The organism is Caballeronia zhejiangensis, from assembly GCF_000698575.1.
GTDB lineage: Bacteria > Pseudomonadota > Gammaproteobacteria > Burkholderiales > Burkholderiaceae > Caballeronia > Caballeronia zhejiangensis.
Genome location: NZ_JFHD01000005.1, coordinates 225,884 through 279,529, shown reverse-complemented (window position 1 = coordinate 279,529; position 53,646 = coordinate 225,884). Strand labels below are relative to the sequence as shown.

Below are 53,646 nucleotides of genomic sequence, written 5' to 3'. Positions count from 1 at the left end.
TGCGCCGGATTTTCGCCCTGCGTCCACCACTTGTTTCGATAATTGCGGCCGTTGTACGTCACGCGCGTGCCCGCCGTCGCATAAGCCTGCGTCGACGACCACGCGTCATAACACGCGGAGCCCGACGGTGTCGGCGTGGGCGTCGGAGTCGGAGTCGGAGTCGGAGTCGGAGTCGGCGTTGGCGTGGGTGTTGGAGTCGGTGTTGGAGTCGGCGTTGGAGTCGGTGTCGGCGTGGGACTCGGCGTTGGAGTCGGCGTCGGCGTGCCGCCCGTTGCGCCGAGATCCTTCCACAACGTCGGCGTGGTGGAAGGCGTCCATCCCGCGCCGGGGTAGGCGGTATGCGATTGCAGCGCCTGATACGTGTGGCCGTTGTAAGTGACGGTGGCGCCTGCCGAATATGTGGTCCCTTCCTGCCACTCGGCGCCATTGGCGCTGACTGAATAGGCAACCAGCAATGCCAGCGTCAATGCGCTAATTTTGGAATGCTTAACAAGGCGATTCATGAGAATGGCCTCCTTTGTTTCGATTATGGTTGGTTTCGATTCTCTACATTGTCAAGCTGTTTGCCTCAAACGCCGCGCATTTCAAGCGCCTATACGCGGATATATTGATAATCCAAGCTTCTCCACTAAGCAAGTTGGAAATTGATGATTAGTTTTCCTTCTGGTTTTCTTATAGGCGTGCTTTTTACGCGACGCAAAGAATACTGCTTCGAAATATGGCACCGTCGATTTGAATATGCACGTCGTGAGTTCGACATCGGGCCGTTATTTTCAATCGGCATTCCGGCGATATGGATCGTTGATGCATGCAGCGATGCGAATATGAAACGCGCCGCAGGTCCGTATGCGGGATCGCTTTAATCGCCGGCCGGTATATCGGCGTATCGGTGCGTCAGAACTGAACCGTGACGGCAACGATCGGTGGATAGTTTTCGCTGCCGGACACACTGGTCGATGCCGCCGCGCCCTTGACGTGAGATGCGTGCTCGATCGATTGCAACGATAGCGCCTCACCCGAAGCCGATCTCGCTTCGACGCCGACGCGATACGGCGTTTTGGTCCCGCCGCAATTCACCGCGACGCGGCTTGCCTGATCGATTTCGACAGGTGCGCCGGGCGTGACGATCGAGCAGGCATTTTCGATTGTCAGCGCGATGTCCATTTTGGCCGTGCCGCTTTTCGCGAAACCTTCGGGAGACACAGCAAGCGTTTCCGCCGCAATCAAGGCGGCGAATGCGGCATGGTAGAGCGAGTGACTTTTCATGAATGGACCCGAGGGGATATTGATTTTTCGCGCCATGCAACAGTGCATATGCGCGGGTGCTTTCTAAAAAGCCCCGCGCCTTTGAAAAAAGGAAACCGAAATGCTTAGAAAACCAGCGTCGCGGTGATGGTCGACGAATACGTGCCCGCAGCCGGCGTGTCTTGCGACGGCACGCGGCCATAAACCGTGATGCTCTGGCTCGAGCCGTCGCCCGTGCCTGCGACCGTGTCGCTGTCCACCGTATTGCCCCAGACCTGCGTGCGCGCCGTATCCCGATACAGATTGAATTCGACCGATGCATCGCCGGCCGCGTTGCTCATCTTGCGGTCCGCGACAGTCGAGCCGTTCGCGGTGCCCGCGTCGAGCGCGACGCTGTAGGCCGTGCCCTTGGTGCATGTGACCGAGAGCGTCGTCGTCTGATCGAGGTTGTTGCTGATCACGCCGGTGCTGCCGAAATTCAGCGGGTTCGCGGCGATGGAGCAGTCGTCCTGCACGGTCAGCGTGACATCGAAGGTCGCGCTCTTGCTGGCGGCCATTGCATTGGGCGAAGCGACGACGCCGAGCGTGGCGGCGCCGGCAACGATGGCGATGACGGCGGCTTTGCTGAACAGATTGCGCATGAGAATCTCCGGTATCAGATTGACGACGCCGATTGCGTTTGGCGTCGCGAGAACATGAGCAAATGATAGGGAGCGCGCGTCTAAGACTGAATGAGACGACTCTTATTTGAGATGGTGAAACGAGCGGTTTCGCCGGATGGCATTGTGCTGACGCGTTTATCGAGATGCCGACGCTACATGTGAAAACGGCCTCCCGAAGGAGGCCGCCTGGCTACCGGAGACGACGTGGATTCAGATCAGTCCTTCGGCCTTGAGCGCGGCCTGCACGCCCGGGCGCGCGCCGACACGCGCCTGATACGCGACGAGCGCGGGCCACTTGCCGAGGTCGAGATCGATATGCTTCGCCCAGCTCAAAACCGTGAACAGATACGCATCGCCGATGCTGAATTCGTTGCCGAGCAGGAACTGCTTGTCATCGACTTGCTGCGCGACGTAGGCGAGACGGCGTTCGAGATTGGCCATCGCCGCGGCCTTCCAGTCGCTGCTTGCGGCCGGGTTGAAGAACGGCGAGAAGTTCTTGTGCAGTTCCGTGCCGATGAACGTGAGCCAGCTTTGCAGACGGTACCGCGCCATCGCATCGTTGAGCGGCGCGAGATGCTTCGCCGGAACCTGATCGGCGATGTATTGCATGATCGCCGGGCCTTCGGTCAGCAGTTCCCCGTTGTCGAGCAGGAGCGCGGGCACGTAACCCTTCGCGTTGATCTTGGTGAAATCCGCGCCGCTCGCGGTGAGCTTGGTCTTGAGATCGACGGCTTCGGTTTCGTAGGCGAGCCCGGATTCTTCGAGCGCGATGTGCGACGCGAGGGAACAGGCGCCTGCCTTGTAGAACAGTTTCAAAACAATTCCTCCAGGATGAGTCGCACGATTATGAACGATGTCGTGCTTGCGCAGCATCCGCTATCGCGAAACGAATTGTGTCGTTTGATGAAAGATCGAACCGCGATCAATCGAGGATGAAATCGCGCGAGGATGCGACGGTCTTCGGCGGCATCGGGAAGTCGGGGTCGGCGGCCATGTCGTGCAGCGCGGCTTCGATCGCGTCGCAGATGGCGTTCAACGCGAGATCGTTTTCCTCGAGGCCGAACGGATCTTCGATCTGCGCGGCGATCGCCTCCAGCGCCATGAACGCATACGCTACGAGCAACGCGAAAAGCGGCGTGAGCAGGCCGGCGCCATCGACGAGGCCGAACGGCAGCATCACGCAGAAGAGGTAGATCGTGCGGTGAATCATCACCGAGTAGGAGAAGGGCAGCGGCGTGGAGGCGATGCGCTCGCATCCGCCGATCACATCCGAAAGCGCGTTCAGATTGTGCTGAATCGCGAGGACGGCATAGCCGTCGAGCGCGTCTTCCCGCTTGCGTTCGGCGACCCATTCGCCGAGCCAGAGCAGAATCAGCGCGGGCCGGAACTTCGCGGCGGCCACGCGTGCGTGCAGTTCAGGCGAGAGGCGGGGCGCGAGATCGGCGAGCGCGTCGGTGTTGCGCAGTTGATGTCTCAACGCGTGAGGCAGCGCGCCGAGCGCGGACAGAAAACGTCGCTCCTCAGCGCGGTCGCGATTGTCCGGCAGCGACAGCGCCTGCTGCGCCAGCGCGCGCGATGTGTTGAGCAGCGTGCCCCACAGCTTGCGGCCTTCCCACCATCGCTCGTAACTCGCGCTATTGCGGAAACCGAGAAACACCGCGAGCGCGATGCCGACGAGCGCGAACGGCGGCGTGCCGAGCCCGAGCGGATAGTGCCGCATGTGGTCGTGCATGAAGATCGCCGCGAGCGACAGCGCGAAGATCAGCCCGAGGCGCGGCAGCAGTTGCGGCAGCACGGAGCCGCGCCACACGAACAGCAGCCGGAACCAGTTGAGCTTGGGGCGAATGATCATGGACGAGCTTGCCGGTGAAACCGCAATGAATTTCCGATTATCTCGAAAATAAGGTGCATCGCGCGCGAGACATGGCGTCGCGTGCGGAAACGAAAAGGCCGTCCTTGCGAACGGCCTTCGAGATCAGCAACGCGACAATGTGATCAGAGCGCCGCGCGCGCCGCTTTCGCCGCCGCGCGCACCTGATCCGGCGCGGTGCCGCCCGGATGATTGCGGCTCGCGACCGAGCCTTCGAGCGTCAGATAGTCGAACACGTCTTCGCCGATCAGATGCGCGACGTTCGGCAGTTCGATACGCATCGCGTCGAGCGACAGGTCCGCGATATCGCAGCCGCGATCGTCGCAGATACGCACCGCGTGCGCGACGGCTTCGTGCGCGTCGCGAAACGGCAGGCCGCGCTTCACGAGATAGTCGGCGAGATCGGTGGCGGTCGAGAAGCCTTGCAGCGCGGCCGCGCGCATCGCCTGCGGCTTCACCGTGATGCCTGCGGCCATTTCCGCGAAGATGCGCAGCGTATCCGCGACCGTATCGACGGTATCGAACAGCGGCTCCTTGTCTTCCTGATTGTCCTTGTTGTACGCGAGCGGCTGGCCCTTCATCAGCGTGAGCAGCGCCATCAGATGGCCATTCACGCGGCCCGTCTTGCCGCGCGCGAGTTCGGGCACGTCGGGATTCTTCTTCTGCGGCATGATCGACGAACCCGTGCAGAAACGGTCCGCCAGGTCGATGAAGCCGACGCGCGGGCTCATCCACAGCACGAGTTCTTCGGAGAAGCGCGACACGTGCGTCATGACGAGCGCGGCCGCCGCCGTGAATTCGATCGCGAAGTCGCGGTCGGACACGGCGTCGAGCGAATTCGCGCAGATGCCGTCGAAGCCGAGCGCCGCCGCGACCGCGTGACGGTCGATCGGATAGCTCGTGCCCGCGAGCGCCGCCGCGCCCAGCGGCAGACGGTTCACGCGACGGCGCAGATCGCGCATGCGCTCGGCATCGCGCGAGAACATTTCGACATAGGCCAAAAGGTGATGCCCGAACGTGACCGGCTGCGCGACCTGCAGGTGCGTGAAGCCCGGCATGATGGTGTCGGCATGCTTTTCGGCCATGTCGATGAGTGCGACGCGCAACTCCTTCAGCAGCTCGCCGATGCGGTCGATTTCGCCGCGCAGCCACAGGCGGATGTCGGTCGCGACCTGATCGTTGCGCGAGCGGCCGGTGTGCAGGCGCTTGCCCGCATCGCCGATCAGCGCCGTCAGGCGCGCCTCGATGTTCAGATGCACGTCTTCCAGATCCAGCTTCCACTCGAACTCGCCGCGCTCGATTTCGCCCTTGATCTGCGCCATGCCGCGCTCGATGGCGGCGAGGTCGTCGGCGCTGATGATCTTCTGCGCCGCAAGCATGGACGCGTGCGCGAGCGAGCCTTGAATGTCGACGAGCGCGAGCCGGTTGTCGAAGAACACCGACGACGTGTAGCGCTTGACGAGCTCCGACATCGGCTCGGAGAAGCGAGCCGACCAGGCTTCGCCTTTTTTGTGGAGTTGGGACGTCATGGTGATGTTTTCAGCGGTTCGGGCTTCGGGAAGTCGACAATTTTAACATTCGGCACTATTCCGATCCGACCAGAATCACGAGCTTCAAATCCTCGCGATGCGCGGGCTTGAACGTGATCTGATTGAACACGACGCGCCCGCGCGACGGATGATTGAACGCGCGCTCGCCGCCTTCGCGCTCGAACACGTCCTGCGACGCCCAGTAGCGCGCGAAGGCATCGCTCGCGGCGGAGAGATCGTCGATGAGCGCGCGCGTCGGCGCATCGTTCAGATGGCGGATCGAATCGGCGCGGAATTCGGCCGCCAGACGCCGCGCGCGCGTTTCCCAGTCGACGATCAGCGCGCGCGCCGCCGGCGACGTGAACGTGTACGTGAGCAGATTGCGGTCGTGCTCGCCGTCGAGCCAGCCGACGAACAGCGCCGACGCATGCTCGTTCCAGCGCAGCGCGTTCCACTGACGATCGAGCACGTAGGCGGGCGCGCCGATCAGCCCGACGGTCTGGAGCAGCGCGGCGGGCGCGTCCTGCGAAGCCGGATCGGGCTCGGCGGGATCGCGCTGGGCGGCGAGCTCGAAAAGATACGCACGTTCGGCGCGCGACAGTTGCAGCGCGACGGCGATGCGCGCGAGGGCATCGGCGGAAGCGGACACGGGCCGGCCTTGCTCGATCCAGGTGTACCAGGTCGGGCTCACGCCGCACAGTTGCGCGACTTCTTCGCGGCGCAAGCCGGGCGTGCGGCGGCGCGGGCCGGGCGCGAGTCCGACCGCTTGCGGCGACAGCCTTTCGCGATGCGCGCGGATGAACTCGCCAAGCGCGTGCGCGGACGTTTCGGCGAGGGTTTCGTTCTTGTCGATGTGATTCATGCGTGGCAGGTGGTGTACATACCAGAATAACTGCACAACTTGTACTGGTACAAAGCGGGTTCTATTGTAGCGACACAAGACCACGACGAAACCGGAGCCCACGATGAAACACCACGATCAGGTCGCAGACGCATTCGGCAGCACCGCTGCCGCGTATCTCACGAGCGCCGTCCATGCGAGCGGCGCGGATCTGCAGAATCTCTCCGCGACGTTCGCGGCCACTTGCGGCAACGCGCGCGTGTTGGACATGGGATGCGGCGCGGGACACGCGAGCTTTGCGATCGCGCCGCACGTGCGCGAAGTGGTGGCGTACGACATCGCCCCGCAGATGCTCGCGACCGTGGAAGCCGCCGCGAAGGAACGCGGCCTGACGACGATTCGCACGCAGCAGGGCGCGGCCGAAACGCTGCCGTTCGCGGATGCGTCGTTCGACTGGGCCGTGAGCCGGATGAGCGCGCATCATTGGCGCGACGTTTCGTCAGCGCTTGCCGAAGTGCATCGCGTGTTGAAGCCTGGCGGGCGGCTGAAGTTCATCGATATCGCGGGCATCGACGATCCGCTCTACGACACGCACATTCAGGCGATCGAAATCCTGCGCGATGCGTCGCATATCCGTGACTATCGCGCCGACGAATGGATCGCGATGCTCGATGCCGCCGGTTTCGATGCGCAAATCGCCGAGCGCTGGCGCATCCCGCTGGAATTCGAGTCGTGGGTGACGCGGATGCGTACGCCGGCCGAGCGCGTGACGGCCATCAGATCGATGTGGGCGAGCGCGCCGGATGAGGTGCGGCAGTATTTCAACGTGAAGGATGATTGCTCGTTCGAGCTCGATGCGGTGATGGTGGAGGGGAAGCGGCGTGGTTGAAGATTGTTGGATGTCGGTGGATCCTCGGGTTCGTGTCGGTAACGGTTGTTGATTTCGCCGGATCCCTTATTCGCGTCGGTCTATTAGCGTTGCCCCTGTGCGGGGCGGCAGTCACTTTCTTTGCTGCTGCAAAGAAAGTGACCAAAGAAAGCAGCTTTTCAGGCCCGCGGTCACACGCAATTTGGGTAGTTCTCTCGTCCCAGGTGGCACTCGCCTAAGGAGTGCCCTCATCACAATCACCCGGCTTGGCTCGCGCACGGTCTGCCACATCGCACCACACAACGAACTGGTTCAGCACCAAACAGCTCCAGCCCGCTTCGCGGCCGACCGGTTAAGCGGGACTGCCAGTGCTTCGCTATTAACATCGCTATCGCACTGCGCACGCAAACCGATGGTTTCCCTTGCATGCCCTACGGCAGCGCGAAGCGCTGTGCCGAAGCTATTTCGTGCTGAACCAATGTTCTGAACACCTTCGGGCGGCAGACCGTGCGCGAGCCAAGCCCGATTGGTCCTTTGAGGGCACTCTTTAGGCGAGTGCCGCCCGGGACGAGAGAACTACCCAACGTGCGTGTGACCGTGGGCCTGAAAAGCTGCTTTCTTTGCCTACTTTCTTTGCAGCAGCAAAGAAAGTAGGTGCCGCCCCGCACAGGGGCAACGCCAATAGACCGACACGAAATCGGGATCCGCCGAAACCCACGCATACATCGAGGCAACGTTGCATCCCGAACCAAAACGCCCCGCCAAGGGAAGGCATCAGCCGGTATTACGCAACCCCGCGGCAATCCCGTTGATCGTCAAATGAATCCCGCGCCGCAGCCGCACGTTCTGATCGCCCGCGCGGTGACGCTTCAACAGCTCCACTTGCAAGTGATTGAGCGGATCGAGATAAGGGAAGCGGTTCTTGATCGAACGCGCGAGCAGCGGGTTGTCCGAAAGACGATCGATCTTGCCGGTAATTTCGCCGAGCACGTCGCACGTGCGCTGATGCTCCGCGACGATCTTGTCGAACACGGTCTTGCGCAGCTTCTTGTCGGTGACGAGCTGCGCATAGCGCGACGCGACGGCGAGATCGGTCTTCGCGAGCACCATGTCCATGTTCGACAGCAGGTTCTTGAAGAACGGCCACGTCTTGTGCATCTTGCGCAGCGTCGCGAGACGTTTCGCGCGTTCATCGTCGGAACCGGCGCGCTCGAGATACGCCGTCACCGCGCTGCCGAAGCCGTACCAGCCCGTCAGCAAGAGACGGCACTGGCCCCACGAGAAGCCCCACGGAATCGCGCGCAGATCCTCGATCTTGCGCTGCTTCGGATCCTGCAGTTTGCGCGACGCCGGCCGGCTGCCGATGTTCAGCTCCGCGATCTCCGAAATCGGCGTCGACAGGAAGAAGTAGTCGGTGAAGCCCGGCGTCTCGTAGACGAGCGCGCGATACGCGGCCATCGCGGAATCGGAGAGCGTCTGCATCGCCGCTTCGAATTGCGGCAACTGCGCGGGCGCGTTCTCGTGCGGCAACAGCGATGCTTCCAGCGTCGCGGCGACGACCGTCTCCAGATTGCGCCGCCCGATTTCCGCGTTCGCGAACTTGCTCGCAATCACTTCGCCTTGCTCGGTCAGGCGGATTTGCCCGTCGACGGTGCCGGGCGGCTGCGACAGAATCGCCTGATACGTCGGGCCGCCGCCGCGTCCGACCGTGCCGCCGCGTCCGTGGAAGAGGCGCAGCGTCGTGCCACGCTCCTTGAACAGCGTGACGAGGGCCAGTTCCGCGCGATACAGCTCCCAGTTCGACGTGAGGAAACCGCCGTCCTTGTTGCTGTCCGAATAGCCGAGCATCACTTCCTGCTCGTTGCCCTGATTTTCGATGAGCTTGTCGATGCCCGGCAGCGCGAAGAATTCGCCCATGATGACCGGCGCGTTGCGCAAGTCGGCGATGGTCTCGAAGAGCGGAATGACCATCAGGCCGTCGCGCGGGGAATCGTCCTTCGCGCGGAGATAGCCTTGCAGCACGCCCGTTTCCTTCTGCAGCAACATCACTTCCAGCAAGTCGCTGACGGTCTCCGTATGCGAAATGATGTAGTTGCGCACCGCGCGCGCACCGAACTTCGCGCGCGTCTCGCGGGCCGCTTCGAGCACGCCGAGCTCGCTTTTCGCGAGATCGGAATAGTGCGCGTAGGGAAGGCGCAGCGGGCGCGGCTGCGCGAGCTCCTTCAGCAGCACTTCGCGCTTCTGCTCTTCGGTGAGCGACGCGTAATCCTCGACGACGCCCGCACGCGCGAGCAGCTCGCTCACGACGGCCTCGTGAATGTCCGAGCTTTGCCGCAAGTCGATGCTCGCGAGATGGAAGCCGAACACTTCGGCGGCGCGCGCGAGCGGCGACAGACGCAGGCTCGACATCGACGCGCCGTGATGCTCCGCGAGCGAATCGATCAGCACGTGCAGGTCGCGCACGAATTCGGAGGCATCGGCGTAGGGCGTCGCGCGAATCTGCGGTGCGCCTGGACCCGCGCTGCGCACGGTCACGACGCCTTCGCCGAGCCGCACGCGCGCGCTCGCCGCAAGCCGCGTGTAGATGCCGATGAGCGCGCGCCGATACGGCTCGTCCTTGCGATGCGGCGACTGGTCGGGCGAGGCATCGGCGAGTGCTTTCAGGGCATCGCTCGAACCGGCGAGCAGGTCCGACACGGACAATTCCGCGCCGAGCTTGTGCGTCTCTTCCAGATAGTGTTCGAAGATGACGATCGCCTGACGCGTGATCGCGTTTTCGAGCGTTTCGCCGGTGACGAACGGATTGCCGTCGCGGTCGCCGCCGATCCAGCTTCCCATCTGAAAGAACGGCGGCAGGCGCACGGGCAGGCCGTGTTCCGCGAGCGCGGCTTCGATATCGGCGTAGAGCGCGGGAATTTCGGCGAGAAAGGTCGCGCGATAGTAAGACAGCGCGTTGTCGATTTCATCGGCGACGGAAAGGCGCGCGTCGCGCAACATGCGCGTCTGCCACAGCGACGTCACGCGTGCGCGCAGCACCGCTTCGTTCTGTGCGCGTTCGCGCGCGGTCAGTTCCTGATCGCGCTCGGCGAGCAGACGCGCGATATCGTGTTGCGCGTCGAGAATGCTCTTGCGCGAGACTTCGGTCGGATGCGCGGTGAGGACGGGCACGATCAGCGCATCGCCGAAGAATCTCTCGAGCAGCTTGCGCGTCGCGCTGATGTTCTTGTGCTCGCGCATGCGCTCGATCGCATACGCGATGGTGCCCGGCTGCGCACCCGAGCCCGCGAGCGCGTGAATGCGCCGCCGGCGATTGTGATGGCGGTCTTCGGCGATGTTCGCGAGATGCGAGAAGTAGCTGAACGCACGCACGACCGACACCGTCTGTTCCGGCGACAGCGCGCGCAGCTTCTTTTCGAGCGTCTGCGAGGCTTCGACGTCGTCCTCGCGGCGGAACTTCACGGCCGTCTGACGAATGGCCTCGACGACCTCGAACACGGCGTCGCCTTCCTGCTCGCGCAGCACTTCGCCGAGCACACGCCCGAGAAAGCGGATGTCTTCGAAGAGCGGGCGGTCCTTGTCGTCGCGCGTGCGGCTCGCGGGCTTCGTGGGCTTCGCGGCTTTCGCGACGGCCGCGCCGTTGGGGCGCGGCGTTTTGAGCTGCGTCGGCGCGGTCTTGGTCGCGATGGCTTTCTTCGCGAGCTTCGGCGCGATGGCGGCTTTCGAAGCCTTCGCGGCCGTCGCGGCCTTCGTCGTGACGATGGGCGACGACGCCGCGCGCGGCGCGTCGGAGGAGGAAGACTTGGGCAATGCGGCGTTGCGGCGCGCCGGGCGAGCCGATCCGGATGACGTCACGTTGGGTTCCTCTCGAAAGCTGCGAAGCCAGGGTACATCGACATGATCCGGCGACCTCGACGGGCGCCGCATCGGCAGAAAATCGCGGGCCGCGCGAACGGCCGTGCGTCAAACCGGCGACAGCATGCCGCGGCATTCTTCGCGCCCCGAAGCGTTCATCGCGCACGACGCGGCCGGGGCCGTCGTTCACGCCGCTACGAACACACCACGGACGCCCCGAAAGGCGCATCGGACAAGGCTCTCGCGCGCTGCCCGGGTGTCGGTGGACCTTGGCGTGCGTGCTACCATTGTTCGCTAATGTCTATTCATCCATCCCGTCATTCGATCGAGCATCAATGAATTCCGAGACGCATTCAACGACACCGCCCGCGAGCATCATCATCGCTTCGCGGGAAAGCCGGCTTGCGATGTGGCAAGCCGAGCACGTGCGGTGTGCGCTGCACAAATTATATCCATCTTGCGACGTGAAAATCCTCGGAATGACGACGCGCGGCGATCAGATTCTGGATCGCACGTTGTCGAAGGTCGGCGGCAAGGGTTTGTTCGTGAAGGAGCTCGAAGCCGCGCTCGCCGAGGGCCGCGCCGATCTCGCCGTGCATTCGCTCAAGGACGTGCCGATGGAACTGCCCGAAGGCTTCACGCTCGGCGCCATCATGGAGCGCGAAGATCCGCGCGACGCTTTCGTGTCGCCGCATTACGCATCGCTCGATGCGCTGCCTGCGGGGAGCATCGTCGGCACGTCGAGCCTGCGTCGCGAGTCGATGATTCGCGCGCGCTTTCCTCATCTCGAAGTGCGGCCGTTGCGCGGCAATCTCGATACGCGTCTCGCCAAGCTCGACCGCGGCGAGTACGCGGCGATCATCCTCGCGGCGGCGGGTTTGAAGCGTCTCGGTCTGGAAGCGCGCATCCGTGCGCTGCTCGATCCGTCCGAGAGCTTGCCGGCAGCGGGGCAGGGCGCGCTCGGTATCGAGATTCGCGCGGACCGCGCCGATCTCGCCGCGTGGCTCGCACCTTTGCACGATGAAAACACCGCGCTCGCGGTCGAGGCGGAACGCGCGGTGTCGCGCGCGCTCGGCGGCAGTTGCGAAGTGCCGCTCGCCGCGTACGCCGTATGGCGCGACGGCGCGCTGAATCTGCGCGGCGCGGTGTCGATGCCCGACGGCAAGCGCGTGCTGCGCGCGGAGGAAAGCGTGCAGGCGCCCGATCTCGCCGCCGCGCTCGCGCTCGGCCAGCGCGTGTCGTCGGATCTCGAAGCGCAAGGCGCGATGGATATCGTCGCCGCGCTCAGCACCATGTCGCGCGCCGACGGCCCGAACACCGCGCCCTCGGGGCCGAAGTCCTGATGGCGAGCGAGCGCCGCGCCACCGTCGTCGTCACGCGTCCCGCCGGACAGTCGTCCGCGCTGCTCGCGCTCCTTGCGAGCGCCGGCTTCGACGCGCTGGAATTTCCGCTCATCGATATCGCGCCCGTCGCCGACGATGCGCCGCTGCGCGCCGCGCTCGACGAGCTTTTTCTGCCGCCGGAAGCGCCGGGGCGCTATGCGCTCGTCGTGTTCGTGTCGCCGAATGCGATCGATCATGCGTTCTCGCGGCTCGCCGCGCCGTGGCCCGTCGATTTGCCCGTCGCGGTCGTCGGTCCGGGCTCGGTCGCGGCGCTCGCGCGTCAGGGCGTGCACGCGCCGTCGCATCGCGTGATCAGTCCGTCGGCGCAAGCGCTCGATCCGCGCTTCGATTCCGAGGCGCTCTTCACCGCGATCGAAGCGCATTTCGGCACGAACGGTCTCGAAGGCAAGCGCGTGCTGATCGTGCGCGGCGACGGCGGCCGCGAATGGCTCGCCGAGCGGCTCGCGCAAGCAGGCGCGCGGGTCGAAAAGGCCGCCGCCTATCGCCGCGTGTTGCCGGAACCGTCGATGCAAGAGTGGGAGCGCATCCACGAATTGCTGGCCGGAGAACCGCACGCGTGGCTGCTGACAAGCTCGGAAGGCGTGCGCAATCTCGACGAGCTCGCCCACGAACATCTCACCGCCGACGAAATCGTGCTGCTCAAGCGCGCGCCGCTCGTCTGCCCGCACCCGCGCATCGCCGAGGCCGCGCGGGGAGCGGGTTTTGATAGGATTACGGTGTCCGGCGCGGGCGATGAGCGCATCGCGCACGCGCTGGAAGCGCTGTTCCCGCTCCAACGGGATCCGGAGGCTCACGCGCACGCGAGCGCATCGGCTTCGATAAATTCCTCATCCGCGCCGACGGACGCCAATCCGGCCACCGCGCCGGCCCAACAAACGGCTCAATCACGCATGACTGATTCGAACGATTCCAAGAAAGCTTCACCTCAGCCGAACGTGACACCGCCCTTGCCGCCGAACACGCCTTTCACGCCTTATGAGCAGCAGAAGAAGAACGGCGGCGCGGGCATCGTGGTGTTGTGGTTCGTCGTCGTCATTCTGGCGGTGGCGGCGGGCGCGGGCGCCTTCGTCCTGAACCGCAAGTTCGAGCGCACCGACGCGCAACTGTCGCAGCGCCTCGCCCAGTCCGACGAGCAGAACGCCGATCTGCGCGCGAAGGCCGATCAGGCCGCGAGCGCGACCACCGCGTTGAACACGCAGATCATCCAGTTGCAGGGCAAGCTCGCCGATGCCGAAGCGCACAGTCAGGCGCTGCAGCAGCAATATCAGGATCTCGCGAGCAATCGCGACGACTGGACCGTCGCCGAAGTCGAGCAGATTCTGTCGAGCGCGAGCCAGCAGTTGCAACTCACCGGCAACGTTCAACTCGCGCTTTTCGCGCTGCAAAGCGCCGACACGCGTCTTGCCGCGACCACCGGTCCGCAGGTCGTCGCGATCCGCAAGGCGATCGCGCAGGACATCGACAAGCTGAAAGCCACGCCGACGACCGATCTCACCGGTCTCGCGATCAAGCTCGACACGGCCATCGACCAGATCGACCAGTTGCCGCTTTCGGGCGAGGCGCCGATCGCCCGCGCCCGCGCGCAGGCCGCCGAGCCGGCCAACAGCGCGTCGATCGCGGCGGCGACCGGCGAGCCGCGCTGGAAGGTGCTGTGGCATCAGATCACGAACGGCATCGGCCAGCAGTTGTCGAGCCTCGTCTCGGTGCGCCGCATCGATAACGCCGATGCGATGCTCACATCGCCCGATCAAGGTTATTTCGTGCGCGAAAATGTGAAGCTGCGGCTGCTGTCCGCGCGTCTTTCGCTGCTGTCGCGCAGCGAGCCGACGCTCAAGTCGGACCTGCGCGCCGCCGACGCCGCGCTCGGCCGCTACTTCGATGCCTCGTCGAAGAAAGTGCAGGCCGTGCGCGAGCTCGTGAAGCAGGTCGATCAGGCGTCGCTCGCCGTCGCCGTGCCGAACCTGAACGCGAGCCTCGCCGCCGTCCATCAGTTCAAGCGAGGCGGATGATGACGATTCGTGGACTCATCTGGCTCGCGCTGCTGTTCGCCGTCGCGGTGATCGTCGCGACCGTCGGCGGCTTCAACAACGGACAAATCCTGCTCGTGATACCGCCGTATCGCGTGGACATGTCGCTCAATCTGTTCGCGGTCGCGCTCGTCGTGCTGTTCATCGTGCTGTACGCGATCATCCGCGCGGTGCGTGGCGTCTGGAAGATGCCGTCGCGCGTCGCCGCGTATCGCACGCGCAGCAAGATCGCGAAGGCGAATGCGTCGCTGCGCGATGCGGTCGGGCATCTGTACGCCGGACGTTTCTCGAAAGCCGAGAAGGCCGCGCGCGATGCGTTGTCCGTCGAAGACAACAAGGGTGCGGCCGGGCTGATCGGCGCGAACGCGGCGCATCGTCTGCACGAATATGCGCGCCGCGACGAGTGGCTCGCGCAGGTTTCCGGCGCCGACTGGCAGGACGCGCGCCTGATGGCCACCGCCGACATGCGCGCCGATGGCCGCGACGCCGACGGCGCGCTCGTCGCGCTCACCGAAATGCAGGCGCAGGGCGGCCGGCGCATCCACGCGCAGCAAATCGCGCTGCGCGCGCAGCAGCAATTGAAGAACTGGGGCGAAGTGCTGAAGCTCGTGCGGATGCTGGAGAAGCGCGAGGCGCTGCATCCGGCGGTCGCGGTGCGGCTGCGCCAGGTCGCGGCGGAAAATCTGCTGCGCGATCGCCGGCATAACCCGGACGCGCTGCTCGAATTGTGGCAATCGCTGTCGGCGACCGAGCGCCAGTCGCCGCGTCTCGCCGATCTCGCCGCGGAACTGCTGATCGCGCTCGATCGTCGCGCGGAGGCGAAGAAGATCGTCGAAGACGCGCTCGCGCACAACTGGGACGCGCGGCTGTTGCGGCGTTATCCGGACTGCATCGTCGGCGGCGACGCTTTCCCGCTGATCCAGCGCGCCGAAGCGTGGCAGAAGGAACGCACCGAAGACGCCGACCTGCTTTTCACGCTCGGACGTCTCTGCCTGCATCAGCAGTTGTGGGGCAAGGCGCAGGCGTTCCTCGAATCGGCGCTGAAGCTCGCCGACAACGAACCGCTGAAGATTCGCACGCATCGCGCGCTCGCCCGTCTGCACGAACAGCTCGGCGACGCGGACAAGGCCGCGGAACATTACCGCGCAAGCGCGCTGGCGATGAACGTCGTCTGATTGCGCTCGCCTGACGCGTTCAGGAACGGGCTGCACGGGCGCGATGCTCATGCAGCCCATTTTTTTGCACGCGCTTTCCGGACCGGCGTTTTTGCGTTGTCTGTACGCCACCGCACGGCCGATGCGCTTGTAAGATGGTCTAGTTTCCTTCCACCGATACGAGGATCGAAAGAAAAGGAGGCGGCGTGAGACGGGCGCTACACACGTTGATCGGGCTTGCGCTCGTCGTTTTTCTGTCCTGGCCCGATACGTCGCATTACTTCGCACAGGGCGTTATCACGTCCGCGCCGTGGACCGGAACCTGGGCCGCCGCGCCCGATGTCACCGCCGACCGGGGCTTCAACAATCAGACGATTCGCCACGTCGTGCGGACGAGCATCGGCGGGACGGCGGCGCGCCTGACGTTCTCCAATCTGTTCGGCACGCAGCCCGTTACGCTCGGCGACGTGCATGTCGCCCGTCGCGCGAGCGGCGCGCGGACGATCGCCGGCAGCGACAAGGCCGCGACCTTCAACGGGCAGACTTATGTGACGATTCCCGTCGGCGGCACCGTCCAGACCGACCCCGTTCCGTTTCAGGTGCCGGCGCTCGCGGACATCTCCGTGAGCTTCCATATTCCGTCGCAGACGCCGCCGGGATCGACCGGGCACGTCGAGGGCTTGCAGGACAACTGGATCGCACCGGGCGACGTCAGCGCGGACCCGGCGTTCACGGGCGGCGTCGTAAACGCGGCGGGCGAGCAGTCGTACTATTTCCTCACCAATGTCGATGTGATGAACGCCGCGGCGACGGGCGCGGTGGTCACCTTCGGCGCGTCGATCACGGACGGAATCGCGTCGACGCCCAATACGAACCGGCGCTGGCCGAACCGCCTCGCGGAGCGGCTGATCCGCTCAGGCATGACGGTCGGCGTGCTGAATCAGGGCATCAGCGGCAACGATTTCTTCACGAACGGTTCGGGCCAAGCCGGGCTGACGCGCTTCGCCCGCGACGTGCTCGCGCAGTCCAACGTCAAATGGGTGATAGTCTCCGACGACGCGGTGAACAATCTCATCAGCGGCAATCCGCCGAGCGCGCAGCAGCTCATCGGCGCGTATCAGCAACTCGTTCACCAGGCTGCCGCGGCGAAAGTGGGCCTGATCTGCTCGACGCTTACGCCCTTCGAAGGCCTCGACGAATGGACGCCCGATATCGAGAACACGCGCCAGACGGTGAACGCTTATCTGCGCAGCAAGAGCAGCGGTTGCGATGCCGTGCTGGATCAGGCCGCGGCGCTGGGCCACCCGGCCGGCGCGCACGACTCGACGGCGTTCGCGCGCGCCTACAACAGCGGCGACGACCTTCATCCGGACGATGCCGGCATGCTGGCGATCGCCAATGCGGTCGATCTGGGCTGGTTCGCCGCGCTGCCGCCGATCAACGCGCCGACGGCGTGCGGGCGCATCGCGATGGGCGAAGGCCTTGCGGAAGGGCAATCGATCGCGGCGTGCAGTGGAAACGTGCAGGTGAACTTGCGCGGCGACGGCTATCTCGTCGCGGTGAAGGATGGCGCGACGATCTGGTCATCGCAGGTGAGCGGCACGCCGGGCGTCGAACTGCGCATGCAGGAGGACGGCAATCTGGCGATGTACGACAACAATGGCGCGACGGTCTGGCAGACGCACACGTCGGGCCATCCGGGCGCCTACGCGACTATCTTGCCGAACGGCTATCTCGTCATCTTTTCGGCGCGCGGCACCGCACTCTGGTCGAGCGAGGGATGAAGCGCCGCGCCGAGCGCTTTCAGTACGTCGGAACCGACGGATCGACCTGACGCGACCATGCGTCGATGCCGCCGTAGAGATTGAACGTCTTCGTGAAGCCGCGCGATTCGAGGAACATCGCGACCTGTGCGCTGCGCGCGCCGTGATGGCAGATGCAGACGATCTGCGCTTCGTCGTCGAGTTCTTCGCTGCGTGCGGGGATGTCGCGCATCGGAATCGACACGATGTTGTCCATCTTCGCCGTCTGGATTTCCCAGGGCTCGCGCACGTCGAGCAGAACGGGAGCGGGGCGCGACGAATCGGCGAGCCACGCGGCGAGTTCGGGTGCGGTCAGGTTTTGCATGGAGATTCCGGCAAGATGCGCGCTACCGGATAAGGCCGGCAGCGCGCTTTCGGCTTAGAACTTGAACTGCGACGGATGCACCGCGTTCTTCAGCGGCGCGACGAGCGTTTCGAAGACATCCGACACGCGGAACTGCTTTTCGTCCACGCGCGTGATGATCTGCGCCTTCATGACCGGCGCCGAGCCGACGAACGCCGCGATGCGCCCGCCGATCTTCAGCTGTTCCAGAAATTCCTGCGGCATAACCGGCAGCCCGCCCGACACGCAGATCACGTCGTAAGGCGCGCCCTGATTCCAGCCGAGCGCGCCGTCGCCGGTGATCACGTCGACGTTCGTCACGCCGTTCGCCGCGAGGTTCTGCTGCGCGAAAGCGGCGAGCTCCGGCGAGATTTCGACCGTCGTCACGCTGCGGCCGCGGTGCGCGAGCAGCGCCGCCATGTAGCCCGAGCCGGTGCCGATTTCCAGCACGGTTTCGCCCTTGTGGATCGCGAGTTCCTGCAGGACGCGCGCTTCGACCTTGGGCGACAACATGCGCTCGCCGCCAGGCAGCGGAATTTCGAGATCGGCGAAAGCGATGTTGCGGTACGCGGCGGGAACGAAGTTCTCGCGCTTGACGATCGCGAGCAGGTTCAGGACGTCCTGGTCCAGCACTTCCCACGGACGAATCTGTTGCTCGATCATGTTGAAACGCGCTTGCTCGATGTTCATGTTCTGTGTGCGTGATGGCGACCGGAGCGGCTTGCATCGCGGCCGGATGCGGGGCTAGAAAACTACGCGATTGTAGCAAATCGAAGGGTTTTCCCGCCTGCTTTGCGCCCGACCTGCGCCCGACGCGCTGGCCTCCCGTGCGGCTAATGCGGCAGGCGGATATCGAACTTGAAGGTGATGAGCCGCGCGATCAGGATGAACGCCGTCGAAAATAGCACGTTGTAGATCGTGTCGACGTCGAGCCGTTCGAGCCCGAGATACATCCAGCATCCGGCGAACGCGCAGACCGCGTACGGGCGCGAGTCGCGCAGGATCAGCGGAATCTCGTTGCAGAGCACGTCGCGCAGCACGCCGCCGAACACGCCGGTGATGACGCCCATCATCGTCGCGGTGAAGGCGGGCATCTGGGCGTCGAGTGCGATCGACGTGCCCGACACGCTGAAGAGTCCGAGCCCGATCGCATCGGTGACGAGCAGCGCGCGCTGGTCGAAGAGGCGTGACGTGACGCGCAAAAAAAGCGGCGCGAAGATCGCCATCGCGAAGATGAACAGCACGTAGTCCTGATGCTCGACCCAGTAGAAGGGCCGGCGCGAGAGCAGCACGTCGCGCACCGTGCCGCCGCCGAACGCGGTCACGAGCGCGACGAGAAACGCGCCTACCGCGTCGAGCCGGCGCTTGCGCGCCTCGATGAGTCCGGAGAAGGCGTACGCGAAAATCGCGAGCGCCTCCATGATGGTGATGGCGAGGGTGAGTCTAGGATGCACTGTCCGGCCCCGGATTGCTGTTCTTGCCGAGGCTCCGGTCCTGCGACTTGTCCTGCGGATGATTGTGATGACGCGGCGTGCCGCCCGGCTGCAGCAGCACGAGCACCGCGCCCGCGCCGCCGTCGTGCGGCCGCGCCTGACAGAACGCGATCACCTCCGACTTCTGCACGAGCCACGCGCGCACCTTGCCCTTCAGCACCGGCTCCTTGCCGATGGACCCGAGCCCTTTCCCGTGAATGACGCGCAGGCAGCGCAGCCCGCGCTTCACCGATTCGCGGATGAACTCCGCGAGCGCCTCGCGCGCTTCCTCGCGGCGCATGCCGTGCAGATCGAGCTGCGCCTGCACGATCCACGCCCCGCGCCGCAGCTTTCTGACGACTTCCTGGCTGACGCCCGGACGATAGAACGACAGCGTTTCGTCGATGTCGAGCAGGCTTTCGGGATCGTATTCGTCGGAGAGCGCTTCCTGCAGCACCGCTTCTTCGTCGCGGCGGCTCTGCAGCGGCACGGGCGGCGGCGGTACGCGCGTGACGGTCGTGCGCGGCGGCGTCTTGAGCGGCTCGATTTCGCCGATCGCGCGACGAAACTCGTCGGCATCCGCGACGGCTTCCCGCTCGGCGCGCGCCGCCGCGACCCGCTGGACTTCGCGCTTTTCGGCGTCGGCCTTCAGCGCGCCCTTCAGCGACGACAGACCCGACAGGCCTTCGCGTTTCACGGCGGCGGCGACATCGCGCGCATCCACCGGTTTTTGCGCGGGCGCGGCCGGGCGCGGCGCTTCCTTGCGACGGACTTTCGGTTCGTTCGGATGAGGGAGATTCTTCGGCATCGTTCGGCCAGCGGAATGGGTCGGGGATCGGACTCGGCGCGCCGCGCGCCGGCGCCGCCGCGTGAAACGACGGCACGCGCGCGCCGAAACGAAAACGGGCCGGCGGAGTGAACCGTGGCCCGTCGTTGCTGCATTCTAGCGGCTCGCGCCGCCCGATCAGCGGTCGGCTTCGTGGCTCATCGAATGCGGCGTCGGCGTTTCGTCGATGGTTTCGAGATAACGCTGCGCATCGAGCGCGGCCATGCAGCCCGTGCCCGCGCTCGTGATCGCCTGGCGATAGACGTGATCCTGCACGTCGCCCGCCGCGAACACGCCGGGGATGCTCGTCGCGGTCGCGTCGCCGCTCGTGCCGCCCTTCGTGATGATGTAGCCGTTCTTCATCTCGAGCTGGTTGACGAAGAGATCGGTGTTCGGCTTGTGGCCGATCGCGACGAACACGCCTTGCAGCGCGATGTCGGTCGTCTTGCCCGATTGCGTGTCCTTGATGCGCAGGCCGGTGACGCCGGACTGATCGCCGGTGACTTCGTCGAGCACGTGATTCCACTTGATGTCGACGATGCCTTCCTTCTCCTTCGCGAGCAGGCGGTCGATGAGAATCGGCTCGGCGCGGAACTTGTCGCGGCGATGCACGACCGTGACCTTCTTCGCGATGCCCGCGAGATAGATCGCTTCCTCGACGGCCGTATTGCCGCCGCCGATCACCGCGACTTCACCGTTGCGATAGAAGAAGCCGTCGCACGTTGCGCAGGCCGACACGCCTTTGCCCATGAACGCTTCTTCCGACGGCACGCCGAGATATTGCGCCGATGCGCCCGTCGCGATGATGAGCGAATCGCAGGTGTACTCGCCGGAATCGCCGATCAGACGGAAAGGGCGCTCGTTGAGCTTCGCGGTGTGGATGTGATCGAAGACGATCTCGGTGTTGAAGCGGCGCGCGTGTTCCTCGAAACGCTGCATCAGTTCGGGGCCTTGCACGCCCGACGGATCCGCCGGCCAGTTCTCGACGTCCGTGGTGGTCATCAGCTGGCCGCCTTGCGCGAGGCCGGTGATGAGCAGCGGCGACAGGTTCGCGCGCGCGGCGTAGACGGCGGCGGAGTAGCCGGCGGGGCCGGAACCGAGAATCAGCACTTTGGCGTGTTTGGGCGAAGACATGATGATGGTCCGTTATTGATGGTTTCGGATGCGCGCCTCGAGGCGCGCGAGCGATTGCCTGCGACGCAGCAATCTCGACGCCCGGTACATCCGATGAACCGTATTTGAGTGCAAAACGACGATTATAAAGGCGTCGGAAAAAGCCTTCCGAATGAACCTTTCAATCGGATTGATAGCCGCGCCGGGCCGAAACCGCGACATGACGCGCGCGTGACGAGTGTTACAGGTTGCAAGAACGCGCCGGTTTTTGCGCCTTTCACCGCAATGCAGCGTTTACAATAGTTCACCGTTCCATGCCGCTCTTGCGCAACAGGCGCGAGCCGCAAAAAAGCGATACAAAGCGACACCGAATCAATGGCCAAAGCTACCTATTCCGCGAGCCCGCAGGCATTGCCGCACCGCATGTCGCGGCTCTTCACCGAGATTCGCTGGATTCTCCAGGTCGCACTCGGACTGTTTCTCGTCATGGCGCTCCTCTCGTACAGCCGCAAGGATCCGAGCTGGACCCACGCGGTGAGCGTCGATCACATCGCGAACTGGGCGGGGCGCGTCGGCGCGTACACGTCGGACATCCTCCTGCTCGTCTTCGGGCTTTCGTCCTACTGGCTGATCGTGCTGCTCGCGCGGCGCATCATCGCGAATTATCGAAAGATCACGCATCCGCCGGTCGTCGACGAAGACGCGCCGAAAGACCGCACCTGGCTCGCCGAAGCGTTCGCGTTCGTGCTCGTGCTGCTTGCCTCCGACGGCATCGAGGCACTGCGCATGTGGTCGCTCAAGGTGCAGTTGCCGCGCGCGCCGGGCGGCGTCGTCGGCGATGTGGTCGCGCGCCATGTATCGCACGCGCTCGGCTTCACGGGCGCGACGCTGTTTCTGCTGATCGCGCTCGCGATCGGCCTCTCGCTGTATTTCCGCTTCTCGTGGCTGTCCGTGTGCGAGAAGGTCGGCGACGGCATTCTCGATGCGATCACCGGCGCGCAACTGCGCCGCGAAGCCGGACGCGATCGCAAGCTGGGCGAAGCGGCCGCGGTCAAGCGCGAAGGCAAGGTCGTGCGTTCGCGCGAGAAGAGCGAGGATCACGAGCCGGTGATGATCGTGCCCGCCGCGCCCGCGCCCGCGCGTTCCGAACGCGCCGAGAAGGAAAAGCAGGTGCCGCTCTTCAAGGACCTGCCGGGCGATTCCACCTTGCCGCCGCTCGCGCTGCTCGATCCGCCGCCGAAGACGCAGGAAACCATCGCCGCCGATACGCTCGAATACACGTCGCGTCTCATCGAGAAGAAGCTGAAGGACTTCGGCGTCGAAGTGAGCGTGGTCGCGGCGTATCCGGGGCCGGTCGTCACGCGCTATGAAATCGAGCCGGCGACGGGCGTGAAGGGCAGCCAGATCGTCGGTCTTGCGAAGGATCTCGCGCGCTCGCTGTCGCTCGTGTCGATTCGCGTCGTCGAGACGATTCCGGGCAAGAACTTCATGGCGCTCGAATTGCCGAATCAGCGCCGTCAGACGGTCAAGCTCTCCGAAATTCTCGGCTCCGAAGTCTATGCGAACGGCGCATCGCCGCTGACGATGGGCCTCGGCAAGGACATCGGCGGCAATCCAGTCTGCGCCGATCTCGCGAAGATGCCGCACTTGCTCGTCGCGGGCACGACGGGCTCGGGCAAGTCCGTCGGCATCAACGCGATGATTCTCTCGCTCTTGTACAAGGCGAGCGCGGATCAGGTCCGTCTCATCCTCATCGATCCGAAGATGCTCGAAATGAGCGTCTACGAAGGCATTCCGCATTTGCTGTGTCCGGTCGTCACCGACATGCGGCAGGCCGGCCACGCGCTCAACTGGGCGGTCGCCGAAATGGAACGCCGCTACAAGCTGATGAGCAAGATGGGCGTGCGCAATCTCGCGAGCTTCAACACGAAGATCGACGAAGCGAAGAAGCGCGGCGAAAACATTCCGAATCCGTTCAGCCTCACGCCCGACGAGCCGGAGCCGCTCACGCGTCTGCCGAACATCGTCGTCGTGATCGACGAACTCGCCGATCTGATGATGGTCGTCGGCAAGAAGGTCGAAGAGCTGATCGCGCGCATTGCGCAGAAGGCGCGCGCGGCGGGCATCCATCTGATTCTCGCGACGCAGCGTCCTTCGGTCGATGTGATCACCGGCCTCATCAAGGCGAACGTGCCGACGCGCATGGCGTTCCAGGTGTCGTCGAAGATCGATTCGCGCACGATTCTCGATCAGCAGGGCGCGGAGTCGCTGCTCGGCATGGGCGACATGCTCTATCTGCCGCCCGGTTCGGGCCTGCCTGTACGCGTGCACGGCGCGTTCGTGTCGGATGAAGAAGTGCATCGCGTCGTCGACAAGCTGAAGGAGCAGGGCGAGCCGAACTATATCGAGGGCATTCTGGAAGGCGGCCTCGCGGGCGATGGCGACGAAGGCTCGGCGGGCGCAAGCGGAACCGGCGGCGCCGATGGCGAGTCGGACCCTTTGTACGATCAGGCGGTCGAGGTCGTCATCAAGAACCGTCGCGCGTCGATATCGCTCGTGCAGCGGCATTTGCGCATCGGCTACAACCGGGCGGCGCGTCTGCTCGAACAGATGGAGAACTCGGGGCTCGTGTCGGCGATGTCGTCGAACGGCAACCGCGAAATCCTCACGCCGGCGCGCGACGCGGAATGACCGCGCGTTATATGGAGAACATAAGCATGAAGCAGTTTACGGGGCGCAGTTTCGTTAAGGCATTCGGCACGGCGCTGGTTTCGGCGTCGATGCTGGTCGCATCGCACGCATTCGCGAGCGGCACGGAGCAATTGAAGGCGTTCGTGTCGCAAGTCCACGCGGCGCGCGGCGACTTCACGCAGCAGGAAATCAAGGCGCCCGGCAAGACCAACAACGGCGCGACGTCCACGCAAGTGCCGACCAAGGGCGCAGCCTCCAGCGGCACGTTCATGTTCGCGCGGCCGGGCAAGTTCATCTGGTCGTATCAGAAGCCGTATTCGCAAATTCTCCAGGCCGACGGCGACAAGCTCTACGTCTACGACAAGGATCTGAACCAGGTCACGGTACGCACGCTCGGCGGCGCGCTCGGTGCGAGCCCGGCGGCGATTCTCTTCGGCAGTAACGATCTGGAAAAGAACTTCAACCTGCGCGACGCGGGGGAGAAGGGCGGCATCGACTGGCTCGAACTCACGCCCAAGGCGAAGGACACGCAATTCGAGACGGTCGGCATCGGCTTCAAGGACGGCAACCTGCAGGCGATGGAACTGCACGACGTTTTCGGCAACGTGACGCTGCTGACGTTCTCGAACATCCAGAAGAACCCGCCCATCAAGAGCGATACGTTCAAATTCACCGTGCCGAAGGGCGCGGATGTCATCAACGGCTGAGGTTTCAGGTCCGGCCGCGCGCGTCAGGCGTGCGCGGCTTGCATGTCCTCGACGAACGCTTCCACGATTTCCCGTTTCGCGCTGCCCGAGCGTTCAGCGCGCGTGACCATCTGAAACGCGACGCGATAGCGCATCGCTTTCGGGTTCAACGGCGCGAGCAACCCTTCCTTCACGTAGGGCGCGGCGAAATGCTCGGGCAGATAGCCGAGATGCCGGCCCGACAGCACGAGCATCGCGACGGCCTCCATGTTGTCCGCGACCGCCCCGATATTGCGCGGCGTCAGCTCGCCCGCTTCCGGCAGCGGATAGCTGCGCCACGCCCAGTCGTGCTCGAACGCTTCTGGTACGGCGACGCGTCCCGCGCGCGCGAACAGCGGATGCTCGCGTGCGCAATACGCGAGTTGATCCTCCGCGAAAATTTCGGTGTATTCGAGCGACGGCACGCGATGCCAGAAGTATCCGATCGCCATCTGGATGCGTTCGGCGAGCAGCATCTCTTCGAGTTCACCGGGCGAGCGCACGAGCACCGCGAAGCGCACGGATTCGTCGCGCTGCCGGAAACGCGCGATCGCCTCGCTGACGCGCGCGTTTGCGCTGACAGGCGTGTTGCCGATCATCCCGAGCGTCAGCGTGCCGACGAGCTTCTTGCCGACATTGCGCGCGGTCGAATCGAAGGTGTCGATGGCCGCGAGCAGCGTCCGGCACGCCTCGACGAACGGCTCGCCGCGCGAGGTCAGCGCGAAGCCGCCGCGTCCGCGCTCGCAAAGCCGGTAGCCGAGCCGCGTTTCCAGCGTCGCGAGCTGCGTGCTGATGGTCGACTGCCCGACGTTGAGCGTCGCTTGCGCGGACGAGACGCCGCCCGCATCGACGATGGCGAGAAACACGCGGATCAGGCGCAGATCCAGATCGGAAAGGTGAGTGAACATGGCCGCCGTCGATACATCGATAAATATCGATGTTAAGTTGATTTCTTCGCCATTTTATCTCCGCGGGAAAGCGGCTATTAATTGTCGGATCGACCACCCGCCGCCATTCGACGCCATGAATCCTTCCTCGCCTTCGTCGCTTTTCGCTCCAGCCGAACACTTCGATTCGCATTTCCTCGAACAGCGCGCCGAGCGTCCGCAGCCGCTTTCCGGCAATCAGATGCCGCGCTGCGGCGGCATCACGACGATGATGCGTCTGCCGCACGTTCAATCGGCGGAAGGGCTGGATGCGTGTTTCGTCGGCGTGCCGTTCGATCTCGGCACGTCGAATCGCACGGGCGCGCGCTTTGGCCCGCGTCAGGTGCGCAGCGAGTCGGTGCTGCTGCGTCCGTACAACATGGCGACGCGCGCCGCGCCGTTCGATTCGCTGCGCGTGGCTGATATCGGCGATGTCGCGATCAATCCGTACAACCTGCTCGATTCGATCGACCGCATCGAGCGCGCGTATCGCGAAATCCTGAAGCACGGCTGCAAGCCGCTGACGCTCGGCGGCGATCACACCATCGCGCTGCCGATCCTGCGCGCGATTCACGCGAAGCACGGCAAGGTCGGGCTGATTCATATCGACGCGCACGCGGACGTCAACGACACGATGTTCGGCGAGAAGATCGCGCACGGCACGCCGTTTCGCCGCGCGGTGGAAGAGGGCTTGCTCGATTGCTCGCGCGTCGTGCAGATCGGGCTGCGCGGCACGGGCTACGAAGCGGGCGATTTCGACTGGTGCCGCGAGCAGGGCTTTCGCGTCGTGCAGACGGAGGAATGCTGGAACAAGTCGCTCGTTCCGTTGATGGACGAAGTGCGCGCGCAGATGGGCGATGGGCCGGTGTACATCACCTTCGATATCGACGGCATCGATCCCGCGTTCGCGCCCGGCACCGGCACGCCGGAAATCGCCGGGCTGACGGTGCCGCAAGCGCTGGAGATCGTGCGCGGCGCGCGCGGGCTGAACATCGTCGGCGCGGATCTCGTCGAAGTCGCGCCGCCTTACGATCCGTTCGGCACGACCGCGCTGCTCGGCGCGAACCTCGCGTTCGAGTTGCTGTGCGTGCTGCCGGGCGTGGAGTATCGCGCGGCGAGATAACGCTTACGCGTAGGCGCGACGTCTGCCCGACACGAGCAGCAGATAGCACACCGCGCCGAGTGCGAGCGCGGGCAGCGTCGCGCCGAGATTCGGCAGCCATTGGTTGATCGCGTGATACGCCGCGATCCCGATGCCCCATGCGATGAACGCGCTGACGTGCCATCCGCCGGAGAAGCCATAGCGGCCGTTGACATCGGCGAGCACGGCCGCTTCGATGCGGCGCTTGCGCACGATGAAGTGATCCGCCAGCACGACGCCGAAGAGCGGCGCGAACACCGAGCCGATCAGCAGCAGGAAGTTCTGATACTTGCCCATCTCGACGACGAGCGCGACGAGCGTGCACAGCGCGCCGAACGCGCACGAGAGCAGCGGCACGCTCGCGCGCGCCCAGAACGTGCCCGTCGATACGGCGGCGGAGTGGATATCGGCGAAGGCGTTGTCGGTTTCGTCGATCAGGATCAGGAAGAGCGCGAGCCCGCCGCCCGCCTGCGCGAACGCGGTCGTGAGAAGCGCATCGCCGCCGCCCGCCGTGAGCCCGTAGATCGCGCCGAGCGCATAGAACCACAGATTCGCGATGCCGTAGCCGAGAAGCGTGCCGCGGAACGCGCCGCCCGCACTCTTGCCGAAACGCGTGTAATCGGCGATCAGCGGCAGCCACGACAGCGGCATCGCGACGACCAGATCGATGCCCGCGCCGAACGCCATTTCGCCGGTGCCGGGACGCGCCATCAGCGCGGCGAGATCGTGCTTCGCGAGCAGATTCCAGGTGAGCCAGCCCGCGCCGCCGAGCAGGAGCCAGATTCCCCACGTTCGCAGAAAGCGGCGCACGAAGGAGAGCGGGCCGCTCACCGCGAGCAAGGTGGCGAGCGCGCCGAAGACGAGCGTCCAGACGAGCGGCATCGAGAGATTGAAGGATTGCTTCGCGAGCGCGTCGGCGGAATCGCGCATCACGATGATCTCGAACGAACCCCAGCCGACGAGCTGGATTGCGTTGAGCACCGCCGGCACCGATGCGCCGCGCACGCCGAGCGTCGGGCGCAGCGAGGACATCGCCGCAAGCCCCGTATCCGTGCCGACGACGCCCGCGAGCGCGAGCAGCACGACGCCGATCACCGTGCCGATGACGATCGCCGCGAGGGCGTGCGGCAGCGACAATCCCGGCACCAGCAGCGCGCCCGCCTGCGCGACCAGCAGGCCGATGCCGAGCGAGAACCAGAGCGCGAAGGCGTCGCCCGTGCCGAATGCGCGCCGCTCCGGCGGCACCGGCGTGAGCGGCGCGTAAGTCGAAGTTTCGCCGTGCGCTGCGGCGTTCGTGGTGTGCTCTTGCCCCATCGGATTGCGTCCTTATATGGATTGTTCAGGCGTGGCCCGCGTTGGTCGCGGCCCTCAGGCTGTCATAATGACCCGATTCTGCGGCCGCGCCGCGCCTTTGCCGAAGCGCGAGATTATCGCCGCGATCCACCCAACTGCGTCAATCTGCATCGCACAGCACATGTTCGAAGAAAACCGTGGCACCGTTCCGCTCGCGGAGCGCCTGCGCCCCCGCACCATCGACGACGTGATCGGCCAGAAGCATCTGCTCGGGCCGAGCAAACCGCTGCGCGTCGCCTTCGAATCGGGCGAGGCACATTCGATGATTCTCTGGGGCCCGCCCGGCGTCGGCAAGACCACGCTCGCGCGTCTCATGGCCGATGCGTTTCACGCGCAGTTCATCTCGCTGTCGGCGGTGCTGTCCGGTGTCAAGGACATTCGCGAGGCGGTGGAAACGGCGCAGATTCATCGCGCGAACGGGCATCAGACGCTCGTGTTCGTCGACGAGGTGCATCGCTTCAACAAGAGCCAGCAGGATGCGTTCTTGCCGCACGTCGAATCGGGATTGTTCGTGTTCGTCGGCGCGACGACGGAGAATCCGTCGTTCGAGGTGAACAGCGCATTGTTGTCGCGCGCGGCGGTGTACGTGCTGAAGAGTCTGGACGCCGATGAACTCAAGGAACTGCTGGAACGCGCAACGAAGGAACTCGGCGGCCTCACGTTCACCGACGAAGCCCGCGACGCGCTGATCGGTTCCGCCGATGGCGACGGCCGCAAGCTCCTGAACAATCTGGAAATCGTCGCGCGCGCGGCGGCGCAGCAAAAGCAGACGGAGGTCGACGGCGCACTGCTCGGCAGCGCGCTCGCCGAAAACCTGCGCCGCTTCGACAAGGGCGGCGACGCGTTCTATGACCAGATCAGCGCGCTGCACAAATCGGTTCGCGGCAGCAATCCGGACGCGGCGCTCTACTGGTTCTGCCGCATGCTCGACGGCGGCGCGGACCCGCGCTACATGGCGCGGCGCATTGTCCGGATGGCGTGGGAGGACATCGGCCTCGCCGATCCACGCGGCGCGCGCATCGCGCTCGACGCCGCCGAAACCTACGAGCGGCTCGGCTCGCCCGAAGGCGAACTGGCGCTCGCGCAGGCGCTCATCTATCTCGCCGTCGCGCCGAAATCGAACGCCGGCTACAACGCGTACAACGAAGCGCGGCGCTTCGTCGGCAAGGATCAGTCGCGCGGCGTGCCGGTGCATCTGCGCAACGCGCCGACCAAGCTGATGAAGGAACTCGGCTACGGCCACGAATATCGCTACGCGCACGACGAGCCCGACGCCTACGCGGCCGGCGAGACTTATCTGCCCGACGGCATGCGCGATCCGTACTGGTACAAGCCGACGCCGCGCGGACTCGAAGGGAAGATCGGCGAAAAGCTCTCGCGTCTCGCCGAACTCGACGATGCGTGGCGGCGCGAGCATCGCGACGAGAAGAAGCGCTGAAACCGGCGCGGTCCGTTTCGCGCGCGCGCTCGCCGCGTTTCGCCGATCCCGCCCGGCGCGCGATGACCGTGCGCTAAAATCGGCGTTTCCGATTACTTAACAAAGCAGCCCCGCCATGCTCGACATCCAAACCCTCCGCAAAGACCTGGACGGCGTCGCGAAGCGTCTCGCCACTCGAGGCTACACGCTCGACGTCGCCGCGTTCGCCGCGCTCGAAGCCGAGCGTCGCGAGATCCAGACCCGCACCGAAGAACTCCAGGCACGCCGCAACAGCCTGTCGAAGCAGATCGGCGCGATGAAAGGCCGCGGCGAGGACACGTCGGCGGTGATGGCGGAAGTGAGCGGCATCGGCGACACGATGAAGGAATCGGCGGCGAAGCTGGATGAGATCCAGAAGCGTCTGTCGGACCTGATGCTGACCGTGCCGAACCTGCCGCACGAAAGCGTGCCGGTCGGCAACGACGAGACGCAGAACGTCGAAGTGCGGCGCTGGGGCGCGCCGCGTTCGTTCGACTTCGAAGTCAAGGATCACGTCGATGTCGGCGCGCCGCTCGGTCTCGATTTCGAAACGGGCGCGAAGCTCTCCGGCGCGCGCTTCACGCTGTTGCGCGGGCCGATCGCCCGGCTGCATCGCGCGCTCGCGCAATTCATGATCGACACGCATACGGAGCAGCACGGCTACACCGAGGCATACACGCCGTACATCGTGAATCCGGAGATTCTCTACGGCACGGGCCAGCTGCCCAAGTTCGCCGACGACATGTTCCGCGTCGAGAAAGGCGGCGACGAGAACACGGTCACGCAGTACCTCATCTCGACGTCGGAGATCTCGCTCACCAACACGGTACGCGACAGCATCCTCGAAGCCGACGCGCTGCCGGTGAAGCTGACCGCGCATTCGCCGTGCTTCCGCTCCGAAGCGGGCTCGTACGGGCGCGATACGCGCGGCCTGATCCGCCAGCATCAGTTCGACAAGGTCGAGATGGTGCAGATCGTGGCGCCCGAGCATTCGTACGCCGCGCTCGACGAGATGGTCGGCCAGGCGGAGACGATCTTGCAGAAGCTCGAACTGCCGTATCGCGTGATTACGCTGTGCACCGGCGACATGGGCTTTTCGGCGGCGAAGACGTTCGATCTGGAAGTGTGGCTGCCGGCGCAAAACACGTATCGCGAGATTTCGAGCTGCTCGAATACCGAGGCGTTCCAGGCGCGTCGCATGCAGGCGCGCTTCCGCAATGCGCAGGGCAAGCCGGAGTTCGTGCATACGCTGAACGGCTCGGGCCTGGCGGTCGGCCGCACGCTCGTCGCGGTGCTGGAGAACTTCCAGAATGCGAACGGCTCGGTGACGATTCCCACAGTGCTGCGTCCGTACATGCGCGGCGCGGAAAGAATCGAAGTTTCCGCGTCGGCCTGATGTTTATTTTCAAAAAGGGGCTTGGAAAGCGCGAAAGGGTTCGATATACTTTCGTTCTTCGTTGAGCAACGACCAGTTCACGAAGACCCGCAAGGGTAGACGGAGAGGTGGCAGAGTGGTCGAATGTACCTGACTCGAAATCAGGCGTACGGTTTTCCCGTACCGTGGGTTCGAATCCCACCCTCTCCGCCAAGACACAAAAACCCCGCAAGTCGAAAGGCTTGCGGGGTTTTGCTTTTGTGGCTCCGCTTCGTCGAGGCGGAGCGCGTCTTCAGGTCGTGCACCTCGCGATATCGAAGCGCAATTCGGGTTCGGGCACGCCGCCATCGTCGCTCGATGACTGCTGCACCTTCACGATCGATCCATAAGCCGAAGGCGTGAGCGTCACGAGCCACGCATTCGAGCCGACCAGCAACTCCGTCGAGCCCTGATCGCGTCGCGTCTGCGCGGACGGAATCATGCGTTGCAGACAACTCGATATATCCGACGCAGGCCGCGCCGACGAAACATGAATCACGGGTTTCGACGCACGCAGTTCGGGATCGCTCGTCGAACTGCAGGCGGCGAGGGTGGCGACGCCCGACAGCACGGCGCAAAGAGAAGCAGATCGATGCAGGTTCATAACACTCCGGCAGGTCAGAAGTCGCGCCACTAAAACACAAACGGTCGCTCATCACAAGATCGAACGACGACGGCGACGCACGTACAAACAACGCGCCTGAAGGCTCGAAATGCAGCGCCGATGCGCCTCCGCGAGCGGAGAGGCTGCGCGGGAGTGCTATCATCGGGCCCATTGTCCTCGCGCGCCGCCTGCGTCGAACATCGGCGAAAAGGCGCGCGCGAGGCGGCACGAACCCATTCGCATTGCTCAATGGCCATCACCCTCAAGACACCCGCCGACATCGAAAAGTTGCGCATCTCCGGCCGCATGGCCGCCGAAGTCCTCGCGATGATCGGCGAATACGTCCGCCCGGGCGTCACCACCGACGAACTCGACGCCATCTGCAATCGCTTCATCGTCAACGAACTGAAGGCCGTGCCCGCGAACGTCGGCTACATGGGCTTTCCGAAAACGATCTGCACGTCGGTGAATCACGTCGTATGCCACGGCATTCCGGGGGCGAAGGAACTGAAGGAAGGCGACATCATCAACATCGATGTCGCGATCATCAAGGACGGCTACTACGGCGACACGAGCCGCATGTACTACGCCGGCACACCGAGCGAGCAGGCGCGCCGTCTCACCGAAACCACCTACGAAGCGATGGTCGCCGGCATGCGCGAAGTGCGTCCCGGCGCGACGCTCGGCGACGTCGGCGCGGCGATTCAAAGCGTCGCGCATCGGGAAGGCTTCTCGGTGGTGCGCGAGTATTGCGGACACGGCATCGGCCGCGTGTATCACGAAGATCCGCAAGTGTTGCATTACGGTCAGCGTGGCGCGGGCCTGCGTCTGAAGCCGGGCCTCGTCTTCACGATCGAGCCGATGATCAACGCGGGCCGCGCCGCCACGCAGCAGTCGCGCGACGGCTGGACCGTGACGACGAAGGACCGCTCGTTGTCCGCGCAGTGGGAGCACATGGTCGCCGTGACCGACGACGGCTTCGAAGTGCTCACGCCGTGGCCGGATGGCACGGGCAGCTATGGAGCGCCATGAGCGCGCGTTCGCCATGCCGTGTGCGTTGTAAAGCACTTTCCCGGATTTAGGAATTGACGGGTTCGCCCGTTCGGTTGAAGCTATGCCGATGGCCCGAGCGCCGGACCGGCCGACAGAGCCGCACGCGTATCCCGCCTGAAAGCCAGAGAGAAATTGTCCGCATGAGCGCCCGCATGAGTCCCTCACTGACCGTCAGCCGCATCGCCGCGCAACAAGGTTCGGTCTTGCGCGAGCTTCGCACGGCATCGCTGCGCGAAGCGCCATACGCATTCGGCGAAACGCTGGAAGATGCGCTGCTCGTCGATCCGTCGTCGTTCGACGACACCGCGTCGCTGCATGCGAGTTCGCCCCGGCTCGCGACGTTTCTGCTCTACACCGAAGGCCATCCTTGCGGTCTCGTGCACGCGTACATCGAAGAGGCGCCGAACGAGCGCGCATTCGTGAGCGCGCTGTGGGTCGCGCCGGCCGTGCGGCATCTGCGTGGCGGCGAACTGCTCGTGAACGTCGCGTCGCGATGGCTCGCGCAGCAAGGCGTCGCAGAGGTGCATGCGTGGATATCCGAGGAGAACCGCACCGCGGTGCGCTTCTACGAGCGCCTCGGCTTCGGTCCCACCGGCGATCGTCGCGCGATGCCGTCTCACGAGCAAGAAGCCGAGTCGCTCTTCGTGCGCCACATGCATCCCGAAGAGGACGACTGAGGCGCCTCCGCTTCGGCTTCGTCTTCGCTTCACGCATGTTCGTCGTGCGCCTTCGTCGCACGCACTTCTCGTTTCCGATAGCTGAAATCGGTCCTAAAAATTATGGCCGTGTGCGACAACGCCTGTAAAATACGCAAAATTTTTGGCCGTTCTTATGTCGCTCAACAAAACGCCCTTCTTCGAACTGCGCAGCGGCTCCGTCGACACGCTTCTCTTCGTCGTCAAGACTCCCGACCTCGATGCCCTGCGCACTGAACTCACGCGGCGCTTCGAAGCGACTCCCGAATTTTTCGCAGGCGATGTCGTCGCCATCGACGTGCGCCGTCTCGCCGAAGGCGAACGTGTCGCGCTTGCCGATCTGGAAAAGGTGCTGAGAGACGTCCGCATGCGTCCGATCGGCATCGTCGCGCTGCCCGAGCAGACGTGGGCGATTCAATGGGCGAACGCGGGCGGCCTGCCTGTTCTCGAAGCACGTGACCGGCGCGGCGCGCCCAAGCCCTCCGTCGACGAAGCGAAGCCCAACACCGAAGCTGCCGCGGTGATCGAAGCCGCGGTCGCGAACACGCCGCCGCCGCCCGCGCTGCCGGCGCCGGCGACCATCATCGATCGTCCGCTGCGCTCGGGGCAGCAGGTCTATGCGAAGGGCGATCTCATCGTCCTCGGGCTCGTGTCGTACGGGGCCGAAGTGATCGCCGAAGGCAATATCCATATCTATGCGCCGTTGCGAGGCCGCGCGCTCGCGGGCGTGCACGGCAATCTCGACGCGCGCATCTTCTGCACCTGTCTCGAGCCGGAACTCATCTCCATCGCGGGCATCTATCGAACGACCGAGAACCCGCTGCCGGCCGACGTGCTCAGCAAGCCGGTGCAGATCTGGCTGAACGAAGAAAAACTGATGATCGAACCGCTGCGTCTGACCTGACGGGTTGCATCGATCCGCGCGCCCGATGCCCTTGGCGCGCGCTCGCAGGCAACGCAAGCGGACTTATTGACGAACACAAGGTACTTGTATGGCAAAAATCATTGTGGTGACCTCGGGAAAGGGCGGCGTCGGCAAGACGACCACCAGCGCGAGCTTCGCATCGGCGCTCGCATTGCGCGGCCACAAGACGGCCGTGATCGACTTCGACGTCGGTCTGCGCAATCTCGACCTCATCATGGGTTGCGAACGCCGCGTCGTGTACGACCTGATCAACGTCATCCAGGGCGAAGCGAATCTGCATCAGGCGCTCATCAAGGACAAGAAGTGCGAGAACCTCTACATCCTGCCGGCATCGCAAACGCGCGATAAAGACGCGCTGACTCTCGAAGGCGTCGAGAAGGTCATCAACGAGCTGATCAAGATGGACTTCGAGTACATCGTCTGCGATTCGCCGGCGGGCATCGAATCCGGCGCGCTGATGGCAATGCACTTCGCCGACGAAGCGCTCATCGTGACGAATCCGGAAGTGTCGTCCGTGCGCGATTCGGACCGCATTCTGGGCATTCTGTCGTCGAAGACCAAGCGCGCGATCGAAGGCAAGGAACCGGTCAAGGAACATCTGCTCATCACGCGCTACAACCCGAAGCGCGTAAGCGAGGGCGAAATGCTGTCGCTCTCCGACATCCAGGAAATCCTGCGCATCGATCTGATCGGCGTGATTCCGGAATCGGAAGCGGTGCTGCACGCATCGAACCAGGGTTTGCCGGCCGTGCATCTCGATGGCACGGATGTCGCGGAATCGTACAAGGACGTGGTGTCGCGATTCCTCGGCGAGGAAAAGGCGCTGCGCTTCACCGATTATCAGAAGCCCGGTTTGCTGCAACGCATCTTCGGCACCAAGTAAGGGGACGCAATGTCGATTCTTTCGTTTTTGCTGGGCGAGAAGAAGAAGTCCGCTACGGTCGCGAAGGAACGCTTGCAGTTGATCATTGCGCACGAGCGCGCGGGTGGCAAAGCCGCCGCCGATTATCTGCCGGCGTTGCAACGGGAACTGGTTGCCGTGATTTCGAAGTACGTGAAGATTTCCGATGACGATATTCGAGTCAGCCTCGAACGTCAGGACGATCTCGAAGTGCTGGAAGTGAAGATCGAAATTCCGCAGGCGTGATGCCGCGTGCGGCGCGTGCTTGCGCGCCGCGTTTATCGAAAGAGCCAGAATCTCGGGATTCTGGCTCTTTTGCTTGGCGCGTTATCGTTTGCGCGTGTCATTTCGACGCCGCCGATGCGCGGTCGATCAGCGTTTTCCGGGGCCAGAAAAAAGAACAGGCGCGAGGCTTTCGCCGGGCGCCCAAGAAACGCTCCCGCCATAAGCAGGAGCGGAGAGGAGATGAGAGCCGTGCGTTAGGTTCGACGAGCGATCCGACGAACGGCATTACCTGCTAAGAGTGCCCGCGCGGGGGAAAGTTCAACCGATTTGAAATTTTTCTGTAGGTCCGGCGTCTGATGCCGGCGCGCGCGGCTCAGGCGGTCAGCACTTCGAAGGCGAGCACGGCCAGGATCGCGCCGACATTCGCGATGACGGCTTCGACGAGCACGCCTCGCCATGTCGCCGGTCGGAACTTGATCGCGAGCAGCAACGCGGTCGAAAGCGCGATGGCGATCATCGCGACGAGATGAGCGCTCTCAACATGAATACGCATGCCCGGCCTCCTTCTGGTTCGCGGCACAAGTTTTCCGCGCATCGTTTTTGTCGAACTTCTTTCGAGTATAGGCAGCGGCATATTTACTGGAAAGCGGACAAAAAAGTCATTTTGCCGCCAGCTTGCCGACTGGCACCGAGTGTTAATTTAAATACTCGTTGATTAAGGGAATTTTCCTTTCGGAGCAGGTACAAACCGCGTATGCGCGCCAGCCCGTCCGGCGGCGCGCCGAAACCGCAGGTCCGTGGAGCATTCGCCAGATGACTTCCCCGACGACACGTTCTCTCGAAGTCGATTTCTTTCGAGGAATCGTGCTGCTCATTATCGCGGTCGACCATATAACGGGAAGCGTGCTATCGCGCTTTACGCTGCACCAGTATGCGTTTTGCGATTCCGCCGAAGTTTTCGTGTTTCTCGGAGGTTATGCGTCGGCGGCGGCTTATACGGCGCTTGCGACTCGCCGTAGCGATTCAGCCGCCCGCCGACGCTTTTTCAAACGCAGTTGGGAAATTTATCGCGCGTATCTGTTCACGGCGTTTCTGATGCTGGTCGGCGGCGCGATCCTGATGGCGCTTCAAGTCGACACGCCGATGGTCCAGTACACCGAGTGGCCGAACTTTCTCACGCGGCCGTTCGGCCTTGCGGTCGATATCGTGCTGTTGCGTCAGCAGCCGTATCTGTCGGCGGTTTTGCCGATGTATTCGGTGTTCGCGCTCGCAGTCCCGGCGATCGTGCCGCTCGCGCAGAAGAAACCCGTCATCGCCATTTTCGGCAGCCTGCTTGTGTGGCTCGCGGCCATGCCGCTGCTGCGCTTCCTGCCGGGCACATACGGCGAAGCGTGGTCGTTCAATCCGTTCGCGTGGCAGTTGATGTTCATGACCGGCGTGCTCGCGCGCGTGCAGCCGATCAGCGACGAATTCCACGCCGGCCGATTCGCGCGCTGGCTGACCGCCGGGGCGATCGCGCTGGCGCTGACCTTCGCGTTCGCCAAGCTCTTCCTCGAAACGCAGGCGCCGCCGGGATACATGAAGCAGAATCTCGCGACGCTGCGCATCGTGAGCTTCGCCGCCATCGCGTGGATCGTCGCGCGCGGCGTGTATGCGGGCTGGGTCGGCAAGCTCGCACGCAGGCTGCCGGGCGTCGTCACGATCGGCCAGCAGGGGCTCGTGTGCTTCATCGCGGGCACATGCGTGTCGCTCGTGCTCGATTCGGCGCTGCGCGCGATGGGCGTGCTCGGGCTCGGGCGGTATCCGTCGCACTGGATTCTGGGGCTGATCGCCGATGGCATCGCCATCGTCGGCCTGCTTGCGCTCGCGCGCTTCTGGGCGGATCGGAAGGCGGCGAAAGCGGCGCGTGCGAAGAGCGTCGAGCGGCCGGCGCCGCGTATGCCCGTCATCGAGGGCAGGCCGGTCCCGGCGCACGCCACGAACCGGCGCGATCGCTGAGCGCGCCGGTTTCTCTCGTGCTTACTCCAGCGTGATGTGGCGCGTCTCGCGCATACACAGCACGGCGATCAAACTCACCGCCGCAGCCGCCGACACATATCCGCCGACCCACGCGAGCCCGCCGCGATTGGCGAGCAATTGCGCGATGTACGGCGCCACCGATGCGCCCAGAATCCCGCCGAGGTTGTACGCGACGCCCGCGCCCGTGTAACGCACGTTGGTCGGGAAGAGCTCGGGCAGGAGCGCGCCCATCGGTGCGAACGTGACGCCCATCAGGAAGAGCTCGATCGTCAGGAAGAGCGCGACCTGGATCGTGTCGCCGCTGCCGAGGAGCGGAGCCATCGCGAAGCCGGAGAGGATCGCCAGCAGACAGCCGACGATCAGCACCGGCTTGCGTCCGAAACGGTCGCTCGCGATCGCGGAGATCGGCGTGGCGAGCGCCATGAACACCACGGCGAGGCACAGAAGGCCGAGGAAGGTCTCGCGCGCGAAATGCAGTTTGGCCACGCCGTACGACAGCGAAAACACCGTCGAGATATAGAAGAGCGTGTAGCAGACGACCATCGCGAACGCGCCGAGCAGCGTCGGCACGAGATGGCGGCCGAGCAGCGTCGCGACCGGCACCTTGACGCGTTCTTCGCGCTCGACGGCCGCGCGGAACGCCGGCGTTTCCGCGATCTTCAGGCGCACATACAGGCCGAGCGCGACCAGCACCGCGCTCACGATGAACGGCACGCGCCAGCCCCAGCTGCGGAATTGCTCATCGGAGAGCGAGAGCGCGAGACCGAAGAACAGACCGTTCGACGCGAGAAAGCCGATCGACGGCCCGAGCTGCGGAAACATGCCGAAGAGACCGCGTTTGCCCTTCGGTGCGTATTCGGTCGCGAGCAGCGCCGCGCCGCCCCATTCGCCGCCCAGCCCAATGCCTTGGCCGAACCGCAGGATGCACAGGAGGATCGGGGCCGCGCTGCCGATCGAATCGTAGCCGGGCACGAAGCCGATGAGCGTCGTCGAGAGGCCCATCACGAGCAGCGAGGCGACGAGCGTCGATTTGCGGCCGATGCGATCGCCGAAGTGTCCGAAGATGAACGAGCCGATAGGCCGCGCGAAGAACGCGATGCCGAAGGTGACGAACGCCGAGAGCGCCTGCGCGGCGGGCGAGTCGTGCGGAAAGAACACCGGTCCGATGACGAGCGCGGCGGCGGTCGCGTAGACATAGAAGTCGTAGAACTCGATCGCGGTGCCGATGAAGCTCGCGAAAATCACGCGGGAAGCGCTTTGGGATCCGTCGCCGGGCTTTGCGGCGGAAAGCGAGGGTGAGGCCATGTTGTCTCCGTTGTCGTGTTGCCTTGGTGCGAAGCATTGTCGCGCGCATCGCCGGGCAAGAGCGATCGGAATGACGAACGATGTCGTCGTCCGGCGCGCGTCAGCTTTTTGTAGGGATTGCGATGCAATGGCGGGAAAGCCAGGGTTGGACGGCGCGTGAGTGGCGCGCGGTGTCGCGGCGCAGTTCGGCTGCGCTCGGGCGCTGCGCCGGACGCGCGGGGTGAGCGCGAGGCGCAGGCCACGCCGGAAGCGGGTCCGGCCGGGGTGCAAAAAATTATAACGAGCGTGCCGGCCGAGCGCCAATCAATCGATGGTCGTGGCTTGCGGCGAATGGGACGTCTGTAGCTGGAACTGGCCGTTGTCGTTGAACATCCAGCCTTCGAAAAGCTCCAGTTGGCCGTTGCCGTTCAAAAGGCGCGGGGGCGGCGCGGGCAGCGGCGATGCGCGGCGCAGCGAGGCGAGCGCGGTGGCTTCGGCTTCGTCATCGCCGTTGGTGCGATACACCGACGATTCGACGAGCCGCCCGCCGCGATCCACCGTAAACGACACGAGCACGAACGAGCGCAGCATCGCTTGCGGCGTGCCCTTCAGCACGAGCGACGGATTGCGCTCGAAGATGCGCTGCGCGATGCGCGCCTTGTACTCGTCGAGCGTTTGACCGGAGACGGTCGGCGCGGGCGCGCGCGCAGCCACGACGCTGGGGGGCGGGGTGATCGTGCAGGCGCTCATCGCCGACGCAAGGACGAGCGCGGCGGCGGTACGGCGAAAACGTGACGCGGACATCGCAACAATGGCGGGATGGCGTTACTTAAATGGTAGTCGCTGCAAAGGCCGTCAGCGAACCGAATTCGTGCGCCCGGACGCATTCAGGCGCGCGTTTTGCTGCCGATGCTTTCATTCGAAAGCACTTTAAGGAGGGCGCCATGAACAGCGAGACCAACCGTCCGGAAGACGGAAAGACGGCCGAGCACAGCGACAACGAGAAAAGCAAGCTGCCCGAGCGCGATGACGACAACCGCAAGCAAGGTCCGAACGACAGGCCGGGCAAGCAGTCGGGTGAGGGCGAGGCGCCGGTCGGCTGAGTCGTGCATGACGTGTGCGGTATCGACGGCGCGGTGCTAATGTGGAAAGGGGATGTCCCCGGATTTCGGGAGAATGCCATGACACGCAAGAACGATCCTGCGCCGTCGGGCGCGCCCGCAAGGAAGCAGCAACCGGCTTCCGCGGCGCATTCGAAGAGCGAATCGCAACGCGCCGCGCCCAAACAGGACGCTGCGAAGGCGGAGCCGGTTCCGCACGTCCGGCCGCCCGTCAGATCCGATGACAATTGAGCGTTCGGTTTCGATTATTCGGTGTAGGGCTTGACGAGTTCGGCGCAGCGCATCGGCGCGGCAGATCTGACCGCGCCGGTTTCGGCCGCGCGCGTTTCCACGCAGCGGTAGAGGCTATTGTTTTTCTGAAGCACGTAGGTGTCTTCGGGAAGGCCGGAGTTGCGCGCGGCCACGCTCGTCACCGCGACGATCCCATATCCGTTTTGAATCAGGTCGAAGAGCGTTGTTTCGGTCGCGCGCCATTGCGCGTTTGGCTGAGGCTGGGCATGCGCCGACAGGCTCACGGCGGCGATGCAGCCGACGAGGATGGGCATGATGCGGCCTGACTTCACGGGCGACTCTCCGCGTTGTGATCGATGAGGCGGTTAGATGGCGTTATGGCCGTAGTGTTCACGTCGATTGTTTCTCGGGGCGTGGCATCGGACGAAAAAAAGCCTCGCGAGTGCGAGGCCCAAGTCCAACCTTTCCCATTGAAGACCTCCTTCGAATCGAGCATGGGGGGAACTCGGAAGGAGGCAGAAGGGAAGATACGTGGCTCCGGAGACGTCGGATAGGCGTTTTGTCTGAAATTGATGGTTCAGGATAGCGAAGCAACGGGCCAGCCTTGGCGCGTTCGAGCGCGTCGCGAAAACGCAGCGGCAAAAGACAAAGCCCCGTAAGCGTTTGAACTTACGAGGCTTGATTTGATCTGGCGGAGGCGGTGAGATTCGAACTCACGGAAGGATCGCTCCTTCGCCGGTTTTCAAGACCGGTGCCTTAAACCGCTCGGCCACACCTCCAGCAAGGCGCGTATTGTAGCGCAACTCGCAGCCGCGCAGGAACGCTCATCCTTCGAGCGATTTCGTCGCCTTGAGCGCGGGAAAAAGGCGCATCCACAACAGCGCGACGACAATCGTGCCGATTCCGCCGATCAGCACCGCCGGCACCGCGCCGAGCAGTCCCGCCGTCATCCCCGATTCGAACTCGCCGAGCTGATTCGACGTGCCGATGAACAGCGAATTGATCGCGCCGACGCGTCCGCGCATTTCGTCGGGCGTCTGCAACTGCACGAGCGACATCCGCACGACGACGCTGATCACATCCGACGCGCCCAGCGCCGCCAGCGCAATCAGCGACACGTAGATATTGCGCGACAGTCCGAAGACGATCGTCGCGATTCCGAACGCGATCACCCCGCCGAACAGCGCATTGCCCGCGCGCTGCCGCAGCGGAAAATGCGCGAGCCAGATCGATCCGGCCAGCGCGCCGGCCGCGGGCGCCGCGCGCAGAACGCCGAGTCCCCACGGTCCGGTATGCAGGATGTCGCGCGCGTAGACCGGCAGGAGCGCGGTCGCGCCGCCGAGCAACACGGCGAAAAGATCGAGCGACAGCGCGCCCAGAATCACCGGCTTGCTGCGAATGAAACCGATACCCGAAAAGAGCGCTTCGAACGAGAGCGGCGCGCGCATACGCACGGCTTCGTCGATTCTGATCGCGGCCACGGCGCACGCCGCGACGAGAAACGCGACGCTCACCGCGCCGTACACGGTCAGCGCGCCGAACCCGTAGAGCACGCCGCCCATCGCGGGACCCAGGATCTGCGCCGTCTGATTCGCCGACGTCGACCACGCGCTCGCATGCTGCAACTGATTGCGGGCGACGAGATTGGGCAAGAGCGCGGCCATCGACGGCGATTCGAACGCGCGCGCCGCACCCGTCACGGCGGCGATCGCGTAGATCGGCGCGACATCGTGCCAGCCGTGCCACGCGCCGAGACACAGCACGAGCGCGGCGGTGCCCTCGATCGACTGGCACACGTACGCGATCACGCGTCTGTCGTAACGGTCCGCAACGTGCCCGACGACGAGCGTCAGCACGAACATCGGCAGGAATTGCGCGAGGCCGACGAGACCGAGCGCGTAGGCGCTATGCGTGATCGAATAAACCTGCCATCCGATCGCGACCGACATCATCTGAAACGCCACCGACGACATCACCCGAGCGCTCCAGAAAAGCGCGAACGGGCGATGCCGCATCACCGAGTTCGGCGCCATCGTCGGCGCGCTCAATTGTGCGGATCCTTCAAGAACAGTTCCTGGAGATCGTTGAGAAAGCGTTGGCCGAGTTCGGTCGGCGCAATGCGTTCGATGTCGCGTGTGATGAGCCCGCGTTTTTCCGCTTCGGCGAGCGCCGGCTCGATCGCGGACAGCGCCAGTCCCGTGCGCTCGACGAACGAATGCACCGGAAAGCCTTCGACGAGCCTAAGCGTGTTCAGCATGAACTCGAACGGCAGATCGCGCGGACCGACTTCGCGTTCTTCCTGGATCGCGGTTTCGGCCGGCGAAAGCGCGTGATCCATATAGCTCGAAGGATGCTTGAAGCGCGCCTGACGCAGAATCTTGGACGGAAACGACAGCTTCGTATGCGCGCCCGCGCCGATGCCGAGGTAATCGCCGAAGCGCCAGTAGTTCAGGTTGTGCCTGCTCTGACGGTGCGGCTTCGCATACGCCGACACTTCGTAGCGCGCGTAACCGGCCTCGCGCGTGCGCTCGTGGATCCAGTCCTGCATGTCGGCGGAAGCGTCGTCGTCGGGGAGCGCGGGCGGGTATTTGGCGAAGACCGTGTTCGGCTCCATCGTCAGGTGATACAGCGACAGATGCGGCGGCGCGAACGAGATGGCCGTCTCGATATCGTGCTTGCACTCGTCGAGCGATTGCTGCGGCAGCGCGAACATCAGATCGAGATTGAAGTTGTCGAAGTGCTTCGCGGCGATCTCGACGGCTTTTTTCGCCTGCATCGCATCGTGAATGCGGCCGAGCGCCTTCAGATGCGCCTCGTTGAAACTCTGAATGCCGATCGACAAACGATTCACGCCGCTCGCGCGAAACGACGCGAACTTGGCCGCCTCGAACGTGCCGGGATTGGCTTCGAGCGTGATTTCGGCGTCGGCATCGATGGGCAGCAGCGCGCGCGCATCGGAGAGAAGGCGGTCCAGCCCTTTCGCCGATAACAGCGATGGCGTGCCGCCGCCGATGAAAATCGTATGCACCTGCCGTCCCCACACGAGCGGCAGCGCGCTTTCGAGATCGGCGCGCAGGGCATCGAGATAACGTTCTTCGGGAAACGTGTCGTCCTTCCACTCGTGCGAGTTGAAGTCGCAGTACGGACACTTGCGCACGCACCACGGGAAATGCACGTACAGCGAAAGCGGCGGCAGCGACGTCAGCCGGATGCTTCCCGGCGACGTGAACGCCTGCACGATGTTGATCGTCTTCGGTCCGGCGCTCACGCAAGTTCCTTCAGTCGTTGCAGTAACTCGCGCAACGCGAGCGCGCGATGGCTGAGCGCGTTCTTGCGCGCGGGATCGAGTTCGGCGGCGGTCGCATCGAGCGTCGGCAGGAAGAAGTGCGGATCGTAGCCGAAGCCATTTGCGCCGCGCGGCGCATCGATCACTTCGCCATGCCAGCGGCCTTCCGCGATGAGCGGCTCGGGATCGTCCGCGTGACGCGCGAGCACGAGCACGCAGAAGTAGTAAGCGCGGCGATCCGTGTGCTGAGCGAGGTCGGCGACGAGCTTCGCGTTGTTCGCGGCATCGCTTTTGGCGCCGCCGCTCATCGACGCATAGCGCGCCGAATACACGCCCGGCGCGCCGTTGAGCGCGCGCACGCAAAGGCCGGAATCGTCGGCGAGCGCGGGCAGGCCGGTGAACGTCGCGGCGTGCCGCGCCTTCGCCAGCGCGTTCTCGACGAAGGTCGGGTGCGGTTCGGGCGCTTCGGGCACGCCGAGTTCGCCCTGCGCGATCAGTTCGATGCCCGCCGCATCCAGCAGCGATGCGAATTCGCGCAGCTTGCCCGCATTGTTCGATGCGAGCACGACGCGCCCAAGACCATTGACGTCAGACACCGCGAATCCCCAGTGCTTCCTTCTGCTTCAGGATCAGCGCCTTGATGCCGCTGTCGGCGAGCGCGATCAGCTCGTTCATCTCGTCGCGCGTGAAGGGCGCGCCTTCCGCCGTGCCCTGCACTTCGACGAAGCCGCCCGCGCCCGTCATCACGACGTTCATGTCGGTATCGCATTGCGAGTCTTCGTCGTAGTCGAGATCGAGCACGGGCGAGCCTGCGAAGATGCCGACCGAAATCGCCGCGACGAAATCCTTCACCGGCGACTTCGCGATCCTGCCCGACGCGAGCAGTTTGCCGACCGCATCGTGCGCGGCGACGAACGCGCCCGTGATGCTCGCCGTGCGCGTGCCGCCATCGGCCTGAATGACGTCGCAATCGATATGCAGCGTGCGCGCGCCGAGCGCGTCGAGATCGAACACCGAGCGCAATGCGCGGCCGATCAGCCGCTGAATCTCCTGCGTGCGGCCCGTCTGCTTGCCGCGCGCGGCTTCGCGGTCGCTGCGCGTGTGCGTCGCGCGCGGCAGCATGCCGTATTCCGCGGTGAGCCAGCCTTGCTCCCGGCCGCGCAGAAACTCGGGCACGCGCTCGGCGATGCTCGCCGTGCAGATCACCTTGGTATCGCCGAATTCGACGAGCACCGAGCCTTCCGCGTGCTTCGTGTAATGCCGCGTGATGCGTACGTCGCGCAGCTGATTCGCACGGCGGCCGCTCGGACGCGGGGGAGAAGGCTTGAGCAGGGGAGAGTCGGTCATGGATGTCGGAAGAAGAGTGTGGAACCAGCAAACCCAGCGATTTTATCGTCATTCACTTTCAGGCGTTGCGCGTGCGCCATGCGCACCGGTCCGCCGTCCGGGCGGCTTTCGCGGTAAAAATGGGATAATGCGGGTTCCTCGCCCGGCGGCCCAACGCAGGCCACTCACAGGCACTTTCGACAGCGCCGGGCGTTTCGTATCGAATGGGTCTTCGCAACGAAGGCTCTCTATCGCGAGACGTACCATGATCTACAGCATGACAGGCTATGCCAGCGCGACGCGCGAAGTCGTCGCGGATGGCGCGGGACCCAATGGCGCGGGCGGTTCGGGCGTCGGTGTATCGGTGGAATTGCGCACGGTGAATTCGCGCTTTCTCGACCTGAACTTCCGCATGCCCGAAGACGTGCGCGCGACCGAGCCGCAATTGCGCGAAATGCTGATGACCAAGCTCTCGCGCGGCAAGGTCGATATCCGCATCAACCTGAATCGCGTCGAGCAGACGGCAAACGCGGGCGCGCTCAATCGCGACGCGCTCACGCAGCTCGCCGCGCTCGAACGCGCCGTGCTCGATATCTTCCCCGACGCCGAGCGCATGCGTACCGGCGAAATCCTGCGCTGGCCCGGCGTGCTCGCGGAAAGCTCGGTGTCGCAGGAAACGTTGCGTGAGGCCGTGCTCGCGTGCGGCAAGCAGGCGATCGCCGATCTCATCGAAGTGCGGGCGCGCGAAGGCGCGGCGCTCGGCAAAGTGCTGATCGACAACGTGACGGAGATGGAAACGATCGTCGCGCGCATCACGCCGCTCGTGCCGGAACTCATCGCGAAGCATCAGCAGAAAATTGTCGAGCGGCTGCAGGACGCGCTCGGCATCGCGACGACCGAAGGCGGCGGCGCGGTCACGACGAGCGTGCCGCGCGAGGAAATCGCCGAGCGCATCCGCCAGGAAGTGACGATGTACGGCATTCGCATCGACATCGCGGAAGAATTGCAGCGTCTCACCGCGCATCTGAACGAAACGCGCCATGTGCTGCAAAAGGGCGGCAAGGTCGGCAAGCGTCTCGACTTCATGATGCAGGAGCTCAACCGCGAAGCGAACACGCTCGGCTCGAAGGCCGCCGCGAAGGAACTCGCCGACGCATCGATGACGCTGAAACTGCTCATCGAGCAGATGCGCGAGCAAGTACAGAATCTGGAGTAACGCAACATCATGCCGAATACCACGCATCGCTCGCACAGCCATTACACGGGCATCTATCCGGGCAACCTGTTCATGGTCGTAGCGCCCTCGGGCGCGGGCAAGTCCACGCTCGTGAACGCGCTGCTCGCCGAGGACAAGGACATTCTGCTGTCGGTTTCGTATACGACGCGCGAGGCGCGCTCGAAGGAAACCAATGGCGTGCAGTATCACTTCGTGTCCGTCGATGAATTCATGGAGCGGCGCGACAAGGGCGAGTTTCTCGAAAGCGCCGAAGTGCACGGCAACTATTACGCGACATCGAAGCTGTGGATCGCGGAGCAGATGAAGCAGGGCCATGACGTGCTGCTGGAAATCGACTGGCAGGGCGCGCAGCAGGTGAAGAAGCAGTTCCGCAATGCGGTGGAGATTTTCATTCTGCCGCCGTCGCTCGATGCGCTCGAAGACCGCCTCAAGAAACGTGGCCAGGATTCCGAAAAAGTGATCGTGCGGCGTCTGCTCGCGGCCGGCAGCGAGATGGCGCATGCATCGGAAGCGGAGTATGTCGTCATCAACGAGAACTTCGATCGCGCGCTTAACGAACTGCGCTGTCTCGTCGCCGCGACGCGCCTGCGCTTCACGTCGCAATACGCACGCAACACGCAGCTTTTCGTGGACCTCGGCATCCACTCCACGCCGCAAGCGTGACGCATTGCAGTGGCCGGGTCGATCGGTCACATAAGGTAGAATAAAACCCATATTCCGAAGGAAACAAACATGGCCCGCATCACTGTCGAAGACTGCCTGAAACAAATCCCGAATCGCTTCGAGCTCGCGCTTGCGGCAACGTATCGCGCGCGCCAGCTCGCACAAGGCCACACGCCGAAGATCGAAAGCCGCGACAAGCCGACCGTCGTCGCGCTGCGCGAGATCGCCGCGGGCCAGGTTGGCATCGAAATGTTGAAGAAGGTGCCCGTCTAAGGGCCGCAGTTCCACACGGTTTCATTTTTTGCAACCGACAACCCAGCGCGTCACGTCACCACGGAGGGGAAGATGAGTCAGACACCGTTGCCCATCTCCACCGCCGTGGATCCCGATATCGAAGTCGACGCCGACTCGATGCTCGATGCCGAAAAGCCGCACGCGGCGCGCAAGTACATCGACGCGGTTCTCGAACAATCCTTCCGCCATCTGTTCGGGCCGACCGCCACGCCGGAGCAGCCGCGCAAGCACGACGTCGTTTCCATCGCGAAACTCACGAACGCGCTCGCGAGCTACATCACTCCGGAAGAGATCAAGGAAGTCAAGGCGGCTTTCCACTTCAGCGACGAAGCGCACCTCGGCCAGTATCGGCAGAGCGGCGAGCCGTACATCACGCATCCGGTCGCGGTCGCGGAAATTTGCGCGGGCTGGAAGCTCGATGCGCAATCGATCATGGCGGCGCTGCTGCATGACGTGATCGAAGACCAGGGCGTGACCAAGACCGAAATCGCGGAGCGCTTCGGGGCCAAGGTCGCGGAACTGGTCGACGGCTTGTCCAAGCTGGACAAGATGGAATTCCGCAATCGCGAGGAAGCGCAGGCGGAAAACTTCCGCAAGATGCTGCTCGCGATGGCGCGCGACGTGCGCGTCATTCTCGTCAAGCTCGCGGACCGGCTGCACAACATGCGCACGCTCGGCGCGGTGCCGCCGGAAAAGCGCAGGCGCGTCGCGCGCGAGACGCTGGATATCTATGCGCCGATCGCGCATCGGCTCGGTCTGAACAATACGTATCGCGAGTTGCAGGATTTGTCGTTCGCGAACTTCAATCCGAATCGTTACGCGACGCTCGAAAAAGCGGTGAAAGCAGCGCGCGGCAACCGGCGCGAAGTGGTCGGCAAGATTCTCGAAGCGGTGCAGCGCACCATCGCGGATGCGAAGATCAACGCGGAAGTCACCGGCCGCGAAAAAACGATCTACAGCATCTACAAGAAGATGCGCGACAAGCAGTTGTCGTTCTCGCAGGTGCTCGATGTGTACGGCTTTCGGGTCGTCGTCGAGGGCGCGCTCGAATGCTATACGTGCATCGGCGCGCTGCATGCGCTCTACAAGCCCGTGCCGGGCAAATTCAAGGACTACATCGCCATTCCGAAGGTGAACGGCTATCAGTCCTTGCACACGACGCTGGTCGGCCCGTTCGGCGCGCCGATCGAGTTCCAGATCCGCACGCGCAAGATGCACGAGATCGCCGAGGCGGGCGTCGCGGCGCATTGGCTCTACAAGAACGGCGGCGCCGATCTGAACGACGTGCAGAAGCGCGCGCATCAATGGCTCAAGTCGCTGCTGGACATCCAAAGCGAGGCGGGCGACTCGAGCGAGTTCCTCGAACACGTCAAGATCGACCTGTTCCCGGACGCCGTCTACGTGTTCACGCCGAAGTCGAAGATCATGCCGCTGCCGCGCGGCGCGACGGCGCTCGACTTCGCGTATTCGATTCACAGCGACCTGGGCAACCAGTGCGTCGCGGTGAAGATCAACAACGAACTTCTGCCGCTGCGCACGGAGTTGAAGAGCGGTGACATCGTCGAGGTGATCACCGCACCGTACTCGAAGCCGAATCCCGCGTGGCTCGGCTTCGTGCGCACCGGCAAGGCGCGCTCGGCCATCCGTCACTATCTGAAGACGATGCGACTGAACGAGTCGGTCCAGTTGGGCGAGCGGCTCGTCGATCAGAGTCTCAAGGGTTACGGTCTCGCGCTATCCGACGTCACGCCGGAAGTATGGGAAAAGCTCGTGCTTTGGACCGGCAACAAGACGCGTCAGGAAATCTTCGCCGATATCGGTCTCGGCCGGCGCGTGGCGGCGGTCATGGCCAAGCGCATCGAGGTGCTGATGAACGGCATCGCCGATGACGAAGATCACCCGCATCGCGAGCATCACAACACGAATACCGCGCCGCCGGTCGTCATCACGGGTACGGAAGGCATGTCGGTGCAACTGTCACCGTGCTGCCGACCGATTCCGGGCGACGACATCATGGGCTATATCGGCATCGGACTCGGCATGGCCATCCATACGACCGAATGCCGCGTGGCGCAGCGCATCCATCGGCGCGATCCGGGCCGCTGGATCGACGTCGCGTGGGCGCCGCAGCCGGGCCGTCTGTTCGACGTCGCCGTCAAGGTGCTCGTGAAGAACACGAAGGGCGTGTTCGCGCGCGTCGCGGCGGACATCACGTCGGCGGACGCGAACATCGTGCATATCGCGATGGACGAAGACGTGTCGCAGGAAGCGAAGCTGCTGCGCTTCGTGATCCAGGTGAGCGACCGCGTGCATCTGGCGAACGTCATGCGCCGCGTGCGCACCAATCCGGACGTGATGCGCATCGCGCGCGAGCGTCCGAGCGACGAACCGCATCACCGCAATCAGGACGGCGGCATGCGCATCGACCGCGAGCGCGCCGACTACTGACGCGGCGCGGGTATGCGGCGTGCATGCCTGTCGTCGTTCGACGAACAGGAGAGAGCGCCGTAATGAACACATCCGATCTCGAAGGCGCCACGCTCGACTATTGGGTCGCGCGCGGGCTGCACGAATTCATCCGGGAAATCCACTTCACCGATAGCGGCGAGACGCTGTCCATTCGCGGCAACGATCGCGGCAAGCCCTGGGACGGGCGTTTCCTGCCATCGACGTCATGGGATGCAGCGGCCGTGGTTCTGGAGCGCGCCTGCAAGCTCGAGATGCACGATCACGGGCGCGGGGAAGTGGTCTGCACCGTCACGTTCGGCAAGGACGGCAAACCCGTGGAAGGGCGCGGCGCGTCGCTACGCATCGCCTTGCTGCGGGCGTTCGTGCGGCATGCTTTCGGCGATGCCGTCGACGACGAATTCCCGCGCCGTTCTCAGACGCTGCTCGGCGCGCGGGCTGAGGCGATCGGGGAGTCGAGCGCGGTGGCTTCGGTGGAGGATGTGCCGAGGCCGGACCTGGGTATCGGCGATATCGGCTCGGTGCCGCGACAGTAGATTGCGCGCTACGGTCGGGACAAACAAAAAGGGCCTTCCATATGGAAGGCCCTTCGAAAGATGGCGCGGCTGGCAGGATTCGAACCCACGACCCCTTGGTTCGTAGCCAAGTACTCTATCCAACTGAGCTACAGCCGCACGCAAAACGGTACAACACTATGTTACTTCAACGCGCTAATGGTTAAGCGCTTGATGACCTCGTTAGAGCGAGAACATCCGAAAAGGTGGCGCGGCTGGCAGGATTCGAACCCACGACCCCTTGGTTCGTAGCCAAGTACTCTATCCAACTGAGCTACAGCCGCACGCAGAAGCGGAATTATAGCCAAGCCTATTCTGAAAAGGAAGGGGTTTTGGCCAGAATTTCGAATTTTCGGTCGATGCGCCTCCGACGAAAGATGGCCTCGACGTGGTAAGTTGATGTTTCGAAAGCAAGTACATTCCGGAATTCGACATCAATCGGCAACGAGCGGCATCATGAACAAGGCATTTGTCAAAGAGTCGGACGACACCGACGACGACCTCGAACTCGGCCAGCCCGACGTCCCGGCGGGCACGAAGAACTACATCACGCCTCAAGGCCATCAGCGGCTGCGTGACGAGTTGCTGCAGCTTCTCGATACGGAGCGCCCGGAAGTCGTCAGGCTCGTTTCGTGGGCCGCTTCGAACGGCGATCGCTCGGAGAACGGCGACTACATCTACGGCAAGCGGCGGCTGCGCGAGATCGACCGGCGCATCCGCTTCCTGGGCAAGCGCCTGGATCTCGCGGAAGTGGTGGACAGCAGCAAGCAGGAGAATGTCGATCAGGTGTTCTTCGGCGCGACGGTGGACTACGCGGGCGACGACGGCGACGTGAAGACGGTGACGATCGTCGGCGTCGACGAAGTCGATCTGGATCGCGGCTACGTGAGCTGGATCTCGCCGGTCGCGCGCGCGCTGCTAAAGGCGAAGATCGGCGATACGGTGCCGTTGCACACGCCTGCAGGCATTCAGCAGATCGACATCCTGGACGTCCGATATCCACGCTGAAGCGACGCGCAACGACGAAAAAAAGCCGCTCCGAAGAGCGGCTTTTCTACAGCGGGACTGCTTGTGAAGCTTAGAAGCGGTGACGCATGCCGACCGTCGCCGAAACCTGGTTGCCGTTCGACGACATACCAACGCCGTTGATCACCGCGCCGACCGGCAGGCCGTCCTGGTCGGTCATGTGCTGGTATTCGCCTTGCAGGTAGACGTCGGTGCGCTTCGACAGCGCATACGCCGTTTGCAGGCTGAACTGGTGGAACTTCGGCTTTTCGCCTTCGATACGGCTATCCGTGTACGTGTACGCACCTGCGATCGACAGAGCCGGCGTCAGGTTGTAGCGGCCGTTCACTTCGTAGTTCGTGAAGCGCATGCTGTCGCCGTTCAGCGCGATGTTGCCAGCGCCTTGCGAGCCGACGTTCGTCAGCTGCGTCGCGTTGTCGAGCATCGTCTGCGTGAACACGAAGCCGACGGTTGCCGGGCCGAACGCGTAGTTGATGCCGCCGCCGAAGATGCGCTGACGCGAAGCGACGAAAGGCGTGTTGTCGGTCGTGACCGCACCGGCCGTGTTGTTCGTCGGCGAGCCGACGTTGTTCAGTTGCATGTACGCTGCAGCAACGTTCAACGGGCCGTAGTTGTACGACGCGCCGACGCTGTACGCACGGTTATCCGCGAAACCGCCGGCTTCGTTCGAGAAGCCGTACATCGCGCCCATCTTGAAGCCAGCGTAGTTCGCGCTCGTGTACTTGACCGAGTTGTTGACGCGGAACGTGTTGTCGAGGTTGTCGTTGTCGAACGGGTGAGCGAACTGCGTGCCGCCGTATTGCGTGCCCGTCAGAGCCAGAGGCCCGAGGAAGTCGACCACGGAGTCATATTGACGGCCGAGCGTGATCGAGCCGAACTGGTTGCTCGACAGACCGACGAACGCCTGACGGCCGAACTCACGACCGCCCTGGCCGTTCGTGCCGTTCATGATGTTGAAGCCGTTTTCCAACGTGAAGATCGCCTTCAGGCCGCCACCGAGGTCTTCCGAACCACGCAGGCCCCAACGGCTGCCGTTGACCGAACCGCTCGTCGCCTTCCAGTTGCTGTGGCCTTGCTGGTTGTTCGTGTAGGTGATGCCCGCATCGATCAGGCCGTACAGCGTGACGCTGCTTTGCGCATGGGCGGCGGTAGCAAAAACGCCCGACAGGGCGGCGACCATGAGAGTCTTTTTCATCTTTGTAACTCCGAGAGCAGATAGGGCCGGGGACCCAGGCTTTGAGGAAACCTCGCTCCGGCGCGCTGCGAGAGGCGCGGGCGGAGGAGCAATGGATCGGCGTCACCGACACATTTGTTTCCGGACCAGACGAAGTGTAAAGACGGTGTTACAGCGCTAGGCGTTCCAATTTCCACAATAAATCATTGTGGATGCGGCAATGATCGATGGAACGCATATTTTTCTTTATATACAAGGGTTTATCCGCGAATAAAGTCGTAAGAGATGCGGTGTCAACCAAATGACGTTGCGCATGCGCGACACGATTGCCGCAAGAAAACAACGGGAAACTTCTGGAAATTCGATTGTTGAGATATTTGAAACAGAAGTTTGCTGCTTTTGCGGGTAATGAATGCGGGCCGCATCGTTATACTGTCGTCTCTGCTTTCCGAAGCAGACTTTTTCGTTGACGGAAAAAGATCTCCAAACTTTGTCAGCGCGACTTCCCGGTCGCGCTTTTTTTTGCCCGGAGCCTTGTGGGACTTGGGTTCGCGTCCGCGTCGCGAAAGCTTTTGAGCGGCGGCTGCGCGCAATAAGGAAGACGCGACAAGCGTTTGGCATCATTGCTCGAATCGGTCGAGCGGAATCATCGCCGATTTGTTTCATTACATTTAAGTTGCGACTTAGTTTGCACGTCGGTTAATGTCGGAGAATCGGGCAAGACGAAAGGCGCTGACGATTAATATAATGCTCTGTGCAGCCCAGGAGGCACTAAAGTCTTAATATCGTTCGGTATAGGAGAAGCCGCGTTGCATCGCGTTCTTTTTCGCCGATAAACCGTGCTTGCGCTATTTTAATTTAATGCGGACCGATTAACTAAGCGAGAAAACGGTCAGCGCCCTAAATGGACGCTGGCGGGCGGCAGCCACGGGCGAGCGCGGCGCAACGGCCCTCGCCCAAGCCTCGCAAGGTTCGCCTTCCTGCGGCTCAGCGAGCCGCGACGGCCGCAAACTCGTATCCTTGATAATCCGGAAATGCTTTTAAGGGTTATCCGCCATTGCGATGCGTTAAATTCAGCATCGGCTTAATGGAAAACTATCAAAATGGTGTGGTTTTAACTGAAGCAAAAACTAGCCAAAAAAGCCGACTCGTCCCGACCACCGACTGTTCCGGTAAAAGTCCGCCGCTTCCGGCTGCGTTAGAATGGGCAATCCAGCATTCGCTCCATCCAAGGCGCATCCCGCCGTCTCTCGCCGTTCACGATGCATCCCGATCCGTCCGCAAGCTACGCTTATCCCTCCGAACCCATCGTCTTCGTCGATCTCGAAACGACCGGCGGCACATTCGGCGTGGACCGAATCACCGAGATCGGCGTTGTCGAAGTCGGGCCGGCGGGCGTGTCGCAGTGGACATCGCTCGTCAATCCGCAGCGGCCGATTCCTTCGTTCGTGCAACAGTTGACGGGCATCACCGATGCAATGGTGCGCGAGGCTCCGACGTTCGAGCAGCTGGCGTCCGGCTTGCTCGACCGCATGAAGGGCCGCCTTTTCATTGCGCACAACGCACACTTCGACCACAGCTTTCTGAAGGACGAATTCCGGCGCGTGGACCTTCGCTTCGCGCCCGACGTGCTGTGCACGGTACAGCTTTCCCGCGCCGTTTATCCGGCGGAAAGCCGTCACGGTCTCGATGCGCTCGTCGCGCGCCACGCGCTCGTGCCGGCGGCGCGGCATCGTGCGCTCGCCGATGCCGATTTGCTGTGGCAATTCTGGCAGCACCTGCATCGCGCGCATGCGCCGGATGTGATGCGCACGCATCTCGAACGCGTGACGCGCCGGTTCCACCTCGC

At 63.8% G+C, this 53,646-nt stretch carries 50 protein-coding genes and 4 tRNA genes (1 of these 54 running past the window's edge); 26 read left to right on the top strand and 28 right to left on the bottom strand.

All coding sequences use genetic code 11. From position 1 onward, the window contains the following. The 7 genes from BG60_RS36825 to BG60_RS10680 form a co-directional block, all read right to left on the bottom strand. Positions 1-503 (bottom strand): carbohydrate-binding protein (locus tag BG60_RS36825; RefSeq protein ID WP_338152065.1); only part of this gene is annotated, 503 nt, incomplete at its 3' end. 391 nt (positions 504-894) lie between these two features. Next, positions 895-1,302 (bottom strand): hypothetical protein, encoded by a 408-nt coding sequence (locus tag BG60_RS10705; RefSeq protein WP_152563197.1) that lies wholly within the window; start codon positions 1,300-1,302, stop codon positions 895-897. Positions 1,303-1,370: 68 nt separating this feature from the next. After that, on the bottom strand, positions 1,371-1,886 hold the full coding sequence (locus tag BG60_RS10700) for a Csu type fimbrial protein (protein WP_008351013.1): 516 nt from the start codon (positions 1,884-1,886) through the stop codon (positions 1,371-1,373). Positions 1,887-2,117: 231 nt separating this feature from the next. After that, positions 2,118-2,723 carry a glutathione transferase GstA gene (gstA, locus tag BG60_RS10695; protein ID WP_008351011.1) on the bottom strand — a complete coding sequence of 202 codons (606 nt, stop codon included), beginning with the start codon at positions 2,721-2,723 and terminating at the stop codon, positions 2,118-2,120. 106 nt (positions 2,724-2,829) lie between these two features. After that, a complete protein-coding gene (locus BG60_RS10690) occupies positions 2,830-3,759 on the bottom strand; it encodes a bestrophin family protein (protein WP_008351010.1) in 930 nt (309 codons plus the stop codon). A gap of 143 nt (positions 3,760-3,902) precedes the next feature. Continuing rightward, positions 3,903-5,306 carry an argininosuccinate lyase gene (gene argH, locus BG60_RS10685; RefSeq protein ID WP_008351007.1) on the bottom strand — a complete coding sequence of 468 codons (1,404 nt, stop codon included), beginning with the start codon at positions 5,304-5,306 and terminating at the stop codon, positions 3,903-3,905. A gap of 55 nt (positions 5,307-5,361) precedes the next feature. Further along, the gene (locus BG60_RS10680; protein WP_008351005.1) at positions 5,362-6,168 is read right to left on the bottom strand and encodes a helix-turn-helix transcriptional regulator; all 807 of its coding nucleotides are present in this window, start codon (positions 6,166-6,168) and stop codon (positions 5,362-5,364) included. A gap of 103 nt (positions 6,169-6,271) precedes the next feature. On the opposite strand from BG60_RS10680, the gene BG60_RS10675 reads away from it, so the two are divergent. Beyond that, on the top strand, positions 6,272-7,036 hold the full coding sequence (locus BG60_RS10675; protein WP_008351004.1) for a class I SAM-dependent methyltransferase: 765 nt from the start codon (positions 6,272-6,274) through the stop codon (positions 7,034-7,036). Between the two features lie 753 nt (positions 7,037-7,789). On the opposite strand, the gene ppc is transcribed toward BG60_RS10675, so the two are convergent. Further along, positions 7,790-10,867 carry a phosphoenolpyruvate carboxylase gene (gene ppc, locus BG60_RS10670; protein WP_034471394.1) on the bottom strand — a complete coding sequence of 1,026 codons (3,078 nt, stop codon included), beginning with the start codon at positions 10,865-10,867 and terminating at the stop codon, positions 7,790-7,792. A 335-nt stretch (positions 10,868-11,202) separates the two neighbouring features. Between ppc and hemC the strand changes: the two genes are divergently transcribed. The 4 genes from hemC to BG60_RS10650 all read left to right on the top strand — a co-directional run bounded on the left by hemC (position 11,203) and on the right by BG60_RS10650 (position 17,235). Then, positions 11,203-12,210: a hydroxymethylbilane synthase gene (gene hemC / locus BG60_RS10665; RefSeq protein WP_034471393.1), complete on the top strand. Its 1,008-nt coding sequence runs from the start codon at positions 11,203-11,205 to the stop codon at positions 12,208-12,210. Beyond that, entirely contained in the window at positions 12,210-14,279 is a 2,070-nt protein-coding gene (gene hemDX / locus BG60_RS10660; protein WP_034471392.1) for a fused uroporphyrinogen-III synthase HemD/membrane protein HemX, read from the top strand. Before hemC ends, hemDX begins: the two co-directional genes overlap by 1 nt. Continuing rightward, on the top strand, positions 14,279-15,472 hold the full coding sequence (locus tag BG60_RS10655) for a heme biosynthesis protein HemY (RefSeq protein ID WP_008350996.1): 1,194 nt from the start codon (positions 14,279-14,281) through the stop codon (positions 15,470-15,472). The genes hemDX and BG60_RS10655 overlap by 1 nt, the downstream gene beginning before the upstream one ends. Before the next feature lie 185 nt (positions 15,473-15,657). Continuing rightward, positions 15,658-17,235 (top strand): GDSL-type esterase/lipase family protein, encoded by a 1,578-nt coding sequence (locus BG60_RS10650; RefSeq protein ID WP_034471390.1) that lies wholly within the window; start codon positions 15,658-15,660, stop codon positions 17,233-17,235. Between the two features lie 19 nt (positions 17,236-17,254). On the opposite strand, the gene BG60_RS10645 is transcribed toward BG60_RS10650, so the two are convergent. From BG60_RS10645 to trxB, 5 genes are all read right to left on the bottom strand, one after another. Continuing rightward, a complete protein-coding gene (locus BG60_RS10645) occupies positions 17,255-17,578 on the bottom strand; it encodes a rhodanese-like domain-containing protein (protein WP_008350991.1) in 324 nt (107 codons plus the stop codon). A gap of 54 nt (positions 17,579-17,632) precedes the next feature. After that, complete coding sequence (locus BG60_RS10640; protein ID WP_008350990.1) at positions 17,633-18,286, bottom strand: protein-L-isoaspartate O-methyltransferase family protein; 654 nt, start codon at positions 18,284-18,286, stop codon at positions 17,633-17,635. Between the two features lie 143 nt (positions 18,287-18,429). Next, a complete protein-coding gene (locus tag BG60_RS10635) occupies positions 18,430-19,050 on the bottom strand; it encodes a trimeric intracellular cation channel family protein (RefSeq protein ID WP_008350988.1) in 621 nt (206 codons plus the stop codon). Next, positions 19,040-19,876 (bottom strand): Smr/MutS family protein, encoded by an 837-nt coding sequence (locus BG60_RS10630; RefSeq protein ID WP_008350985.1) that lies wholly within the window; start codon positions 19,874-19,876, stop codon positions 19,040-19,042. The genes BG60_RS10635 and BG60_RS10630 overlap by 11 nt, the downstream gene beginning before the upstream one ends. A 156-nt stretch (positions 19,877-20,032) precedes the next feature. After that, positions 20,033-21,028 (bottom strand): thioredoxin-disulfide reductase, encoded by a 996-nt coding sequence (trxB, locus tag BG60_RS10625; RefSeq protein WP_008350982.1) that lies wholly within the window; start codon positions 21,026-21,028, stop codon positions 20,033-20,035. 354 nt (positions 21,029-21,382) lie between these two features. Between trxB and BG60_RS10620 the strand changes: the two genes are divergently transcribed. Both BG60_RS10620 and lolA read left to right on the top strand, forming a co-directional pair. Then, a complete protein-coding gene (locus BG60_RS10620) occupies positions 21,383-23,698 on the top strand; it encodes a DNA translocase FtsK (RefSeq protein WP_008350980.1) in 2,316 nt (771 codons plus the stop codon). Positions 23,699-23,724: 26 nt separating this feature from the next. After that, the gene (lolA, locus tag BG60_RS10615) at positions 23,725-24,405 is read left to right on the top strand and encodes an outer membrane lipoprotein chaperone LolA (protein WP_081851844.1); all 681 of its coding nucleotides are present in this window, start codon (positions 23,725-23,727) and stop codon (positions 24,403-24,405) included. Between the two features lie 23 nt (positions 24,406-24,428). Here the strand turns inward: lolA and BG60_RS10610 are convergent, their stop codons facing one another. Next, positions 24,429-25,331: a LysR family transcriptional regulator gene (locus BG60_RS10610; protein ID WP_034471388.1), complete on the bottom strand. Its 903-nt coding sequence runs from the start codon at positions 25,329-25,331 to the stop codon at positions 24,429-24,431. A gap of 115 nt (positions 25,332-25,446) precedes the next feature. On the opposite strand from BG60_RS10610, the gene speB reads away from it, so the two are divergent. After that, positions 25,447-26,472: an agmatinase gene (gene speB, locus BG60_RS10605; protein WP_034471387.1), complete on the top strand. Its 1,026-nt coding sequence runs from the start codon at positions 25,447-25,449 to the stop codon at positions 26,470-26,472. Positions 26,473-26,475: 3 nt separating this feature from the next. On the opposite strand, the gene cytX is transcribed toward speB, so the two are convergent. After that, positions 26,476-27,804 (bottom strand): putative hydroxymethylpyrimidine transporter CytX, encoded by a 1,329-nt coding sequence (gene cytX / locus BG60_RS10600; RefSeq protein ID WP_034471385.1) that lies wholly within the window; start codon positions 27,802-27,804, stop codon positions 26,476-26,478. A 160-nt stretch (positions 27,805-27,964) separates the two neighbouring features. On the opposite strand from cytX, the gene BG60_RS10595 reads away from it, so the two are divergent. The 3 genes from BG60_RS10595 (at position 27,965) to BG60_RS10585 (ending at position 30,887) form a co-directional block, all read left to right on the top strand. Further along, positions 27,965-29,281, top strand: coding sequence for a replication-associated recombination protein A (locus tag BG60_RS10595; protein WP_034471382.1), 1,317 nt, complete (start codon positions 27,965-27,967; stop codon positions 29,279-29,281). Between the two features lie 115 nt (positions 29,282-29,396). After that, positions 29,397-30,695, top strand: a complete 1,299-nt coding sequence (gene serS, locus BG60_RS10590) for a serine--tRNA ligase (RefSeq protein WP_034471381.1) — start codon at positions 29,397-29,399, stop codon at positions 30,693-30,695. Between the two features lie 101 nt (positions 30,696-30,796). Then, positions 30,797-30,887 (top strand) — tRNA-Ser (locus BG60_RS10585). A 79-nt stretch (positions 30,888-30,966) separates the two neighbouring features. Here BG60_RS10585 and BG60_RS10580 read toward each other — a convergent pair. After that, complete coding sequence (locus BG60_RS10580) at positions 30,967-31,317, bottom strand: hypothetical protein (protein WP_034471379.1); 351 nt, start codon at positions 31,315-31,317, stop codon at positions 30,967-30,969. A gap of 249 nt (positions 31,318-31,566) precedes the next feature. Here BG60_RS10580 and map point away from each other — a divergent pair, with 249 nt between their 5' ends. The 5 genes from map (at position 31,567) to minE (ending at position 35,137) form a co-directional block, all read left to right on the top strand. Continuing rightward, positions 31,567-32,349, top strand: coding sequence for a type I methionyl aminopeptidase (gene map, locus BG60_RS10575; RefSeq protein WP_034471377.1), 783 nt, complete (start codon positions 31,567-31,569; stop codon positions 32,347-32,349). Between the two features lie 173 nt (positions 32,350-32,522). Further along, positions 32,523-33,047, top strand: a complete 525-nt coding sequence (locus tag BG60_RS10570; RefSeq protein ID WP_008350962.1) for a GNAT family N-acetyltransferase — start codon at positions 32,523-32,525, stop codon at positions 33,045-33,047. A gap of 154 nt (positions 33,048-33,201) precedes the next feature. Then, positions 33,202-33,969, top strand: coding sequence for a septum site-determining protein MinC (minC, locus tag BG60_RS10565; RefSeq protein ID WP_008350959.1), 768 nt, complete (start codon positions 33,202-33,204; stop codon positions 33,967-33,969). Positions 33,970-34,057: 88 nt separating this feature from the next. Beyond that, complete coding sequence (gene minD / locus BG60_RS10560) at positions 34,058-34,873, top strand: septum site-determining protein MinD (RefSeq protein ID WP_008350957.1); 816 nt, start codon at positions 34,058-34,060, stop codon at positions 34,871-34,873. A gap of 9 nt (positions 34,874-34,882) precedes the next feature. Beyond that, positions 34,883-35,137, top strand: coding sequence for a cell division topological specificity factor MinE (gene minE, locus BG60_RS10555; RefSeq protein ID WP_008350955.1), 255 nt, complete (start codon positions 34,883-34,885; stop codon positions 35,135-35,137). 352 nt (positions 35,138-35,489) lie between these two features. Here minE and BG60_RS10550 read toward each other — a convergent pair whose 3' ends face one another. After that, on the bottom strand, positions 35,490-35,669 hold the full coding sequence (locus BG60_RS10550; protein ID WP_034471375.1) for a hypothetical protein: 180 nt from the start codon (positions 35,667-35,669) through the stop codon (positions 35,490-35,492). Positions 35,670-35,929: 260 nt separating this feature from the next. On the opposite strand from BG60_RS10550, the gene BG60_RS10545 reads away from it, so the two are divergent. Then, entirely contained in the window at positions 35,930-37,114 is a 1,185-nt protein-coding gene (locus BG60_RS10545; RefSeq protein WP_034471373.1) for an OpgC domain-containing protein, read from the top strand. A gap of 21 nt (positions 37,115-37,135) precedes the next feature. Here BG60_RS10545 and BG60_RS10540 read toward each other — a convergent pair whose 3' ends face one another. Both BG60_RS10540 and BG60_RS10535 read right to left on the bottom strand, forming a co-directional pair. After that, a complete protein-coding gene (locus BG60_RS10540) occupies positions 37,136-38,440 on the bottom strand; it encodes an MFS transporter (protein ID WP_034471371.1) in 1,305 nt (434 codons plus the stop codon). A gap of 303 nt (positions 38,441-38,743) precedes the next feature. After that, on the bottom strand, positions 38,744-39,223 hold the full coding sequence (locus BG60_RS10535) for a TonB family protein (RefSeq protein WP_034471369.1): 480 nt from the start codon (positions 39,221-39,223) through the stop codon (positions 38,744-38,746). Between the two features lie 140 nt (positions 39,224-39,363). On the opposite strand from BG60_RS10535, the gene BG60_RS38980 reads away from it, so the two are divergent. Together BG60_RS38980 and BG60_RS38690 are read left to right on the top strand one after the other, a co-directional pair. Then, positions 39,364-39,522, top strand: a complete 159-nt coding sequence (locus tag BG60_RS38980) for a hypothetical protein (RefSeq protein WP_008350949.1) — start codon at positions 39,364-39,366, stop codon at positions 39,520-39,522. Positions 39,523-39,600: 78 nt separating this feature from the next. Then, positions 39,601-39,771, top strand: a complete 171-nt coding sequence (locus BG60_RS38690) for a hypothetical protein (protein ID WP_160172884.1) — start codon at positions 39,601-39,603, stop codon at positions 39,769-39,771. Between the two features lie 14 nt (positions 39,772-39,785). Here the strand turns inward: BG60_RS38690 and BG60_RS10530 are convergent, their stop codons facing one another. From BG60_RS10530 to rph, 6 genes are all read right to left on the bottom strand, one after another. Beyond that, positions 39,786-40,103: a hypothetical protein gene (locus tag BG60_RS10530; RefSeq protein ID WP_034471367.1), complete on the bottom strand. Its 318-nt coding sequence runs from the start codon at positions 40,101-40,103 to the stop codon at positions 39,786-39,788. Between the two features lie 357 nt (positions 40,104-40,460). Next, positions 40,461-40,550: transfer RNA gene (locus BG60_RS10525), tRNA-Ser, on the bottom strand. A 45-nt stretch (positions 40,551-40,595) separates the two neighbouring features. Continuing rightward, a complete protein-coding gene (locus BG60_RS10520; RefSeq protein ID WP_174447719.1) occupies positions 40,596-41,804 on the bottom strand; it encodes an MFS transporter in 1,209 nt (402 codons plus the stop codon). An 11-nt stretch (positions 41,805-41,815) separates the two neighbouring features. After that, entirely contained in the window at positions 41,816-43,039 is a 1,224-nt protein-coding gene (gene hemW / locus BG60_RS10515; protein WP_008350946.1) for a radical SAM family heme chaperone HemW, read from the bottom strand. Then, positions 43,036-43,653: an RdgB/HAM1 family non-canonical purine NTP pyrophosphatase gene (gene rdgB / locus BG60_RS10510; RefSeq protein WP_034471363.1), complete on the bottom strand. Its 618-nt coding sequence runs from the start codon at positions 43,651-43,653 to the stop codon at positions 43,036-43,038. Before rdgB ends, hemW begins: the two co-directional genes overlap by 4 nt. Beyond that, positions 43,646-44,404 carry a ribonuclease PH gene (rph, locus tag BG60_RS10505; protein WP_008350941.1) on the bottom strand — a complete coding sequence of 253 codons (759 nt, stop codon included), beginning with the start codon at positions 44,402-44,404 and terminating at the stop codon, positions 43,646-43,648. The genes rdgB and rph overlap by 8 nt, the downstream gene beginning before the upstream one ends. Positions 44,405-44,648: 244 nt before the next feature. Here rph and BG60_RS10500 point away from each other — a divergent pair, with 244 nt between their 5' ends. The 5 genes from BG60_RS10500 (at position 44,649) to BG60_RS10480 (ending at position 49,579) form a co-directional block, all read left to right on the top strand. Then, positions 44,649-45,599 carry a YicC/YloC family endoribonuclease gene (locus BG60_RS10500; protein ID WP_008350939.1) on the top strand — a complete coding sequence of 317 codons (951 nt, stop codon included), beginning with the start codon at positions 44,649-44,651 and terminating at the stop codon, positions 45,597-45,599. 9 nt (positions 45,600-45,608) lie between these two features. Continuing rightward, positions 45,609-46,283: a guanylate kinase gene (gmk, locus tag BG60_RS10495; RefSeq protein WP_008350937.1), complete on the top strand. Its 675-nt coding sequence runs from the start codon at positions 45,609-45,611 to the stop codon at positions 46,281-46,283. 69 nt (positions 46,284-46,352) lie between these two features. Then, on the top strand, positions 46,353-46,556 hold the full coding sequence (rpoZ, locus tag BG60_RS10490) for a DNA-directed RNA polymerase subunit omega (RefSeq protein ID WP_006999799.1): 204 nt from the start codon (positions 46,353-46,355) through the stop codon (positions 46,554-46,556). 72 nt (positions 46,557-46,628) lie between these two features. Then, entirely contained in the window at positions 46,629-49,025 is a 2,397-nt protein-coding gene (locus tag BG60_RS10485; protein ID WP_008350928.1) for a RelA/SpoT family protein, read from the top strand. 62 nt (positions 49,026-49,087) lie between these two features. After that, positions 49,088-49,579 (top strand): phage protein NinX family protein, encoded by a 492-nt coding sequence (locus tag BG60_RS10480; RefSeq protein ID WP_008350926.1) that lies wholly within the window; start codon positions 49,088-49,090, stop codon positions 49,577-49,579. Between the two features lie 61 nt (positions 49,580-49,640). Here BG60_RS10480 and BG60_RS10475 read toward each other — a convergent pair. Together BG60_RS10475 and BG60_RS10470 are read right to left on the bottom strand one after the other, a co-directional pair. Then, a tRNA-Arg gene (locus BG60_RS10475) sits at positions 49,641-49,717 on the bottom strand. An 87-nt stretch (positions 49,718-49,804) separates the two neighbouring features. Further along, positions 49,805-49,881: transfer RNA gene (locus BG60_RS10470), tRNA-Arg, on the bottom strand. Positions 49,882-50,053: 172 nt separating this feature from the next. Here BG60_RS10470 and greB point away from each other — a divergent pair. Further along, complete coding sequence (greB, locus tag BG60_RS10465) at positions 50,054-50,605, top strand: transcription elongation factor GreB (protein WP_008350924.1); 552 nt, start codon at positions 50,054-50,056, stop codon at positions 50,603-50,605. A gap of 70 nt (positions 50,606-50,675) precedes the next feature. Here greB and BG60_RS10460 read toward each other — a convergent pair whose 3' ends face one another. After that, complete coding sequence (locus BG60_RS10460) at positions 50,676-51,818, bottom strand: porin (protein ID WP_008350922.1); 1,143 nt, start codon at positions 51,816-51,818, stop codon at positions 50,676-50,678. 1,241 nt (positions 51,819-53,059) lie between these two features. Between BG60_RS10460 and BG60_RS10455 the strand changes: the two genes are divergently transcribed. Next, a protein-coding gene (locus BG60_RS10455; protein WP_034471356.1) for an exonuclease domain-containing protein crosses the window boundary here: on the top strand, positions 53,060-53,646 show its 5' portion. Its footprint extends 559 nt past the window's final position; the window shows 587 of its 1,146 coding nt (coding positions 1-587); the start codon lies at positions 53,060-53,062; its stop codon lies beyond the right edge, outside the window.

Excerpts from the sequence above, each read along its gene's own strand:
- BG60_RS10705 (WP_152563197.1), bottom strand. The coding sequence starts at position 1,302 with ATGGCGCGAAAAATCAATATCCCCTCGGGTCCATTCATGAAAAGTCAC.
- BG60_RS10700 (WP_008351013.1), bottom strand. The coding sequence starts at position 1,886 with ATGCGCAATCTGTTCAGCAAAGCCGCCGTCATCGCCATCGTTGCCGGC.
- BG60_RS10690 (WP_008351010.1), bottom strand. The coding sequence starts at position 3,759 with ATGATCATTCGCCCCAAGCTCAACTGGTTCCGGCTGCTGTTCGTGTGG.
- argH (WP_008351007.1), bottom strand. The coding sequence starts at position 5,306 with ATGACGTCCCAACTCCACAAAAAAGGCGAAGCCTGGTCGGCTCGCTTC.
- BG60_RS10680 (WP_008351005.1), bottom strand. The coding sequence starts at position 6,168 with ATGAATCACATCGACAAGAACGAAACCCTCGCCGAAACGTCCGCGCAC.
- BG60_RS10675 (WP_008351004.1), top strand. The coding sequence starts at position 6,272 with ATGAAACACCACGATCAGGTCGCAGACGCATTCGGCAGCACCGCTGCC.
- hemC (WP_034471393.1), top strand. The coding sequence starts at position 11,203 with ATGAATTCCGAGACGCATTCAACGACACCGCCCGCGAGCATCATCATC.
- hemDX (WP_034471392.1), top strand. The coding sequence starts at position 12,210 with ATGGCGAGCGAGCGCCGCGCCACCGTCGTCGTCACGCGTCCCGCCGGA.
- BG60_RS10655 (WP_008350996.1), top strand. The coding sequence starts at position 14,279 with ATGACGATTCGTGGACTCATCTGGCTCGCGCTGCTGTTCGCCGTCGCG.
- BG60_RS10645 (WP_008350991.1), bottom strand. The coding sequence starts at position 17,578 with ATGCAAAACCTGACCGCACCCGAACTCGCCGCGTGGCTCGCCGATTCG.
- BG60_RS10640 (WP_008350990.1), bottom strand. The coding sequence starts at position 18,286 with ATGAACATCGAGCAAGCGCGTTTCAACATGATCGAGCAACAGATTCGT.
- BG60_RS10630 (WP_008350985.1), bottom strand. The coding sequence starts at position 19,876 with ATGCCGAAGAATCTCCCTCATCCGAACGAACCGAAAGTCCGTCGCAAG.
- trxB (WP_008350982.1), bottom strand. The coding sequence starts at position 21,028 with ATGTCTTCGCCCAAACACGCCAAAGTGCTGATTCTCGGTTCCGGCCCC.
- BG60_RS10620 (WP_008350980.1), top strand. The coding sequence starts at position 21,383 with ATGGCCAAAGCTACCTATTCCGCGAGCCCGCAGGCATTGCCGCACCGC.
- lolA (WP_081851844.1), top strand. The coding sequence starts at position 23,725 with ATGAAGCAGTTTACGGGGCGCAGTTTCGTTAAGGCATTCGGCACGGCG.
- BG60_RS10610 (WP_034471388.1), bottom strand. The coding sequence starts at position 25,331 with ATGTTCACTCACCTTTCCGATCTGGATCTGCGCCTGATCCGCGTGTTT.
- speB (WP_034471387.1), top strand. The coding sequence starts at position 25,447 with ATGAATCCTTCCTCGCCTTCGTCGCTTTTCGCTCCAGCCGAACACTTC.
- cytX (WP_034471385.1), bottom strand. The coding sequence starts at position 27,804 with ATGGGGCAAGAGCACACCACGAACGCCGCAGCGCACGGCGAAACTTCG.
- BG60_RS10595 (WP_034471382.1), top strand. The coding sequence starts at position 27,965 with ATGTTCGAAGAAAACCGTGGCACCGTTCCGCTCGCGGAGCGCCTGCGC.
- serS (WP_034471381.1), top strand. The coding sequence starts at position 29,397 with ATGCTCGACATCCAAACCCTCCGCAAAGACCTGGACGGCGTCGCGAAG.
- BG60_RS10580 (WP_034471379.1), bottom strand. The coding sequence starts at position 31,317 with ATGAACCTGCATCGATCTGCTTCTCTTTGCGCCGTGCTGTCGGGCGTC.
- map (WP_034471377.1), top strand. The coding sequence starts at position 31,567 with ATGGCCATCACCCTCAAGACACCCGCCGACATCGAAAAGTTGCGCATC.
- BG60_RS10570 (WP_008350962.1), top strand. The coding sequence starts at position 32,523 with ATGAGTCCCTCACTGACCGTCAGCCGCATCGCCGCGCAACAAGGTTCG.
- minC (WP_008350959.1), top strand. The coding sequence starts at position 33,202 with ATGTCGCTCAACAAAACGCCCTTCTTCGAACTGCGCAGCGGCTCCGTC.
- minD (WP_008350957.1), top strand. The coding sequence starts at position 34,058 with ATGGCAAAAATCATTGTGGTGACCTCGGGAAAGGGCGGCGTCGGCAAG.
- minE (WP_008350955.1), top strand. The coding sequence starts at position 34,883 with ATGTCGATTCTTTCGTTTTTGCTGGGCGAGAAGAAGAAGTCCGCTACG.
- BG60_RS10550 (WP_034471375.1), bottom strand. The coding sequence starts at position 35,669 with ATGCGTATTCATGTTGAGAGCGCTCATCTCGTCGCGATGATCGCCATC.
- BG60_RS10545 (WP_034471373.1), top strand. The coding sequence starts at position 35,930 with ATGACTTCCCCGACGACACGTTCTCTCGAAGTCGATTTCTTTCGAGGA.
- BG60_RS10540 (WP_034471371.1), bottom strand. The coding sequence starts at position 38,440 with ATGGCCTCACCCTCGCTTTCCGCCGCAAAGCCCGGCGACGGATCCCAA.
- BG60_RS10535 (WP_034471369.1), bottom strand. The coding sequence starts at position 39,223 with ATGTCCGCGTCACGTTTTCGCCGTACCGCCGCCGCGCTCGTCCTTGCG.
- BG60_RS38980 (WP_008350949.1), top strand. The coding sequence starts at position 39,364 with ATGAACAGCGAGACCAACCGTCCGGAAGACGGAAAGACGGCCGAGCAC.
- BG60_RS38690 (WP_160172884.1), top strand. The coding sequence starts at position 39,601 with ATGACACGCAAGAACGATCCTGCGCCGTCGGGCGCGCCCGCAAGGAAG.
- BG60_RS10520 (WP_174447719.1), bottom strand. The coding sequence starts at position 41,804 with ATGGCGCCGAACTCGGTGATGCGGCATCGCCCGTTCGCGCTTTTCTGG.
- rph (WP_008350941.1), bottom strand. The coding sequence starts at position 44,404 with ATGACCGACTCTCCCCTGCTCAAGCCTTCTCCCCCGCGTCCGAGCGGC.
- BG60_RS10500 (WP_008350939.1), top strand. The coding sequence starts at position 44,649 with ATGATCTACAGCATGACAGGCTATGCCAGCGCGACGCGCGAAGTCGTC.
- gmk (WP_008350937.1), top strand. The coding sequence starts at position 45,609 with ATGCCGAATACCACGCATCGCTCGCACAGCCATTACACGGGCATCTAT.
- rpoZ (WP_006999799.1), top strand. The coding sequence starts at position 46,353 with ATGGCCCGCATCACTGTCGAAGACTGCCTGAAACAAATCCCGAATCGC.
- BG60_RS10485 (WP_008350928.1), top strand. The coding sequence starts at position 46,629 with ATGAGTCAGACACCGTTGCCCATCTCCACCGCCGTGGATCCCGATATC.
- BG60_RS10480 (WP_008350926.1), top strand. The coding sequence starts at position 49,088 with ATGAACACATCCGATCTCGAAGGCGCCACGCTCGACTATTGGGTCGCG.
- greB (WP_008350924.1), top strand. The coding sequence starts at position 50,054 with ATGAACAAGGCATTTGTCAAAGAGTCGGACGACACCGACGACGACCTC.
- BG60_RS10460 (WP_008350922.1), bottom strand. The coding sequence starts at position 51,818 with ATGAAAAAGACTCTCATGGTCGCCGCCCTGTCGGGCGTTTTTGCTACC.